This window comes from Gilvimarinus xylanilyticus, from assembly GCF_024195295.1.
In the GTDB taxonomy this organism is placed as follows: Bacteria; Pseudomonadota; Gammaproteobacteria; order Pseudomonadales; family Cellvibrionaceae; genus Gilvimarinus; species Gilvimarinus xylanilyticus.
In genome coordinates, this window is the sequence record NZ_JAMFTH010000001.1 from 1,153,431 (window position 1) to 1,211,101 (window position 57,671).

Here is a 57,671-nt window from a genome sequence, read left to right on the forward strand (position 1 = left end):
TAAAGCTTGCACCTTCAACCTCGATGGGCTGACCACTGACAAACTCACGCTCATTTAGACCGTTGGCACCTGGTAGAATTTGACCCGTGGTGCTATTGGTTACTGTGAAAACGGTGTCTCCAGCACCGTTTTCGCTAAATTGAATAACTAAGTCATCGGGATAAAAAGCGTCAAACTCGTCCTGGTCGGTCACTTGCCCGACACTGATACGGGCCGGAGGATTGGCGCGGTTGCTGGGGTTTGCTTCGGTGTAAAAGGTGTTGTTGTCGCTGGCGATATCCATAAACACCCGTTTACCCGAGTCGCTGACATTGACCGCCACGCTGCCCGAGGCTTTAATTTGTCGCTGCCCCTCGTCGCCATGATAACTAAAGGTGCCGTCACTATTGCGGCTAAAGGGCTGGGTCGCCCCTTGATAACCGGAAAATATATACTGCCCGGCGGCATCACGGGTGTTTTGCAGGTTGAGCAGCTCGTCAATGCGGCTGTTGGCCTCGGCCACCAGAGCCTTATAGTCGTTGGGCGTTAAAACGGCGGTATTACCGGCGCTAACGGCCAGCTCTTGCATGCGCTGCACGAGCGTGAGCACGCTGTCCAAGGCGGTTTCTTCCAGGTTTAGGCTATTTTCGGCAACATCGATATTTTTAATATATTGCTCGGTGCGAGTGACCTCTTCATTAAGCTGCAGGATTTGCGTAGCCGCGACCGGATCATCGGCCGGGCTTAAAATACGCTTGCCCGAGGCCATTTGCTCTTGGGTTTTGGTAAGCGCCGTTTGGGCGTTATTCATACCAATATTAGCGATATTGTAAATTTGCGATGTTGCCACACGCATGGCTGTACCCTTTGTGAATTGCCGATTAAATGGCGTTGATCAGTGTGTCGAATAATTCCCGAGCCACCGAGATTACCCGAGCATTGGCACTGTAGGCCTGCTCAAACTTAATTAAATTGGCGGCTTCTTCATCCAGATTTACTCCAGAAATACTGTCGCGTAGCGATTGCGTTTGCTCAAGCAGGCTTTTACCCGCCTCGGTGTTGGCGCGGGATAAATTGCTTTTGGTGCCCACATCCTCTACCAAGCGCCCATAGGCCTGAGCAAAACTGAGCGAATCATCGCCAATCGTGCCCTGAGTATCCAATTCGGCAAATTTGAGACCGTTACGGTTATCGTTGCTGGCCTCGGTATTAAAGCCAATGGTAAATATATCGCCCGCTTGGGGCTGTCCTTTAATACTGACCTGAAACCCCATGTAATTAGACTGGGCAAAATCCGGGGCTTCGGTGTCGCCCAACAAGCGACTATTGCTCGGGGTTGAGTCCGAGAGAGTAACGCCGTCTGCCATGGTGATATCCATGCGGCCACCCACAGCGATTGCGTCGGTTGTTCCAGCAGTTAATGGTTGCCCAGTCGCCCCTATCTCATCGGCAACATTGATCTCATTAGCTGGGCCGCCTGTAATCTGAATATTGATATCGGCTCCACTGGCATCACTTAACAACAACTGTGGATCCGTTCCATTGGCCATTCGTATGCTAGCGTGAATACCCTTTGCGGTAAATTCAGAATTAGCATTGATTTGCTCTGCCATGTATTCGAAAAAGCCCACTGGGTCGGCGCTCGGGTCCGGCACGCCTGACGCCAAGACAGCACCGTCTTGCTCAAGTATAGGAGTATCGTTAATGCTGATTTGCACCGAATTATTTAAAGTATTTCCGCTAATTAGCGCGGTTGTATGAGCATTTACCTCCACACCGGCAATCGCGCTCATTCTGGCGGCGGTTTGCTGCGCCGAGGCACCTACATCCGTTGTAACCTGTTGGGTATTGGTGGTTCCAGTCACAGGATCTTGCCAGCTGAATGTATATCTTTCAGCAGGATAGCCATTATCCATCGAGGCCGAATATACCTCGGCTGTCCGCCCCCCCAGGCCTGTGGCTGCGCCATCGCCAACCACAAGGGTCTGTCCCGGATCAGTGCCAAAAACCTGGTTCGTTAAGTTGGGGGTAAACTCTAAGTTGCTCATGGGTGGATCGAGCGGCACTGGATTATTCGGGTCCGTGTTATCCAGCACATCATAGGTGGTTGGCGAGGTAAACTTGATCACCAGCGGGGGATTTAACTCGCCCTGGTTAGCGAACATAGGCAGGGGATTACCGCTGCTATCGCTTACCTGCAGGATATTCCCAGCGCTTATCTGTCCACTACCCGTATTCCCCAGCGAGCTTCCGGTTCGGATGGGCGACGCCAGGGCCAGATCTTCAGGGCGGGACAAGAGCGTGTGTATATCACGTGCACCGTTTTTGGTGGGCTGCAACGTAAACGTATCGCCCCCTTGAAAACTGCCCGCCTCCAAATGAAAAGTGGCGCCGTCAAAACTGATCTCCGCGGGAAAACTTCCAGGCAGCAAACCCTGTGAAACTATTTCATTATCGCTTTTGCGGGTAATAGAATAATTGCCGCCCGTATCGCCAATTTTAAAGGTGTAATCACTTGTCGTTAATTGACTAACATCGTCAATAGTCATTGAGACAACGCGGTCCTGTGGCGGTGCATTGTCACCGTGAACGACACGGTTTAGCGAAATTTCCCGGCTGTTAATATCGGCGAATAAATTGGCGCCATACTCGCTGTCTAAATCCAGCCCCTGGCTTTGCAAACGGTTGAACTCGTCGGACAGCGCTATAGCAACCCGCCCCAAATCATTCATAGAGGGGTAAAGAACATCGTCGCGAAAGCTGATAATTCCGCCCAGCTTGCCACCGCTGATCTGACCCGTTATATCGGTGCTTTGCGCCCCGTTTTGCAGCTGAATGTTACCACTTCGATCCACCGCAAAACGGCCCACATTGGTACCCACAACCAGTGATTGTCCACTGCCAATATAGACGTTTACCTGGCCGCCTCCGGCTTCTACAGCCTGTACATTAACCAGCTCAGATAGCGAACGCAGCGCTTCATCGCGTTTATCCAATAAATCATTGGGCGGGTTGCTTGAGCCTCCCGTCTGACTAATCTGACGATTTAGATCGGCGATGGACTCAGCTAAAGTAGTAATTTGCTGAGTAACCGTTTGCAATTCACTGTTAACGTCTTTTTGCAAAGTTTCTAACCGACCGTACAGCTGATTAAATCGTTTTCCCAAGCTTTCTGCACGATCTAAAAATAATTGTCTCGCAGGAGTGGAAGACGGCTCATCCGCGGCGTTCTGCACCGCAGAAAAAAACTCTTGCAGGGAATTGGAAAGTCCAGTACTGCCGTCGGCAAACAAGCTGTCGACTTTACCGATATTTAAGTTGTAAGCCGCTAGCTGATTGTACGCTGATGTATCAAGTCGCAGCTGATTGTTCACAAATTGGTCCACTACCCGCTCAATCGACGTAGTGGTAACACCACTGCCAATATAGCCGGCATTGCCAATAGATTGCTCGGGCCGGGTGGCATTTTCTACCTGCTGGCGACTATAGCCAGCGGTATTGGCGTTGGAGATATTATGCCCCGCGGTGCGCAACGCATTCTGGCTTGCTTGTAAACCCGAAATCGCGTTGGAGAGTAACCCACCCATAGCTAACCCTCTGTCCGATGGTTTGAGGCAGCGGCCAAGCGCTGCATAATAGACTGAATTTTACGGGCGTAATCCGGATCGGTTGCATAGCCCGCGCTTTGCAATTGCGCTGCGAATTCGGCGCCGTTACTACCAGCGTTTAGCGCCTTTTGGTAGCGGGGCTTGCGCAGCAAGTCCACATAATCGGAAAAGCTTTCAAACAGCGAGTTATAACGACGAAAATCGGCTTGAGTTGTGTACTTTTCGCCCTGCTGATATTCATCGGTCACAGCGGATACGGTATCGCCTTGCCAACGGCTTCCCGCTTTGATATTGAACAGATTATTACTACTTTGGCCGTTGCCATCGCGCAACACGTATTTCCCCCACCCCGTTTCCAAGGCCGCTTGCGCCATTAAGGCATCGGCATTGACGCCCAGGGTATTTGCCGCCCATTCGGCATAGGGTTTGATTGAATCAATAAACGCCTGGGTACTGTCTTGGTCTTGCGCTTTCACCACGGTAGGCGAACCGTTCACTTCGCTCGTGCGGCGAAGGTTGGCGGTTATGTCTTCAGCCGGGTTAGCCTCGGTTTGACCATAGTCGCGTTGCATTTGCCGGTAAAGCACATCGGCCAGGCCCATGCCCCGCCCTTTGGTTAATTCCAGTGACAGCTGCTGATCCATCATTTGCTGATAAAACTGACTTTCGGAAGAGTTTAGGAAACTGCCTTCAGAGAAAGTCTCGCTTGCTGCGCGCATACTTTTAAACATTTGTTGCACAAACATCGCTTCAAACTGTTGCGCCACCGCTTTTAGTGCTTGCGGATCATCATCGCGCCCCATTTTGCGCACGGCATTCAGCCCCGCGTTATCGAAAAAGGTATCCTGTGCGGTCTGATTGACCAATGCGCTGCTGATGGTTTTCATTAGATCACCATTAAATCCGCTTTAAGCGCGCCGGATTGTTTCAGGGCCTCGAGTATGGCCATTAAATCTGCCGGTGACGCGCCAACGTTGTTTACGCTTTTAACAATGTCCTCTAAGGTAGCGCCCGGCGCAAACTTAAACATCGGATTGGTTTCTTCTTCAATTTCTACTGATGAATTGGGTGTAACCACTGTATCTGCACCCCGGGTAAAGGGCCCCGGCTGGCTAACTTCGTAATCCTCGGACACCGAAACGGTAAGGCGACCGTGGGTGATGGCTACCGGGGATACACGAACGTGCTGCCCCACCACAATGGTGCCAGTGCGCGAATTAATCACGACTCGTGCGGCCTCCTCGCCCGGTGTTACTTCAATATTTTCCAGCAACGCCAAAAAATCCACCCGCTGTGCGGGATCAACCGGGGCGTTTACTCGCACCGATACGGCGTCCATGGGTTTGGCAACCTCTGGGCCCAGCATGTCATTCACAGCACGGGCCAAGCGATTGGCCGTGGTAAAGTCGGGCTGGTGTAAGTTAAAAACTATGGGCTGGCCGGCCGCGAAATTGTTGGGCACAACTCGCTCGACCAAAGCACCACCGGGAATCCGACCTACACTGGGTACATTCACCGTAATGCTGGAACCGTCGGCACCCTGAGCACCAAAACCACCCACCACCAAGCTCCCCTGTGCCACAGCGTAGGTGTTGCCGTCTACCCCTTTAAGCTCGGACATTAACAAACTACCGCCGCGCAAACTGGTGGCGTTACTAATCGACGACACCGTGATATCCAGTTTTTGTCCCGGTTTAGAAAAAGGTGGCAGTTCGGCCTGAATCATCACAGCTGCGACGTTTTTCATTTGCATGCGTGTACCTTCGGGTATGGTAATACCGAATTGCTTGAGCATGTTGTTGAACGACTGCGTGGTAAATGGGCTTTGGGTGGTTTGGTCCCCGGTTCCGTCCAGCCCGACCACCAGGCCGTAGCCGATAAGCTGGTTACTGCGGACCCCAGCGACCGAAGCAATGTCTTTAATTCGCTCAGCCGTTGCACTAACCGACAAAAGAAATAGACAAAATATGGCAATTAACGTTTTCATGCTGAATCCTTAAAAAGGCCAGTAACCACTGTTAAAGAATTTTGACATCCACCCCATATTCTGGGAGTTGGCCAGTTCTCCAGTGCCGCTATACGAAATTTGCGCATTGGCCAAACGAGTAGAGGCAACGGTGTTTTGTGGTGAGATATCTTCCGGACGCAAAATACCGCTAATGCGGATAAACTCGTCACCTCGATTTAAGGTCATCCACTTTTCGCCCCGTACGATCAGATTTCCATTGGGTAAAACATCCGCAACGGTTACCGCGATACTGCCCGATAAGCTATTGCTTTGATCGGCGCCGGCATCACCGTTGAAGTCACGATCCTGGTTAATATTGGTGTCAAACGGCATGCCGTTTAAGGTGGGCGTGGTACCGAAAATAGTTCCGGCTGGCAAGCTTGTAGAGCTTTCTTTGGTGACATTAACGCCCGAACTTTTACTGGAGGCGGTACGCTCATTCAAGACGATGGTAATAATGTCGCCAATATTTCGGGCCTTAGTATCGGTGAAAAGCGTCATGCTCTGACTGGCCTGATACAGCGAACCATTGGTTTGCGTAGGCTGCTGTACCCGGGTCGATACCGTGGGCGCATAATAGGGGTCGCCCGGCTGCGGTTTGGGCCCGGTGGCACAGCCGCTTAAAACCAGCAATGCGAACACAAAAACGACAAAGCATTTCATGACATTCATCCTAGATTAAAGCGTTTGGGTGATGTACTGCAGCATCTGGTCGGCGGTGGATACGACTTTAGAGTTCAACTCGTAGGCACGCTGGGTGCTGATCATATCCACCATTTCCTGCACGATTTCCACGTTAGAGCTTTCTAACATGCCCTGCTGAATACTACCCATGCCGTTCTCGGCTGGTGCACCAACCAAGGGGTTACCACTGGCGACACTCTCGACAAATAAATTACCGCCTACCGCCTGCAGGCCCGCGGGATTCACAAAGTCAGCCAGTAGGATGTCACCCAGCTGCTGAGGCTCAACTTCACCTTCAACAAATGCGTTAACCACCCCATCTACACTGATGGTGATTTTGCTGGCGTTTTCGGGTACGTTAATAGGTGGATCTAAGAGTAAGCCATCGGCGTTAACCAACTGCCCTTCCCCATTAATTTGCAACTGGCCATTGCGGGTATAAGCCTGGGTACCGTCTGGGCGCAGCACCTGCAAAAAACCGCGACCGTTAATGGCGATATCAAGTGCCTGATCCGTTACTTCCAGGTTACCCTCGGTAAATTGTTTTTGCGTTCCCACAACCCGAACCCCGGTTCCCAGCTGCAAGCCTGAGGGCAGCTCGTTATCCTGATTGGCTTGCGCACCCGGCTGACGCTGGGTTTGATAGAGCAAATCCTCAAAGGTAACGCGATCGCGTTTAAAGCCCACGGTGCCCACATTGGCCAAGTTGTTGGAAATGGTGGTCAGCTGTTTGTCTTGTGCCGTTAAGCCGGTTTTACTAACGTATAGTGCTGCGTGCATGGTATTAACCTCGTTTTAACTTAACGCCTAAGACATCTGCAGCAGGCGTGCTGAGCTTTCAGAATGTTCTTTAACTGTCTGCATTAATTTGACTTGCAATTCATACTGACGGGATAGACTAAGGATTTCAGTGAATGCCTCAACCGTGTTTACGTTGCTGCCCTCAAGTGCACCACTGGTCACTTGTACATTGGCGTCAGCCTCTAAAACCGGAATTTCCGCATGGCGAAATAAACCGTCAGGGGATTTTTCCATCTGCGCAATATTGGGGTTCACCAACTTGATACGATCAATCTCAACCAAATTCTCCGGGCCTTCGCCCTGGGCGACGATAGAGATGGTGCCATCCTTGCCAATAGCGATTTTGCTGCTAGGCGGTACAGCGATAGGGCCATTGTTGCCATACACCAGTAGACCATTGCCGGTGCGCATCAGACCATTGGCATCCAGTTGCAAATCCCCTGCACGGGTATAGGCTTCGCCCCCTTCGGGACTTTGCACGGCAATAAAGCCGTCACCGTTTATGGCAACATCCAGATCACGCCCTGTCTGCTGGACTCGTCCCGGGGCAAAATCAGTAGCGGGCGATTCGGTTAGCGCATAGGCGCGTGTGGGTTGACCGTCGCCGTAATAAACCCCCATAGATCGAGCCTGAGCAAAATCGGCGCGAAACCCCGTGGTGTTTACATTGGCCATGTTGTTGGCGTGATTCGCCTGAGCCTTCATATTGTGCTTGGCTCCGGTCATCGCGATGTAGAGGGCTTTGTCCATTTCCGACTCCGCTGGTTTTTTGTCACTTTCGCCTTGTAGGGCGGTTATTGACTGTTATAGCAATCGCTATGCCAAACAACAAAAAACTCAAAAAGTCGTAATTTTTCTATATATTTCAAGCAAATAGAAAAAAGAAAGGGAGTAGATAAGAAGCTTAGGGGGAATAAGATTAAGAAAGCGGCAAAGAGCTTCCGCCCTTTGCCGCCACCATAATTAACGCAAATTGATAATGGTTTGTGTGGTCTGGTTGGCCGTTTCTATCGTTTTAGCGCTGGCCTGGAAATTTCGCTGAGCGATAATCAGGTTAACCAGCTGCGATGACAAATCCACATTTGATTCTTCTAGTGCACCTGAGTTGATACTGCCTAAAGAAGCAGATCCCGGAGCACCAATTACCGCTTCACCTGTATCGGCGCTCTGTGCCCACATCGTGTCACCCACTGGTTTGAGGGCCTCGACATTAGCAAAGTTCGCCAGCGCCACCTGCCCTAGCACCTGCGCCTCTCCATTGGTAAAGCGGGCGAAGATTATACCTGAATCATTAACATCTAACCCTGACAAGCGACCGGTGGTATAGCCATCTTGATCTAACTGTTCTACCGCAAATTCGGCGCCAAACTGGGTGGAACCCGCTAAATCGATTAAAAAGTTCGAGCTGGAAGGCGGCTCAGCTACCGGGGTGCTACCACCCTGCAAAACCGGCAAAGGCCCCAAAGCGCCGATCTCATTACCCTGTTCATCGCGTGGCGTCCAGTTAGAGATCAACATAGTATCAGTCAGCGACTCGTTTAATGTTCCATCTTGATTAAAATGAACATTGAACGCCGCCTGTGTCGGCAAGGTGTTCTCCGGCGGCGGCAGGGTCGGATCCGGGTCGCCCACCTCCTGTCCATCCACCTGAACGTACATCACCCAATGGTTTGGCGAAGTCGATGGGTTATTAGGATCATAGGGTTGCTTTACAAAATATTGGGTCATCACATGAGGATTACCCATACTGTCAAAAATAGTGTTGGATGTAGCGTGGTTATAAGTCGCTTGGTCCTCGGGATCAAATTGATTGACCGGGACTTCGGTAAAAGAGGCGGGCCCTAGCGGTGCGAACAAGTTGCCCACAGCGGGAGTGGCGCTGGCAACTTCATAGCCTTCGTCCATTAAAATAGATATTTGGCCACCCACTACTATAGATTGAGACGCATCGCCCATTGCGGGATCAGTGTTCAAATCTAATGTTTGATTTGAACCGGCAGTATTACTGCCTAACACTGTAATAAAACCACTCGAACCGCCATCGGCAAAGCTAAAATTTAAGTCTGTACCAACCGACGAGGTTAGCACTAGATTATCCTGGTTGGTTCCAGGATCCGTTACGACTTCGGCTGATATTCCAGGCAAGGTCGACGTGGTTAGGTTATTAATTTCATCAGCCAAAGCGTTAATATCACTGGAGGTTAAAACAACTCCATTAAGCTGAAGAGTCTGACTTGAATTGTCTAACGTTAAACCGTCAATTGTTGCAGTCGTTGTAGCGGTCGCAGACACCCCTGGCAATGCATTTAGCTCTGAAGCCGTTTGCGCTGCCGATGCGCCTTGCTCTGAGTTATAGGTTACTTCTGTACCTTCAGGGTTACTAATAACGAGCTGCTGAGGAGCGTAACCGTTGTCTTGCGCAGGCTCGCCCTGCTCTTCCACAGTAAACTGCGACGGATCAAAATTAGTTCCGTCAATATCCACCGAGGGCCCTGCGGGAGGAGTTGTTGAAGTCTCAGCGATATCAAAGTTACTATCAACCCCCTCAGTCCCATCTTGTATTTTTATCACACCGCCATCCAGAGTGGCTACAGCATTAATATTTCCCGCGAGAATTTGATTATTGATTTCTTGAACCAACTCATCTGGTGATGAGAAGTCATCATCGATGTCAATGTCTACGCTCCGCTCATCATCCTCTCCCGGATTTCGAGTTAGAGAAAATTGCGCTGTGACTGACCGAGTCTCCCCCACAGCAAGTCCTGCTAATGCACCAGTATTAACGCCAGTATCTATAATAGTAGTAGTTGGCTCTCTCAAGCCTTTCAGCGACTCTCCAACCGCCAAACCGTCAGTAGAGAAAGACTGCCCCACCGTTTCCAGCACCTGCTGGTTAGCATTCACATTAATCGACGCCGATACATCGGTGGTTTGACGAGGCGCTTGGGTACTAACATCTACCTGTAAATCTGACAGTATACCACTGACATTACCATCTTCGTCGGCGGTATAACCTTGCAGGTTATAGCCAGTATTGGTCACAACATAGCCATCCTGATCTAACCCAAAGGCTCCAGCGCGAGTAAAAAGTTGATCGCCTCCGTCATCCACCACAAAAAAGCCGCCACCATTAACTGCCAAGTCAAGCTGGTTATCGGTAAAGTTTAAATTGCCCTGGCCAAACTGCTGCCGGATATTTTGCACGCCGACCCCCGAACCAGGCGTATTAGAGCCGCTACCGAGCAACGAGCTTGCATACACATCGCCAAATTCAACTCGCGAGGTTTTAAAACCTGTGGTGCTGGCGTTAGCGATGTTATTACCGGTAACTTCTAAGTCAGTGTTGGCGGCCCGAATGCCGCTTAGCGCTGTATTGAATGACATGGTTTTTGTTCTCCTATACTAGGAACACCACAGGTTTAGTTAAATTGCGTTACCTTGCCGATATCGACCGCGCCGACACCCGCCAGATTAAGAATAATTTCGCCATTCGTGCCCAAAGTTACGCTGTTCACATTGGCGCTTAACGATGTTTCAAGCTGCTCGGTTTTACCGTCAACATTAGCATTGACCTCAAAACGGTAATCACCCGGGCCAGCGGGCTCCTCCCCCATAGTCCAGTCCAGCAGCTCGCCATTCACTTCCATATATTGGCCATCCCAGCGGAATACCAGCTCACCGGCTGGCTGCGATCCTAAAGGCACCTGACCGACTAAAGAACCACCTTCGTTGTAAATACTGATACGCATATCCGAGGTGGACTGCTCAAGATCCACTGAGCCCGCGACGATTCCCTCAGGCATTAACATGGTGGAATCAGTGGGAACGGATACAGAAGTCCCCACCAAACTTGAGGCCTGTAACGCCTGATTGGACATAAAGCTACCGCTAAACGTCTCAAACTGAGTATTCAGTTTTTCCAGTCCCTCAACCGAACTAAATTGCGCCAGCTGGGCAATAAACTCAGTGTTATCTTGCGGGCTTAACGGATCCTGGTTATTCATCTGTGTAATCATTAATTCCAGGAAGGCGGACTGGCCCAACTCGTTGCTTTTGGTTTCGGGCTCTTTCTCGCGAATACTTAAATTACTGAGAATATTGGCGGCAGCGCTGCCTTCGTTATTTACCTGGGTGGTCATGGCTCGCTCCTTACTGGCCCATGGTCAGCACGCGCTGGGCCATTTGTCGGGCGGCGTTCATCACTTCAACATTCACCTGAAACGAGCGCGATGCCGACATCATGTTGGTCATTTCTTCCACTACGTTGACATTGGGGTAGAACACATAGCCCTCTTCATCGGCCAGCGGGTGATTGGGCTCGTAACGCTGCTCGTAAGGAGCGTCGCTTTCAACTACCCCCATTACTTGTACCCCGGCACTGGCGCGCTGATCGGCGCCATCAATCGCCAGGCCCTCACCCATTGCATCGCGGGCCATGGCCGCAAACACCGGCTGGCGCGAACGATACACCTCTCCGGCATTGGTGGCGGCAGACTGGGCATTGGCCATGTTGCTTGCGGTAGTGTTTAAGCGCAGGGTCTGAGCGTTCATCCCCGAGCCGGCAACATCAAATATATTGGCGAGTGACATTAGCGTTCCCCTTGTTACTGACCGGTCAGAGCTTTGCTCAGACCTTTAAACTTTTTGTTTAACATGGTGAAGCTGGCCTGAAAGTCCAGCGCATTTTTCATAAATTCGGCGTGCTCTACCTGATCCTCGACGGTGTTGCCGTCAATGGATGGCTGGTGAGGCGTGCGGTACAGAAGTCCGTCGCCCAGCGAGGAATCCCCTTGGCCCTGAATATGGCGGCTGGAGGTCTTTGCCATGGCGAAGCCACTGTTACCGCTTTGAGCCTGAAGGGCGGCGTTAAAATCAAAATCGCGCGCTTTAAATCCCGGGGTGTCGCTGTTGGCGAGGTTATTGGCTAAAACCTCGGCGCGGCGCGCCCGCAATGCCAAAGCGGGTTCGTGTATTCCCAGTGCGTCGTTAAATGAAATTGCCATTGTCTAACCCGGTTGCCGTTTTAACTCTTGGGTTAGACAAAGCACAAGCCGTGCCAGAGAACCAAAAACCCTATAAACCATTGTTTTTAATAGCATTAAAAAAGGAAAGAAAAGTTGGCGCAAGCCGTACAGAGAGGCAAAAACAAAAAAGCGGCAAAGCATTTCCGCTTTGCCGCTGCGCTTTCAAGGGGATTGATTAGATAGCGCGGTAGTAGATGCCGGGTTCGCAGCGGACCATTTCAAATAAATTAGCCGCCGGCCCCAGGCCTTCGGACGACCCCAGAAACAAAGCCCCGCCGGGCTTGAGGGTGCCGTGGATCTTTTGCAGAATTTTAAGCTTTAGCTCGGCATTAAAATAAATCAGCACATTGCGACAAAACACCACATCAAACCGCCCCAGTGATGCGTAGGAATCCAACAGGTTTAACGCGCGAAATTCAATACGCTCGCGCAGGTTGGGCTTAACCCGCCAACGCTCTTGACTTAGAGACTCGAAAAATTGGTCGCGCCGCTCGGGGGATAAGCCGCGTACCACCGACAACCGATCGTATTCGCCCCGCCGGGCTTGTTCGAGCACAATGGAGGAAAGGTCGGTGGCGATAATATTCACCGGGCGGCTCAACGCTCCCATCGCTCTGCGCTTATACTCCTCAACGGCCATACTCAATGAGTATGGCTCCTGGCCCGAGGAACAGGCCGCCGACCACACCCGGACGGGACCGTACATGCGGTTTTCCGATGCCATTAGCTCGGGTAACAACCTGTTTTTCAGGTGCTCAAAGGGATAGGTATCGCGAAACCAGAAGGTTTCATTGGTGGTCATCACGTCTATCACCTGATCGCGCAAACGGCGATTGGTGTTGCGCTTTAAAGCTGTGATCAACTCACCGAAACTGCTCAAATTATACTCGTCAAGCAAGCGGCGCACCCGATTGGTGACCAAATACTGCTTATTTTCCCCCAGAGCAATACCACAGGCATCGCGCAAAAACTCGCGAAAATGATCGAACTCGGCCTGCTCTAGCTGCTGGTCGCGCCCTGTAGAGTGACTACTCATAGATTTCCTCAGCCGGTTGGTCGTCCGGCGCTTAATACGAGCCCTAACGTCTGCTAATCAACGCTATGTTATTCACTTTCGGACAATAAGTCTTCGCCCGTGATAGCCAATACGCGATCGTTAACCCGCGAAGCCAGTTCGTCAGGGTGGAACTTGGCGAGAAAATCATCGGCGCCGACTTTCTTTACCATGGCCGCATTAAACACGCCACTGAGAGAGGTGTGAAGGACAACATACATATCTTTTAACTTGGGATTGGCCCGCACCTCGGCGGTAAAGGTGTAGCCGTCCATTTCGGGCATTTCGATGTCCGAGATAATCATAATCAGCTCATTAAGTGGATCTTTGCCATCCTCTAACAGCCCTGCCAAATACCCTATCGCCTCGCGGCCATCTTTTTTGATGACGGTGGCGATCCCCATGGACTCGACGACCCTTTGAATTTGCTTGCGGGCTATGGTTGAGTCATCGACAATCAGAACGCGCTTTTTAACCACTCGCTCGCTCAAACCATCTTCGACCACCCCTTCGCTGATAACTTCATTTATCGGTGACACCTCCGCAAGGATTTTTTCCACATCAACGATCTCGACCAACTTGCCGTCAACTTCAGTGACCGCCGTCAGGTAATGCTCTTTGCCGGCGCCCTGCGGCGGCGGATGGATATCGCCCCAGTTCATATTGACGATACGATCGACCCCTTTGACCAAAAAACCCTGCGAGGTGCGGTTGTATTCGGTAATAATCACAAAGCACTCTTCTAGCCCTTCTAAGGGCTTGCGACCAATGGCCTGGTTCATATCCAAAATAGGGATCGTACCGCCGCGAATATGTGCGACGCCGCGCACCACACCGCTGCGACCGGGTATTTCGTTAAGCTTGGGGCATTGCAGGACTTCTTTCACTTTAAAAACGTTAATGCCGTACATCTGCTGCCCTGACAGTCGGAACAGCAGCAACTCTAAACGGTTTTGCCCCACCAGCTGGGTTCTCTGATTCACACTGTCTAAAACACCGGCCATAAAACGCCCCTTATTGAATGCTGATTGAGCAGTGCTGCTCTGTCATTATTTTATTGGCGATGGTTCTACCAAGGCACAATCTTTGCTAAACACAAACTATTAGCGTGTTAACGGCTGAAATTTGACGAAGTTTAGCCCAACACACAATTTATCTATCTGCCCTCTTAGGATAGGACACTATGCCGCAAGTTCGTAATTTTTGCGCCGTTTTATTGTTAAGCGCCGCACTGTGCTGGCCCGCCGCCAACGCGGCTCGGTCAAGCCACGACTTGGGCGAACTAAAGATAAGGGCCGAAGCTTTTTTAAAAGAGCACTATCAACATCACTCCGAGCGGGTCGAAGTGAAGGTGGGAGCACTCGATCGACGCCTTAAGCTGGCCAGCTGCGAACACCCCGTCAGCTTTACTCCGCGCGATACCGGTGATCACGGCGGATCAATCAGTCTGGAAGCGAGATGTAAAGGCACATCCCCCTGGAAAATTTATTTGAGCGGTCAGGTGGACATATATCGTCAAATTATTGTCGCGCGCAACAGCCTACAGAGAGACACCCGTATCACCCAGGCCGACCTTAAGAGTGAATTGATGTCCAGCTCGGGCCTTCGCGCGGGCTACTATACCGATGCCCAACGATTGCTGGGCAAGCAGATCAAACGCCCTGTCGAGGCAGGCGAGCCGCTGCGTCCGGGCTTAGTGGAAGAACCGCTGGCCATCAACCGCGGAGACGTGGTGGTACTGCGCTCGGGCAATGGTGCGATTAGCGTAGCCACCCAGGCCGAAGCCCTGTCCAGCGGCCACGTAGGAGAGCAGATTCGAGTACGAAATTTAGCCTCTGAACGAGTCATTCGGGCCGAAATTGTCGCCGAAGGCCAGGTAGCGGCTAATTTTTGACGCTCAAATGCGAAACAGCGCACAAAAAATTGATCAACAGCCCTAAAGTTATAATGACGACCGCCGATAGCGGATAAGCGAGAGTTGTATTCGCGCTGAAATTTGACATAGGTTCAGGTCGTTATGACCAAGGCAAGTTGGGAAAGATTATGGCTATAGACACCAGTAACACCGTTAAACCGGGCAATCCATTAACCTCGCGCAGCAATGGTAGCGCGGCCGCCTCCGGGCGTTCGGATACCACCGCTCGCGGCAAAGAAAGCGCCACTGGCGCAAGCCCCGACAGCGTCGTTTTAAGCGCCGAGGCACAGACAATGCACAAGCTTGAAAACGCCATCCAGAGTGCCTCGGATATCGACAGCGAAAAAGTAGATGCCATTAAGCAAGCCATTGCCGAAGGCCGCTTTGAAATTAACGCCGAGCGATTGGCCGAGGCCATGCTCGCCCAAGACGAGCTGCTCAATTAATCCGAATCCAGGGGTGCGGCTCCCAACCTGCGCCCTTAGATTCACCACATAACGAGGGAGACCTATGTCCGTCAATCCCACTCTTGTCCAGCAAATGTTGGAGCAGGACACCCATGCCGCTACCGAGCTGCTAAAACTGCTTAACCAGGAATCTGAGATATTAAAACAACGCGATCACGAGGCGTTGCAAACTCTGGTAACCCAGAAATCAGAACATATATCGCTGCTGGAGGCGCACGCCGCCGAACGCAATGCTCTGTTAAAAAGTCTGGACCTCCCGGCCAACAACAACGGTTGGCTGGCTTTTCTGCAAAGTGATCCCCAGCTGGCTTCACTTAAACCCGGGTATGACAGCCTCAACGATACCCTTAGCCAGTGTCGCGAACGCAATGAGATAAACGGCAAATTAATCGGCCGCTCGCAACAAACCCTGCGCAAACTGCTGGACCTGGTCAAAGGTCAATCTCCCAACGCCGACCTGTACACCGCAACGGGCACCACCAGTAAAAGCGGTTTATCTAATACCGTCACCAAAGCCTAGTGTCCTGTACGAGAAGTTCGCGTAATTTCAGAGCGCCGTTGTGGTGCTAGGACAAGGCGCGTGCCGCCGCCAATAGTGGCTCTATTGGCAAGGTGCGCAACACGGTACTAGCGCCACAACGGCGCTCCCGCAGGGCGCGCCCTACAAGGGCTCTGACTGTGTTGCCTACACGGATGTAGGTAAGGCGCGAGAGCAGGATGCGGTAAGCTTTGCGCTTCTTGCAAAGGGCTACGGCCATTCGCTGCGAACCGCGCCTTGCCAGAGCCCTTGTAGGGCACGCTGATAATATGCGAACTTCTCGGACAGGACACTAAACCGTTGTTAGCGAATTGCGGCCCAATCGGCGCTTGGCTTTAAGGGGCAAAATTTTTACAATAGCCGCGCCACTAATCTGTGGCATTGCCCCGGTAGCTCAGCTGGATAGAGCAGCCGCCTCCTAAGCGGCAGGTCGGACGTTCAAATCGTCTCCGGGGCGCCATTTCTATAAGGCGCCTATGAATCTAATACTGCTGTTCCCGCAAGATTTCTCCAATTCCTCTCAGGTTCTCCTGGCCGACCCGCGACGTGTGGAGCATATCACCCGCATTCACAAAGCCGTGGCGGGTGACAGCCTCAAGGTGGGGCTGGCTAACGGCGACGTGGGGCGAGGCGTTATCACTCAGATTTCCGCTGGCCAGGTGTCCATGCGCGTAGAGCTGGACACTCCTCCGCCCGAGGCCAGCAACATTCGCGTTATTCTGGGTCTTCCTCGCCCCCCCATGCTAAAGCGTAGCTTGCAGAATCTCGCCGCTTTGGGAGTTAAAGATATTGTTTTACTGCAAAGCGCGCGGGTGGAAAAAAGTTACTGGCAATCACCGCAGCTCACGGCCGCCAAAATTCAACATGAGCTGGTACTGGGGCTGGAGCAAAGCTGCGACACCCAGCTACCCCAGGTGCGTTTCGCCAAACGTTTTCGCCCGTTTATGGAGGATGAGCTAAACACCTACGCGGGCACGGATGATAAATTGATCGCCCACCCCTACAGCCAAACTTCCTGCCCCTATAACCAAAAGGATCCACTGGTGCTGGCCATAGGCCCCGAAGGAGGTTTTTTAGACAAAGAATTGGACAGTTTCTGCGATCGTGGCTTTGTAGGCGTCACTCTGGGATCTAGAATACTGCGGGTGGAAACGGCGCTCCCCTACTTACTGGGCAGACTGGGGGCTACCTGATAGCCGTTACCCACGTATTTTAACGGGTGGCACTCACTGAGCGCCCCTATCCAGAAAAAACCGAAAAGCATCGGCATTGACCGCTGGGCTGCAGTAATACCCCTGATAGAACTGACAGCCATACTCTTTAAGAATATCCAGCTGTTCTTCGTGCTCTACCCCTTCTGCCACCAACTCCAGATCCAGTAAACGTCCCATGGTAATGATGGTCTCGACCAATACCCGATCACTGCGATCGACCGTAATGTCACCCACAAAGCTTTTGTCAATTTTTAAACTACTCACCGGTAGGCGCTTTAAATAGCTGATCGAAGAGTAGCCGGTGCCGAAATCGTCCAGTGAAAAACTGACCCCATGATTTTGCAGCGCTGTCATTGTTTCAATGGTTTCATCGACGTGTTGAATCACAATACCCTCGGTTACTTCCATATCCAAAGAGTCCGGTGGAAGCTCAAAGCGCGCGAGAGTCGCGACCACATCGTCGGCAAAGCGCTGACGGCGAAATTGCCGCGGACTGATATTAACGCTCAAACGCATGCCAGGGCGCCAAAGGCCCAATTTTCCCCAGCACTCCAATTGCAGGCACGCCTGCTCAATCACCCACTGTCCCACCTGCAGAATTAACCCCGAAGCCTCAAGTACGGGAATAAATTCCATTGGCGATATCGCGCCCTTGTCCGGGTGATGCCATCGCAACAGAGCCTCCGCCCCCACCAGCTCGCCGGTTTGTACGTTCAACTTGGGCTGGTAGTAGAGTTCAAACTGCTCCAACTCAATAGCGTGGTGCAGGTCTCCCTCCATCACCAATTGGCGGCTTACCTTGTTTGCCATTTCCTGGTTGAAGAACTCAATCGCATCGCGACCTTTCTCTTTCACCTGATACATCGCGGTATCGGCATAGCGAAGCAACTCGTGCACACCGTTATCTTTATCGGGATAGATTGCGATTCCCACGCTGCAAGATACCCGCAACTCCATTTCCTGGCAGTGAACCGGGGCGCTGACAAGCTTGCGTATTTTCTCGCTGATCTCTCCCGCGCGAAGGCCCGCCAGCTCGATATCGCGATCAAGCACGGTCAACACCACCACAAACTCATCGCCGCTAAGTCTGGCCACCAGGTCTTCGCGCCTGACCGCACTCTGCAAACGCGCGGCAACTTGCTGTAATACCCGATCGCCCACCGGGTGCCCCAGCGAATCGTTAATATTTTTAAATTTATCCAAATCGATAAATAAAACCGCGCCGTAATAGCCGTGCCGCCGCGCCCGGGTCGCCTCGTGCTCTAGCCGCTCCACTAACTGTAAACGATTGGCAAGCCCCGTTAAGGCGTCGTGATGCGCCATGTGCTCCATCTTGGCCTGGGCTTTTTTACGTTCGGTCACATCCACCGATACTATCAAGCACACCTTTTCGTCGTAGTAATCCAGCGGCATCATGTGTGTTTGCAGAAAACGCTGAGAGCCATCGGCGGCAATAAAGCCCTCTTCTTCAAGGTCTATTTCTTCACCATCACATATCACTCTACGGTCATTGTGTAGCAGCGCATCGACGTCTTGCGTGGAACGGCTTAACAGTTGCTTTACCGGCATTTGATGCATTTGCTCGGCCGAATAGCCCAGGGTATTGGCGAGCATACGGTTGGCAAACAGGTAATATCCATCCAGGTTGCGTGCACCGATCAGTACCGGAAGGCTATCGACGATTTGGCGCAAGTGCTCCTCGCTTTTACGCAGCGCCAATTCAATCGCCCGGCGCTTAGCGAGGGACAGCTCCACCACATCCAGCAACTGATTGACACTACTGATTACGGTGCCCAACTCATCGCCTCGGTGCGATTCCAATGGAGTCAGACGATTCACCCCAGGACGGTCCGGGTCAATGGCGTTGATTTCTTGTGACAGACGCACCAGAGGCTTGGTGAGAATAAAATAAAAGGCTATAAATAAGAAAAGCACCAAAATGAGATTGCGCACGGCACCCACGAGCAAACTGACCTCAGAGCGCTCGTAAAAACTGGCCAGCGCCTGGCCTTTATCCACCGAGAAAACCAGCGAGCCGCTTTGCTCAAACTCTTCAACGCGCAGCGGCGACGTATGAACAAAGCTCTCGCCAGCGATAACGCGGCTAAGCCAGTTATTAGTGTGGGCGATAGGGGTTTGACGTTTGACCTGGGCCAGGGTATCGCCGCGCTCATCTCGAATGGCGACATTGTCGATAGAATCATAAGAGAGCAGACCGCTGGCTACCTCTAGCGCCAACTCTTCGTCAAGGGTGTGTACAGCCCTGGCTGCGGGCGGTGTGGCAACTTCGACCACCTGGTCGATAAGAATATCGAGCTGGCGCGATTGCGCTTTATAATCAATATAGACCTGAAATGAGCTCATGACGAAGCTCACCACAAAGGCTAGCACAATACCGATAACGGCCAACCGAAAAGATATGCCCCCGTAGAATGAAGGCGATTTGTTTCTCATGTGCTGCGCTCTACCGACGTATACTTATATTTGAACCGCCAGGCCGCTCACGACGTCTGATACCGGGCTAAAACGACTTCCGGAACAGTACCTGCATGAGGCGAGCACCCTGCAGCTTATCAATGAGTAGGCACTCATTCCCGAAGTGACAGCGGGAGTATAAACCGACGCGAAAGCCTGAGCTCACCGTTTTTTAGCAACCCGATAAGTGTCGCATACCTCTGCTCGTTCGTCGACTTTTATGCCAACTTAGGCCCGCTGATTGATGTACGCAGCGTATCGACTAAACCTCAACCGCATTAATAAACTGAACGTCTGAGGGTTCCGGGGCAGAATTTATCTGCAATCCGGCAAAATCAAACAACTCGCGATCGGCCAGCTGCGAGGGAGCCACATTGCCAATCGCGGTAAAAATGGTCTCCATGCGTCCCGGATGAGATTTCTCCCAGTCCGCCAGCATTTGCTTGATAACCTGGCGCTGGAGGTTTTCCTGAGAACCGCACAAATTGCAGGGAATGATAGGAAAATCGCGCGCCTGAGCGAAATCAGCCAAGTCTTGTTCTTTGCAGTACGCCAAAGGGCGTATCACCATATTGCGACCATTATCGGCCAAGAGCTTGGGGGGCATAGCCTTAAGTTTGCCGCCATAAAACATGTTTAAAAACAAGGTCTCAATAATATCGTCGCGGTGATGGCCCAGAGCAATTTTGGTTGCACCTATTTCATCGGCAAAACTGTAAAGGGTGCCACGGCGCAAGCGCGAGCAAAGGCCGCAGGTGGTTTTGCCTTCGGGAATCACCTCTTTGACAATACTGTAGGTGTCTTTTTCCACGATATGGTAAGGCACACCCACGGACTCGAGATACTGAGGCAGCACATGTTCGGGAAATCCCGGCTGCTTTTGATCCATATTGACCGCAACCAGCTCAAAGTTAACCGGCGCAGTCTTCTGCAACCCCAGCAAAATATCCAGCATCCCATAAGAGTCTTTGCCGCCTGACAGACACACCATGACCCGATCGCCCTCTTCGATCATCTGGTAATCGGCTATCGCCGAACCAACCTGGCGACGCAAGCGCTTTTGCAGCTTGTTAAACTCCAGACGCTGTTTACGGCTCGCGGCATCGGCATTTTGTGCGGTCATGAATCAACCCTGTGGTAATTTGTGGGGGCGCCATTGTACGGATTTTGCCCAGAAGATGGAATTACTCTTGCCGCCCAGCGGAAAGGCATTGCCGCCCTCGTGAAATGCAGGGCAAGATAAAACTCCCGCAGCCCTCATTACGTCACCAAGTTATGCTCTGGCATAGGGATTGCTCTGGCAGTAACAACGCTACCCTTACCAACGACCGGAGCCGAAGTTATGTCGCTGCTGAGCCGCCTGTTCAACAAACCCAAGAACACTGTTGCCCCCCCGGCTTCTGCCACCTTTTACACCGCGCCAAGCCCGGCCCCCGAAGTCATCGCCCTGCTGTCTCATTGGGCTGTTAAGCGCCAACTGCTGAGTGCACGCATCGCGGGAGGTACCGAGGACTTTATGACCATGGTACTGGCCGTCGATCCGGCCCGGGGATTAGTCTGGCTGGACGAGCTCAACCCTGCAACGGCGCTTCTTGGCGAGTCAGACACCCTGATACTGAGCGATCAGGTCCACGGTGAGATCCTGAGCCTGGAGCTGCCCTTTGTCGCAAGCAAAAGCTTTCAGCGAGAAGCGCTGGCCTGCCTCTTACCCAGCCAAATACAGTCCCGTCCCCGCCGTCAATGGATGCGCTTCGGCGCACCGGTAACCCCCGAACACATGATTGTGAGAGCGCTTGGAGAAGCCGCGCAAACCGCCCAGTTAATCAACCTGTCCGCCGGTGGCGCACGTCTCGCGCTGCGCGGAAACTTTCTATCGCAACTGCAAGTGGACAGTTTCTTGCCCGTTTGCGAGTTTCGTCTGGGGGAAAAACTCTGGCGGATGTCTGCTACAGTAAAATCAGCGCGTTTGGCACGCGCGAGCTATCGACAGACTCAAGTAAGTGTTGAATTTGCCGATATCAGCCAAACCGACAAGCGGGCGATAGATCAACATCTGCAACGTTTACACCGGCTACAGCGATTAAGCGCGCAGCCCCAAGCTGCCTGATTTAAGTTTAAGGAATAAAAGAGCATGCGCAATAATGGCCCCGTGACGCAAAAAGAAGTACCGGTAAAACCGGGGGAAGAAATTGTCTCGGCAACCGATTTAAACAGTAAGATCACCTTTTGCAACCCGACTTTTGTCGCCATCAGCGGCTTTGAAGAAAAAGAACTGATCGGACAGCCCCATAACATTCTGCGCCACCCGGATATGCCTAGCGAGACCTTTGGCATGCTCTGGGGGGCCATAAAACAGGGTAAGCCCTGGATGGGTGTGGTTAAAAACCGCTGTAAAAATGGCGACCATTACTGGGTCGACGCCTACGTGACTCCGGTAGGCGAAAACGGCCGTACAACCGGGTACGAATCGGTACGGGTACAAGCCGAACGAGCCCTGGTGCAACGCGCAGAGCAAGCCTACGCACGCCTGCTCAAGGGCCAATCTTATTGCCCCCCGCTGAAAAAGCTTTGGCAGACTGTTCAAGTGGGAGCCTGCAGTGCAGTGGTTGCCATGCTTGTACTTGTTCTGGTGTCTTTGGCCACTCAACAAATTCACGGGTGGAGTATCGGCATTATTGCAGCGCTGCTGGGTATTGGCGCTCATGTGGGCGTCCAGTTACTGTTAAAAGCTCCCTTACAACGCGCCCGCGAAACCCATCACGATCCCGCCGCCGCCTATATTTACACCGGCCGCAGCGACATTATTGGTGAAATCCTATTGGCGAATCTAGCCCAAAAAGCGCGCTTGCGAACCGCCCTGGGACGCTTTGAGGCTTCCGCCTCGGATCTCGCGCAGCACGCCCAAACAGCCCAGCTGCAAGCACAGAACAGCTTTGAGCGCATCAACGAGCAGCATCAGCAAACCACCAGTGTCGCGCACTCCATGGCGCAAATGAGCATTGCGGTTCAAGAGGTCGCGGCGGGCGCAACCAAAACCTCATCGGCTACCCGCGATGCGCTCAGTCAAGTCGAAGAAGGTCAAAAGGTCATCGGCGATGCCGGTACCGCCGTTTCCGACTTATCGGTTACGGTGCAGGGCTTAAGTGAGGTGTTAAACCGCCTAATCGAGCGCAGCGCCAATATCAGCTCGGTGGTCGATGTCATTAAAGGGATCGCCGAGCAAACCAACCTACTTGCCCTTAACGCCGCCATTGAGGCCGCGCGCGCCGGTGAACAAGGTCGCGGTTTTGCCGTAGTGGCCGATGAGGTACGAACCCTGGCGCAGCGTACCCAACAATCGACCGAAGACATTCACAACATGATTGCCGAGCTGACCCAAACCACCAGCCTCGCCGATGAGAAGATGCAAATCTGTCAGACCCATGTAAGCCGCAGCGACAGCGAAATGGAAAAAGTGATCAGCGCCTTGGCGGGTATCACCTCTGCGGTAGAGGTCATTGATCAAATGTCTCATCAGATTGCCGCCGCAGCCGAAGAACAATCGGCCACGGCCAATGATATTGATCAAAATACTCAGGCAATCACCAGCAGTGCCGATGCGGCGCAGCGGGAAATCAGTGAAGCCAACCGGCTTAATAAAGAAATGTCAACGCTGTCAGACAACCAGTTTGAACTGGTGAAGCGTTTTCAATAGCAACTGTTGTGCGTTAATTTGGGCACACACCAATACGCTGGTGCCCCTCCAAGGGCGCCCGGGTTGCGACTGGACAAATCACCTCAAACCCCTTAGCGTTGCGCTTTTTAACCGGCCCTCGCTATGTCTATGTCCACCGAACAACTGCTGCAACAAGATCGCACTCACGTCTGGCACCCCTACTCGTCTTTACTATCGCCCACACCCACCTACCCGGTTTCACGTGCCGAAGGGGTCAGGTTATATCTGCACGACGGACGTACCTTAATCGACGGCATGTCATCCTGGTGGAGCGTCTTACACGGTTACAACCACCCGCGTTTAAACGCGGCGCTGGCCAGGCAAAGCCAGGCCATGAGCCATGTCATGTTTGGCGGCCTGACCCACGAACCGGCCATTGAGCTGTGCACAACCCTGGCCCGACTGTCGCCACCTGGGCTGGATAAAGTGTTTTTATCGGATTCCGGATCGGTGAGTGTCGAGGTGGCCATGAAAATGGCGCTGCAGTACTGGCACTCGCAAGGCAAGCCACAAAAGCACCGCTTTATCGCCTTAAAAAATGGCTACCACGGCGACACCTTCGGGGCGATGAGCGTCTGCGATCCGGTCACCGGTATGCATCATTTATTCGCCGACAACCTGATGCAGCAGTACTTTGCCGAGCGCCCCACCAGCCGCTTTGGCGAGCCTCTCGCGGCGCAGGACCTGAACAGCATCGAGCAACTGATCAGCCAAAACAGCGATGTCGCCGCCGTGATTCTAGAACCCATCGTGCAGGGCGCAGGTGGTATGTGGATGTACAGCGCCGAGTATCTGAAAGCCGTGCGCGAGCTGTGCGACCGGCACGATGTGTTACTGATTGCCGATGAAATTGCCACAGGGTTTGGTCGCACCGGCAAGCTGTTCGCCTGCGAGCACGCCGACATTAGCCCGGACATTCTGTGTCTGGGCAAAACCCTGACCGGCGGCTATATGACCCTCGCCGCCACCTTGTGCAACGCCAAAGTCAGCGACGGCATTTGCCGGGGCGAGGCGGGTGTATTTATGCACGGGCCCACCTTTATGGGCAACCCGCTGGCCTGCGCAGTCGCCAACGAAAGCATTGCTTTGCTGCAAGAAAACGACTGGCAGGGCCAAATTAAGGCCATTGAGGCTCAGTTAACCCACGAACTGGCCCCCTGCCGGGATTTACCACAGGTAGAGGATGTGCGGGTACTGGGGGGAATTGGTGTCGTGCAACTGCGCCAAGCGCCGCCTATGGAGGTCATTCAGCCGGCGCTAGTGGATCAGGGAATTTGGGTGCGCCCCTTCGGCAAGCTGGTGTATATCATGCCGCCCTATTGCATTAACAAGGCGGACTTACGCTCACTGACCCAGGGGATTTACAAGGTGGTCAGCCACCTCAGCTCATAGGTTTTAAACCCACTGCACGGCGCACTTTTTCCAGCAAAGGTGCGCTGTGTTCACGCGCTTTTACGGCACCGGCTTGCAGGATCTCTTCGATGTCGGCCGGACGTTCCATCAGCTCAAAGTACTTCTCGCGGGACTCGCCAATTTGGCCGTTAATAAGCTCAAACAATTCGCGCTTGGCTTCGCCCCAGGCAATACCGTCGGCAAACTTTTGGCGCATCTCGCTCACTTGCTCATCACTGGCGAAGGCTTCCCAAATCTGAAACACCGTCGAGGTATCCGGGTCTTTCGCCTCGCCCGGCTCGAGCAAATTGGTTTTAATTTTGTTGATGTGCTTTTTCAGCTTTTTCTCGGGCAAAAACAAGGGAATGGTGTTGTTATAACTTTTGCTCATCTTGCGGCCATCCAGGCCGTTTAAGGTGGCCACCTTGTCGTCCACCACCGCCTCGGGCAACACAAAATGGTCGCCATAGTGGTGGTTAAAACGCGCGGCAATATCCCGAGCCATTTCAATATGCTGGATTTGGTCGCGCCCTACCGGAACTTTATTGGCGTTAAACATGAGTATATCCGCCGCCATTAGCACTGGGTAATTATAAAGTCCCATGGTAATGCCGTAGTCTGGGTCTTCACCGGCCTCTTCGTTGGCCGCCACCGCCGCTTTGTAGGCGTGAGCGCGGTTCATCAAACCCTTGGCGGCCATACAGGTTAAAAACCAGCACAGCTCGGGAATTTCGGGCACATCGGACTGACGATAGAAAACGGCCTTTTCGGTGTTTAACCCCAAAGCGAGCCAAGTGGCAGCTATTTCACGGCGCGACTGTTCTACCCGCTCGGCGTCGTGGCATTTAATCAGTGCGTGGTAATCGGCCAAAAAGTAAAAGGATTCAAAGGCGGGATCTTCACTGGCGGCAATGGCCGGACGGATAGCGCCCACGTAATTGCCCAAATGCGGGGTACCCGTGGTGGTGATACCGGTCAGTACGCGTTGCTTACTCATGCTGCTCTCTATTTGATTGGTAAAAACGGCGCCTATAATACAGCCCCAAACGGCGGTTGTGTAGCAAGCTGCTTTATAACTCGGCCATAGTCGGGGCCCAGGCGATTCCAGGAAAAGCAGGAGACATCCGGGGGCGCGGGCCAGCGCCCCTCGTTAAAGCGCGTTAAATGCTGCGCCAGGGCCACAGCCAAGTTCCTGGCGTCAGCCTCGCAATCGCCACTCACTGGATAGCACCCATCGCCAAAGTACTCGGGATAAACTTGACGCTCGGGCAGCACCGGGATACAACCCGAGGCTACCGCCTCGAGCACGGCAAGACCCTGAAAATCGTGATCGGCGGTGGATACCACCAGATCGCAACGACGCAACAGCTGGCGATACTGCTCGGCCGATTCCACATACCCCCACTGGCCCAGGCCATCTGCAGCGGTTAACAAATCGCGTATCTGGGTAAAAACCGGGGGAACTTGGCGAAAGCGCTGCCCCACCAGGTGCAATACAAAAGGTAGCTTGCCATTATGTTCGCGGCATATGATCTGCAGGGCGCGGTAAAGCAACTCGGGGTTTTTATCGTACTCCCAGCGATGGTTCCAAACCAACTGGAGTTTAGCCTGCCTGGCCTTTTCCGGCCTGCGAAACCACTCGCTCTCTATGGGCACAGGCAAAACCACCGATTTTTGCTGCAACTTTTCAACAATACCGGGCGGAACCAGATCGGGCAGTTTTTTAAGCAAAGCTTCCGCACCCGCCATAAAACTGCAGCGATTGTAGTCTGAGTTAAACGCTAAGGTATCGGCGCACAGCGCGCTGTAAAGGCTGACGATTTGCGGTTCGACGGAGTGAGATTGGTGCTTACTTTGAGGGTAAGCGAACTGGTTTTCGTGAAAGTACAACAGCGTTGGCAACTGACTGAGCGCCGGCACCATACCCCGCAGGCTGGACAAATCCACCATTGAGGTGGCAACCAGACAGTCGTAACCATCGGCCAGTGCCTGGGCGTGAAGACCGGCAAAGCTCAGGCTGTTGCCGCGTATGCGCCAACTAAAATAGCGCGGCGGCAAGGCAATGTGGGTAAAGTCGATGGCAGGCAAGTGTCGGCTTAAACCCTGCCGCCAACGTTTATGGCTGTCGGCGTCATAGCCCGACAGCAACAGCACTTTCACTATTGCGTCTCAAACCGTCCCGGCGCCTGGGGGCGGGCAAAATAAGCCTGAATGACACGGGCCAAGGCAAAAGCGTCATCGCTGCCGGCCAGCTCGCGAGTTGAATGCATGGCAAATGTGGGGACACCCACATCGATGGTTTTAACCCCCACCTCGGCCGAGGTGATGGGACCGATGGTACTGCCACACTCCATATCGGTGCGCGAGACAAAACTTTGCACCGACACACCGACTTGCGCACACAGCATTTTAAACAACCCACTGGTTTCGCTGGTGGTGGCGTAGCGCTGATTGGCGTTAATTTTAATCACCGGCCCAGCGTTCAGCACGGGGCCGTGTTCGGCGTCGTGCTTTTGCACAAAGTTAGGGTGCACCGCGTGTGCATTGTCCGCCGAAATCATCATAGAGGCGTCGAGCGTGCGCAATCGCGCGCTGACATCGGGCTGCAAGCGCTGTAGAAATTGCTCCAGCATGGGCCCTTTGGCTCCACAAGCCGAAGCACTGCCAATCTCTTCGTGATCCGTACACACCAATAGACAGCTCTGAGCGTCATCGGCGCGTTTGATCGCATCCAACCCCACATAACAGCTGAGTAGGTTATCCAAGCGCGCACTGGCGACAAACTCGCCTTTCAGCCCCATTTGCGCCGGTTTTTGGGTGTCGTACAAAGACAGCTCAAAATCGAGAATTTCCCGCACCTCAAGCCCCGGATGCTCCGCCTGCAGCTGCGCCATTAACAGGGCCGAAAAGGTAAACTCGTCGGGGTTTTCATCGGCCAGCATCAAAATAGGCCGGATGTCCGTTTGCGGATTAATACTGCGATTGCGGTTGGCTTCTCGGTCTAAGTGAATGGCCAAGCTGGGCACTACAGCAATAGGTGCGCGAAAGTCGATTAAGCGACTTGCGGGCGAGCCCGAGGCCGACCGAAAAGTCACCCTTCCGGCCAGCGAAAGGTCGCGATCGAACCAAGTTGATAGCAATACGCCGCCATAGGTTTCAACCCCCAGTTGGTAGTAGCCCGCACTGGTGACCTTGGCATTGGGTTTCACTTTAAGACAGGGGCTGTCTGTGTGCGCGCCCAACATCCGAATGCCGCTTTCGGCCAAAGGGGCTCGGCCGTGTATAAATGCAATCAGCGAAGAGCCATTGCGAATAACGAAGTAGCGCCCGCCCGGCTCAAGCTGCCAGTGATCCGCCTCGTCGATTTCGCGAAATCCCGCGTCGCTTAACTGCCGGGCCATTTCCCGAGTGGCATGAAACGGGGTGGGCGATGTGGCGATAAAATCAATCAACCCGCTATTAAAGGTTGCGTTGCTGGGCTCTGTCATAATGTATCTCAGTGGGTATTTATTCGGCCATGAAAGTTGTCGGGTCGGTGCGCTCCGTAAAAACCGGGGTTCTCACGCCGCTCCGACCGTTTTCGAGACTAAGAGGAGCGAATACGTTCGCGCTTTTTCCAGGAAACCTTATCGCGAATATACATTGGCTGGACCTCGAGCACGTCAATAGCGTCACCGGTCAGCCACTGCTGCTCGGCCAACGCCAGTACCGATGTTGCCCGGAGGTTCGCATCGGGCTGCGCCTCGTGTCCGGAGTTCGCCAAGGGCGCTAGCGACCACCCTGCCCCAACACCAACCACCGTAATTTGCTGCTCATCCAGCCAGCGCACAACATCCTCGGGCGACGAGGCCGCAGGCGCTTTATATTCGCTGATCTCACCTTGAACAACGCGGTATACCGCCCAATAAGTCTCTCCCATCCGGGCATCCAGCGCCGGCAGCAGCCATTCGACTTCGGGGGTTTGATTCAGTTGCTGCCAGGCCAGCGCTTCGAGAGTTGAGACCGCAATTACGGGTAAATCCGCCGCAAACGCCAGCCCCTGAATAACGCCCATACCAATTCGCAAGCCGGTAAAAGAACCGGGACCCGCGGCAATGGCCAGGGCATCCAAATCTTTGAGGCTTATCTGCGCCTGTTCCAGCACTTCATCAATCATGGGCAAAGCGCGCTGGGTGTGGCTTTGCGCCGCAAGTTCGTAACTCTGCCATTGCTGATCCCCGACAGATAACGCTACCGAACAGGCCTCTCCTGAGGTATCCAAGGCAAGAATAGCGGTCATGGGTTCTCTCCACGGCAAAAGCTCTATTTTGACAGATCGTGCAGCAACCACCAAGCCAGAAACAAAAAACCCCCGCCGAGGCAGGGGTTGAGTGGGTCAAACCTTTGGGTTTACGCCTTTTTTGCGGGGCGACCGCGTTTGGCGGCGGTTTTACGTTTTGCCGGCGCCTTACGGGTTTTGGCCTTCGCCTTAGCGGCCTCTTTGCGCTCAATTTCACGCAACTTGGCTTTCGCCTTTTTCTCGGCGGCCTTAGCCTTAGCTGACAACTTGCGCGAAGCCGCTTTGACTTTTTGCGCATCGGCTTTCGCACGGGCCTTTAACCACTTAACCTCAAATGCCGCCTTGGCTTTTTCCAGATCGGATTGCGCGCGCGCAGACAAACGCTCCTCCATCTCCTGAACCTTGGCTTTGCTGGCCGCTTCAGTCGCACGCGCCGCCGCTAAGGTTTTTTCTTTTGCCAGGTTCGATTTTTGTTGCGCCAATTTTGCGCGTAGATCACGCGCTTTTTCATTGGCGCGGGCGACGCCATTAGCGGCGGTTTTTGCAGCGCGCTTATCAACCGCTTTCGCGCTTTTGGCTGCTTTAGCTTTTGCGGCCTTGGCTTTCGCGCGGGCTGCATCAAGCTTTTTGCTGTGCGCATCCAACTGAGCCTGTGCTTTATCGACCGCGGTTTGCGCTTTTGCGACTGCTGGATCAACACTTGCCGTCGCCGCTTGAGCGCGCGTAGGGGATTTACGGGTTACGGACTTACGTTTAGCTGGCGTCTTGCGCGCTGTTTTTTTCGCAACTCTGGCCATAAAATATCTCCTAAAAATATCGTTAAATTATCGACTCGTTTTGTGCACAGCACCTTAAAACTGCAACAACATTGTAAATATATTTAAAAAATATACAAATTGCACGTTTATACAGCAAAAACTGAAAAAATGTCGTCTGCAGCAGAAGGATATACATGTTTTTATTCGTAGGTGTTTTTGCATTTATTCCGTGACAACCCAAATCAATTGCGCGTAACACTTACACGACGTTTTAAGCGAATTATTACGATGAGAAACACCTTTTATACTACACGCACGCGCCATCTTATTTTTAGTGTTTATTATCTATAGACACAAATAACCCGCGATCTAGCACTACACGCCAAGCAAAGACTATGTCTTTCCCACTTAAAATACAGGTACAAAAAAGCCCGATGTCGGATCACGCCTCGACAAGAGGACGTTGAACATCGGGCCTTTGTTGAGTTTTGGCGCGGGAAATTAGTCGGCCAATACCTCAAATAGCTGGGTGCGAATCGAATCTACGCTTCCCACTCCGGCAACACGGGTAAATTTGGGCGCTTCGCCAGGTTTTTGCGCTTCGAGTTGCTGATAAAAATCCACTAACGGCTTAGTCTGCTCGTGGTAAACCGACAAACGCTTACGCACCGTCTCTTCTTTATCGTCTTCGCGCTGTACCAGCTCTTCACCGGTTTCGTCATCCAGGCCGGGGGTTTGCGGCGGATTGTGCTCAATGTGATAGACGCGGCCCGAGGCTTCATGAACCCGGCGACCACTCAGACGACTGACAATTTCTTCGTCCGCCACGTCAATTTCAATCACGTGATCGATATCGATGCCGGCATCCAACAGCGCCTGAGCTTGAGGAATGGTGCGCGGAAACCCGTCAAACAAGAACCCTTTGACACAATCGTCAGCGGAAATACGCTCTTTAACCAGGGCGATAATCAGATCGTCGGGCACCAGCCCGCCGGCCGCCATAATATCTTTTGCCTGCACTCCCAAGGGTGTACCGGCTTTTACCGCCGCCCGCAACATATCGCCTGTCGAGATTTGCGGAATGCCAAACTTATCCATGATCATTTTTGCCTGGGTACCCTTACCGGCACCTGGCGCCCCCAATAAGATGACTTTCATTTGCCTGCCACTCCTCAATATAATGACGGTCAACCCCTTTTATTGTGTAAAAAGGCCAACCAGCGCCCATTTTGCGCTGTACAGAAAAAAGGCGATACGATACACGGCTGTTGGCTGAATCACAAGATCGTGCCGCGCTGCATAGCTAAACCTTTGTTTTAGCTAAGCTTTCCTCTATAGTTAAATGACACACTAAAGGAGCCTCTGATTAAGTCCCCAGTGGCCTCTGGCTTACAGAGCTTTTCGAGATCAAGGCGGGGAACTGAAAGCGGGCTGACGGCCCGGTGAGGTGAGCCAACACAGAGATCGGAAAGCTCTGTAAGCCCCGAAGGGCGCGGCCAAAACGTCCATCCGCTGTGTTGCCTACACGGATGTAGGTAAGGGCCGTGAGCAGGACGCGGAAGGCTTGCACTTCTTGCCAAGGACTATGGCCATTGCCTGCGAAGCGCGCCAAGGGCAATGGATTGCCCGAATGCCGGAAAGGCAGGAGCATTTTCCGGCGAGGGAGTGAACGTTTTGACTCGCGCAGAGACCACTGGGAACTTGATCAGAGGCTCCTAAGACCTATCCAAGCAATCCGACGAGGTAACCACCATGGACACAAAACCGGGCGAATTATTGCAACACTGGAATGATACGGTGGGCGGTCAGCTCACCTCCGATAGCTACCAGGTTCGACTTCCCATCGAAGCGGCGGCGAAAGTAGAGGCTCTGGCGGAGATGTTCCCTAAAACCACCACTGAGCATCTGCTGGGGGATTTGATTGCATCAGCGCTCTACGAGCTGGAAGAATCTATGCCTTATGTGAAGGGAGACAAGGTAATAGCCCACGACGAGATGGGCGACGAAATCTACGAGGACAAGGGCCCCACCCGCGAGTTTCTGGCATTGAGCGCGCAAAAGCTTAAGGAGTTGAAAGCCCGCTAGAGCGACTGCGCCCGAAAGCTTCGGGCGCCCTCAGCTGCGGCCCGATTAGTAGGCTAGGCATCCACCTCGGCGTATTTGCCTCCTTCGCGGTAGATAACCTCTGCCACAATTTCTGCGGGGGTTTTAGCGTAACAGTTAATGGTAATATCGGCGTACTTTTCATACAAAGGCACCCGCTCGGCGTAAAGCTCGGAAAAACTCTGCTCCTCGGGCTTGGCAATTCCCCGGCGGGTCATGTTATCGATACGCTCCACCAGATCATCTTCGGGCAGAGCCAAATAGACCACTTGCCCCAGGCTGCGCAAAAACTGCATCGCCGCATCGCTGTACACCGCACTTCCGCCGGTGGCGACCACATGGTAGTCACCCTGTAGCTGCAGCAAGGTGGCCTCTTCAAGTTCGCGCAGGTGCATATGCCCCGCTTCGTTAATAATATCTTGCAGGGTTTTACCCACATGGGTTTGGATCAGCAGATCCGTGTCGACAAAATCACGCGCTATCTCTTTGGCCAGTAGCACACCGATGGTGCTTTTACCCGCACCGGGCATACCGATAAGAATAATACTGTTGCTGCGAGTCACGAAAAAGCTCCTCTAGGACGAAAGCTATACTTTAAAGCTCGCCACCAGATCGCGCAAATTCTCTGACAACCCGCTTAGCTCGCGGCTGGCGCTGGCGGTCTTGGCCGCCCCGTCGGAGGTGCCCGTAGCCAGCTGATTAATTTCCACCAAATTCTTATCGATTTCAGCGGTGACCGAGCTTTGCTCCTCGGCAGCCGAGGCGATCTGAATCGCCATATTGGTAATCGAACCCACCGCATCGCGGATACTCACCAGTGATTCGCCGCCATCATTGGCTGCGCGCACCGCATCGCCGGTCATTTCATTGGATTCATTCATAGAGGTTACAGCGGTTTGTACTCCGGTCTGCAATTGAGCCAGCATTTTTTGAATATCTTCGGTGGATTCCTGTGTACGGCTGGCCAGGGTTCGCACCTCGTCAGCGACTACCGCAAAACCACGTCCCTGCTCGCCGGCGCGCGCGGCCTCGATGGCGGCGTTAAGAGCCAGCAGATTGGTTTGCTCTGCCACCCCGCGAATAACATCAATAACCGAGGTAACATTTTTGGCCTCTTCTTCCAGCTGCGCCATTACCTGAGCGGTTTCACCTATTCGCGCGGAAAGGGTTTCAACCCGACGCACCGCGGCTTGAATTCGGTCTTTACCAGCCTCGGTAATGTCGGTGGCCTGTTTGGCGCTGTCGGCGGTTTCATTGGTGTTTTGCGCCACTTCGTGAATCGCGACGGTCAACTCATTGACCGCTGAAACCACCATGTTTATCTGCTGACATTGTTCGTCGGCCGCTTTTTGACTGCCCGCCGACACTTCGAGCATGGTTGCCGAGGCCTGTGCGACCTCTTCGGTGTTGTGACGAATCTGGCCGATAATCTGCTGTAGCCGGGCCATGAAATGATTGACATGTCCCGACAGCTCACCCAGCTCATCCTCTGAGTTTACCTCGAGCCGGATGGTCAGGTCGCCATCGCCCTCAGCGATATTTTGGATTCGATTGCTAATGGATTTAAGCGGCTTAATCACCAGCATGGGCAGTATGATCGCCGCGGCAATGGCGACCAATGTACACAGCACCGCAATCGCTATCAGCTGAGTCGTGGTTGCCTGCTCCTCGGCTTTAATTTCTTGAGTAAACTGCTCCACATGGTTCAGGCGCCGTTCTCCGACAACGTCCATATGGGTGCGCACGGCGTCAAAAAGGACGTAGCTTTGTTCAAAGCCCTCGCGCTCAAAATCGTCAATGGCATTGGGGTCGCCGCTGGCTGCCCGCGCGGCAAGCGCACTACTGTAGTCATACCAGCGCTCAAACAGGGTGATAAATTCGGCTTTCTCGGCCGCCGTGCTGGTATTGGACAACGCCAGGGACTGCAGGAAGCGATCCCGCGCCTGATTGGCATTTTCTTTATGCTCGGCGATCAAAGCCGCGGGAGTCGCTCCGCTAACCGCACTGACATAAACGGTTCTCTCGGCGGTTAAGGCCTGATACAAATCGCGGTCCGCCTGCAAAATCAACTGTAATTCCTGCAGATTAACCTCGGCAATCGTGTCGGCGTTTTTGGCCAACTGTTTGGCGGTCAAAATCGAATAAATACTGGAGTACAAAAACAACCCCACCAGCACGACCAAAGGTATGGTCAGTTTCCAGCGAAATCCCATATTGTTATACCAACGCAGCATTCCAGCGCCCTCAATATTAATTGTTATCATTTATGGCTCCCCGACCAAGCACGGGGCAGAGCCTGATAACTCCAGTGTAGTACACCGCGTGCTATGACGACGGTCTAATGATATCGGCGAAAAACGTTATTGCTGAAGGGGCTATCGGTGGTGTCACGGTTTATTGCTCTCGGGGGTTTACAAACTAGCAGGCTTGTTAGTGAACAACCCTTGCTGAGTTGATATTCAACCGTGGTCTGCAGCCCCTGCAACAGGATCAGGGACTTTTGAGTTTTAGACTCACCTTGGTGACCCTGGAATTGGACATATCCAGGACAATAAATTCGACTTTACCCAGGCTGACCCGGTCGCCCACAACGGGCTGTTTATAGCGACGGTAAATATAGCGGCCAATACTCCAGTTGGCTTTTTCTGCGGGCACCTCAAAACCATATAACATACCCAAATCGGCGAGCTTGGCCCGTGGTGATACCACAAACTCCCCAAAGAAAGCTTGGGCCGAAAGGCGATCGGGCTCTTTCTCCCCTACCAGCCATTTATCCATCGCGCCTAGGGAATCTGGCTTGGCGAGCAAATAGACATGGTCGCGCTCCTGCAAGCTTTGCTCGAGCGGATTGTCGATCGGCTCACCCTCGCGAATCACACAAAGCAAACGGGCGCCAGTGCTGTCATGCAGCCCTGCCAACCCCATGTTGAGCGCCGGAGAATCAGACAATAGCTTATAACCCACGAACTCGTAGCCCGCCTCGCCCGGCACACCCAGTTCGACGCGCTGAACCCGCGCAGTAGACGTGGGAACATCCACCTTCAGCCAGCGAGCCACCGGGCCCACGGTCCACCCCTGCAGCACCAACGAGATAATCACTACGAAGAAGGCAATGTTAAAAAAGAATGGCCAGTGCTCGAGCCCCGCCAACCAGGGAAACATGGCCAACACAATAGGTACAGCACCGCGCAAACCGACCCAAGAAATAAACAAGCGCTCGCGCCAGGAAAACTGAAACGGCAACAGAGAAATCCCTACAGCCACAGGGCGCGCGACAAATATCAAAAACAAACCGATCAGTAAGGCGCTGGAAGCATAGGTCATCAATTCTGAGGGCGTAACCAGCAGCCCCAGCATTAAAAAGAGGCTAATTTGCGCCAGCCATGCAATTCCATCGTGAAATCGCTGAATATTATAAAGCCCGCGCGAGACCCGGTTACCTACCATCAACCCCGCGAGATAAACCGCCAAAAACCCGCTCGAATGCAGCACTGCGGCAAGGCCAAAAATCGATACCCCACCGAACAGCGCCAGCAACGGGTAAAGCCCCGGGCTGAGAGCCAGACGCGCCACGCCCCAAGCGAGAACGCGACCGCCTGCCACACCGATTAGGGCACCTACCCCCATTTGCCAGGCAAACCCCAGCAACATGGATGGGTTAAAGCCGGTCTCTCCCATGCGTAAGAATTCCACCACCGTAATGGTCAGAAAAATCGCCATAGGGTCGTTCAGACCGGACTCTATCTCTAGGGTGGCGCCCACCCGCGCCTTGAGCGCGAGCCCCTGCATATTCAGCACCGAAAATACTGCAGCGGCGTCGGTAGAACCCACAATAGCCCCCACCAACATCCCCTCCACCCAGGGCAAGCCCAAGACCCAGGCGGCAAAGGCACCGCAGGCCCCGGCGGTAATCACAACACCCACCGAGGCCAAAACCAGCGCGGGCTTTAAGCCCACCCGAAAATTGTTAATATCAGTGCGCAGCCCACCGTCAAACAAAATAACCGCCAGGGCCAAGGTGCCTAAAAAGAGCGCCGACTGGACATCGTTATAGGCAATTCCGCCAATGCCCTCTTCGCCACCGAGCATACCCACCAGCAAAAACACCAGAAGTAAAGGCATACCCACGCGCGGCGAAAGCGCACTGGCCAATATGCTGATCAAAAACAGTACAGCGCCCAATAAAATGAGCTGATTTAGTAATTCCATAGAGACATAATACTACACAAGCGAGCTATCACAGCGAGAAACCCCAATAGGTGTTATTATTCCCTTTTTAACGCCGCCAGAAACAAGTTGTTTATTCATGCTCAGTAAAGACGCGCTGTCGCAGCTATCACAATTAAAATCCAACATTGAAGCCCACAAAGAATACGCCGAGGGAATCATCCGGCCCACGGCCAAACGATTTGGCTTTGTTCGCCTTGACGATGGCCGTGACGCCTTCCTCGACCCAGAACAGATGCAAAGAGTGCTGCCCGGCGACCGAGTAAAAGTCAGCTTGGGTGAGAACGACAAAAAGCAGCTAGAGGCCCAGCTGGAGTCTCTGTTGGACAGCGAGCTAAAAACCTTTGTGGGACGCTATGTCCGCAAAGGTCCGGCGCATTTTGTCGAACCCGACCTTCCCCCCTTCTCCCGCTGGCTGTTTATCCCTCCACAGGAGCGTACCAATTGCGGCGAGGGTGATTTAGTCCAATGTGAGCTGATTCGCCACCCCTTCAAACACCAGGGAAAAGCCCAAATTCGCGTGATTAACCGCATTGGCAAGCCTGAGGAACCCGGCATTGAGGGGCGCTACATCAGCGCCAAATTCGACCTGCCGTCCGAGTGGTCAGACGCCGCGAGCGCCCAGGCCCAGCAAATCACCCCCGACGCACTGAACCAGCTAGAGCGGGAGGATTTGACCGCCCTACCTCTGGTCACCATAGACTCGGAATTCACCCGGGATATGGATGACGCCATTCACGCGGAGCAAACCGAAACTGGCTGGACGTTAACCACCGCTATCGCCGACCCCGGCAGCTTGATTGAGCCAGATAGCCCGCTGGAGCAGACCGCGCGCGAGCGGGTTAGCACCCTGTATCTGCTGGGGCACCCGGTGACCATGCTGCCCACCGAGCTCTCTCACGAGACGTTTTCTTTGATACCCGATGCGATAAAGCCGGCACTGGTATGCCGCATGGAAATATCGCGCAGCGGGGAAATTACCGATTACCGATTCTCGACGGCCAATATTCGCTCTCATCACAAACTCAGTTACCAAGGGGTAAGCGAGTTACTGGATAACAGCGGTGACACGCTGCAAAAAGAGTTGCCCGCAGCGATTACGACCAGTTTACAAGCGCTTAACGAGTGCGCAAAAGCGCGCCTGAGCCATCGCCAGGAACACGCCCTGGTTATGGAAGACCGCGCCGACTACCAATACTGGCTTAACGATTTAAAGAAAATTGAGCGGATTGAAAAACGCTCCCGTAACACGGCGCAAAAGGTCGTCGAGGAAGCCATGCTGGCCACCAATATCTGTGCGGGCGAGCTGTTCCTTAAATACCCCGACACCGCCATATTCTCAAGCCATATAGGCTTTCGGCCCGAACGCCTGGAGGATGTAAAAAGCCTGATTCAGGAAGTCATCCCCGAACTTGCCGAGCTGGATTTTACCCGGTTGGATAATTTCCAAAAACTGTTCAAAACCTTAAGGCAGAACGCTCCCTCAGATCCCCAGCAGGGGCAGTTATTATCATTGTTGCAACGCATGCAACAAGCGGGCAGCCTGACTCAACATAGCCTGGGTCATTTTGGTCTGGGGTTTAACGCTTACGCGACCGTCACTTCGCCCATTCGGCGCTATCAAGACCTTTATAACCACCGGATACTGAAAGCAATCCTCGCAGGCGAGACCTTACCCACCCTAACCGACTCTGAGGTTACCCAACTGCAGGCGACCCTCAGTAATGGCAGACAAGCCAGCCGCACTCTGGAACAGTGGCTGCTGTGTCAGTACATGGCCGATAAAGAAGGCACTGTGCATCACGGCACCATTGTCGGAGTAACCGCCCGGGGCATTAACGTAAGACTGGATGATGTGGGTACCGACGGCTTTGTCCAACTCGCGGAAAAAGGCCAACCCAAACCTAAGTTTGACAGTCGAAAATTAGTACTGAGAACGGATTCCGATGAGTTCTTTTTGGATCAGCCGGTAACCGTAAAAGTGAAAAGTGTCGATACAAATAGCCGACGCATTAACCTAGAGCTAGTGGATAAGGCGATCGCCGAGCGCTTAAAGGCTTTTGATCAAGCCGACACCTAGCAGGCGTTATTCACCAGTGTTTAATAGAAAATACGCCGGCGACTGCCGGCGTATTTTTTTGCAAACAATTAACCCCACATTTTGATTGCGGGATTAATCGACGAATGGGCTTTATGGTTCAGGAACCCAACCCTCACCGCCATTAAAGCTGGCAAAAACCGACGCCCGATCCATAAAACCGCTCGCCTCGCCAGCCGACAAGACATAACCGGACTCGCGCGCGGTTAAATCGAGCGGCGCACCGTTCAGATCGGTACTGCCATACTCGCGCCAGCCAGAGGTTGCGCTGGCAACCGATGGGTTAGGCGCGGGTTGACTGTTGACACCCTCTCCGGCCCAACCAATGGGATTGATATGACTATCCATGGCACAATTGATAAAAGTCACATTATCAAAATAATCGCCACTGCCCCCACTGCGGGCCAAATAAGAGGCCCCCGTTGGAATCATATTACCGGTTGGACCCGCACCTTGAGTCAGGCGGGAGTTTAAAAACACAAAACCCGGGTCTGATTCATTCTGGGTGCGAGCCTGCAAAATATAACCGCCATTCGACGCGCTGCGCGAATCACCCAAGGATCGAATTTCGCTGTTTTCAAACAAAGATGCGACACTGTAACCCCAAATGAAGTCCACGTTACCCGCTACCAAGGTGTTATAAAACCAGGTATAGCCTTTTAACAACAAGGTATCTTGCTCGCTGATAAAGTTGGCATTTTTCGCAATCAGACGATGGCTACTATTAAAATAAATAGTCTCCGCCTGATTGGAGGCATCATTGCGACGAATATGATCATTCTGTAGCGTCAGCGACTCCAGCACTAACCTATCCGCCCCTTCCACTAAAAATACACTGCGACCACCACCGGGGGTGCCGGAACTAGGCGCGGCACTGCCGCCCGAACCGCCGTTCAGTGATTCGTAGTTATCATAGTGAATCACTACCCCATCGCGACTTTCACCGCGAATGGTTAAGTTATTCTTGTTGCGCAAAAATAACATTTCACGATAGGCCCCATCGCGCACGTTGATCACGGCAGGGTCGTCTTTCGCCACCTCGGACATGACATAATTCAATGCGCCCTGCACAGTGCGAAAATCTGCTGCACCATCGTCGTCAACACTCACCTCTGTGCCACCAGGTTTTTCCGCGCGGGTGCTAAACTGCCAACCGCTGGTATCCCCCAGACCGACAAACTCACTGCCATTAAGGGTGGCGCTCACCACACCATCACCAATCGCCACATAATATTGCGAGCCATAATCCAGCACTCCGGTGTGGGGCTGTATATGCAGGGTATTCCCGTCTATGGTAAAGGGCTGGTAGTACACGCTACGCACCCGATCCTGGTCACGATAGCCGATGTGATCTATCTCTGCGCCTAAGTTAATCACATCCACCAAGGTGTTATCACTGGCACGGAAGATTCGCACGGAACCTATGTCTCCCAATTCGGGGACATCGTCAAAGGTGATAGCAAAAGATTGATCAATATGCACATCAGTGGCGGCCGGAGCGGGGATTACCTTGCCATTCAGGTCTCCGTACTGGGCCGACGGCATGGTAAAACCCTCGGCGACCATGACATCAATGGTGCGAACAATACTGGGATCGGAACCACTGGTAAAACTGACTTCGGCCTCACCCTTCGTCAGCGGAGTGAGACTGACACGATCACCCTCTACGGCAACGGCGACGACAGCCGGGTCGGATGATTCAACACTAAACGTATCCGCAGTGACGCCGTCATCCTGCATCGCCGACACTGTGACCTGCAATGGTTCATTACCGGCCTCTACTTCCCAGCTGGGTTCAGCGTAGTCGAGTGTTAACTGCACAGGCTTTACCGCCGGGTCACCCACTTTGATATCGTCAATTTCAAACGAGCGGTTGTAGGTATAAAGCCCAATCAATCCTTTTTCGCTGTAGAGGTTTTCTTCGCTGGTGCCTAGCTTTTCACCGTTTAGGTAAACACTTAATGCATCGCCAATCAATTCAAAACGCACGGTGTACCAAACCCCATCGGTGTCGCCCGCTTCGCCCAGTAAAATCGGCTTGCCCGCCTGCACCGGACGAGAGATAGAACCGTCTTCACTTTTGGCCACCTCAACTTTGGTACTGCTGGAGGAGTTTTGCACGTTTAAACCACCGGCATACCAGTTTCCGGGGCTGTCATAGCGCGCCATCATGTATAAAAATTTACTGGCCGTATTACTGTTTTGGCGCGGCCGGATTCTCGCTTCGACAAAATAATCCGCCGCAGGCACATCGGCAAAGGCTTCTGGGGTGACCAGTAACAGCTCGCCGTCTACTTTGTTGGGACCTGCGGTAGCGGCGGTATAGCGCAGAACATTGTTGCCATTATCGTCCAGAATATCGAATTGACCGGTCGCACCTTTCGTATTATCGGGAGCGGCCAGAATATTCCAGCGCGATAAATCACCCGAGGCGAAATCTTCACAGAAATACAGGCCGGTTTCCGGGCACACATAGGGCCCACTTGGGACTTCTGGTTCGGGTTCGGGTTCGGGTTCGGGTTCGGGTTCGGGTAGCGAGTCTTGCTCGGAAGGCACTTTAATGACAATCGCTTCATCGTCATCACTGTCGCTGCCACAACCGGCCAAGGTGCCCATTAACACCGCCGCTGACAACAATAGCATTCTATTCATACGCTGTTCCTTATTATTTTTGAGTAAAAACTTTGCGGATAAGATGGCTCCACAAAAAGTCGTCCTGACCACACCAAACAATATGGCCTTACCAACAATACAACATTAGTCAGGCCAAAACAATCGTATGATAAATTTTATGAGACGGCCTTATTAAGGGTTTTGTAGAAACGTCTCGCACGAGCGGTAAAAGCTACAATATCAATCACTTAGGGCTGATCAGATAACCACCAACTGAGGCTTCAAGCGGCTCGAAACGAGACCGAAACCACAAAATATTAGCTATTCATGGGCAATGGCTTAGCATTTGCAATATAGTTCGACACCAGATTTAACTCGACTTGAGGAGTCACATTATGGTCAAACCACTTAACCCTCTTACCCTGTCTATCGGCCTTGTCGCGGCACTATCCACAGCCCCTAGCCTAGCTCAGTCAAACAGTGCAACCGCGGTCAACTATACCTATGGGGGCCTACAATATACCGAACAGAATTTGGACGATTACGACTGCAACCAGGATGGTTTAAGTGCATATGGTAGCTACGCGATCGACAATAACTGGTTCGCCCTGGGCAACCTTACGGATGTGAGTGGGGACAAAGGCTGCGGGTCGACCACCTTGCGCGCCGGCGGTGGCTACCACACCCTGTTGACCCGGGGCTGGGATCTATACGGCACCTTGAGCGTAGAGCGCACTGACCCGGACCATGGCGATAGCGACACCGGCCTAGTCGCGGCTGCGGGGGTACGCGGTTGGATGTTTCAACAGCTGGAAGGTAAAGCAGAAGTGGCGCATCACACCGTCTTTGATGACACCACCGAGCTCAACCTGGGGGCCAATTACTGGTTTACAAACGCGCTGGCCGCCACCCTGGACACCAGCTTTTCAGACGAAGGTGAATCCATTTCGCTAGGCGCAAGAATGAACTTTTAGTCTTTCTCCGGCAAGGCTACAATAGTGGTTTTGCCGGATTCCCTCCCATGGCCCAAATAGGACAACACGCTCGTCTACCCATTGTTAAACTCGTCGATTTTGGCGCCTACCTGGATGCCCAAGAGCTTGGCAATGTACTACTCCCCAAACGTTACCTCGACGACAGTATGAGCTTGGGCGATGAGATTGATGTCTTTATCCACTTAGACAGCAACGATATCCCTGTGGCGACCACCCTGAAACCGCGCGCTTGTGTGGGTGAAAGTGCCTACCTACCCGTGGCGGATATAAACGATGCCGGCGCTTTTCTGGATTGGGGGCTTCCCAAACATCTACTGGTTCCTTTTAACGAACAACACAAGCGCTTTGAGATGGGCCGGTCGTACGTAGTCACTTTGTTTCTCGATCCCTACAGTCAGCGGATAGCCGCGTCTTCAAAACTCAACCGCCACCTTGAGGAAAACGGCAAAGCCCTAAAAATCAATCAAGCCGTTGAATTGCTTATCTGCGGTAAAAGCGATATGGGTTATAAAGCGGTGATTGATCACCACTATCTGGGGCTGATTTTCCGCGACGATGCGTTTCGCCAGCTTAGCTACGGCGAACGTATCCAAGGTTACATTAAGAACATCCGTCGCGACGGTAAGATCGACCTCAGCCTCCAACCATCCGGTGACAAAGGGCGTGATCGCCTACAACAAAAGATTCTCGATCACCTGAAAGCCAATGGCGGCCGCAGCGATCTGAATGATCGCGCCCAGCCGGATGATATCTATCGCGAATTTAACGTCAGCAAAGGCGCCTATAAAAAAGCCTTGGGCGCACTTTATAAACAGCGTCTGATCGTTATTGATCACCAGGAGATTCGCTTAATCTAAAGCTTCCCGCCTTAAAGTAAAAATTAGTTCTAAAAAATGTGTTGCGTAATCGTTTTAACTGCTTAGAATTTTCTTTTGCATAAAAACACCATTACAAAAGTCGAAAACGATCTAACTTACTCCTAAGAGCTGTAAATACCTCAGCGCAGTGCAACACCTCTGACATCTGGTGACAGTACCATTTCCCGGCTTAATGCTACCCTCGCGAGCAAAAAAACATTGCGTAACGGTGATATGTGTGGCCTCTTAGGTTTCTCGGTTCAGGTGTAATTAGCTGTAATCGTAGAAACCCTGTAAATCTGCTTTGCTATAGCGCTTAGTCATCGCCCATTGCCGACGACTGATCTTCACGGGGGGAACTATGTCAACCATACAACAAAATCCACATGCGCTTGCGGTGGATTTCAAGCTCCTTTTTAGCGAAATTTTGGAAGAGGTCGCCTTAAGCCGCTTGATTAACACAGTGCAAAACAGTACCGAACATCGAATAGGCGCTGCAACCTACGATAACGCTCAGTGTTCTAGCACCCGCTCTGGCGAGAACTGCAAAGTGACCTGCACTCTGGGGCGCGATCAGGTGTTTACCGGAGACACGAATCAGGCCCCTTTCGTTAAGCCACTCAAGGGGCATCTGGTGATCGCCGACGGCTGCAGTATCGATGACCTGTACTGCAGAACGTTTAAGTTTGGTTACGCGGCGGCTGAAACCCTTTTGTATATATGCTTTTTTGATTTTAATACGATGTTACTCGGCTACTTTTACGCCCGAACACCCTCAAGCGTCAGTGCCGTGGGAATGGGTGAAGGAGAATGGCACCCCTGCCACAAACGCTATCGCAGTGCCTCTTGAGGGCTGGATAAAACTCACCTTAAGAACACTCGCGAACAACGGACTCGCATTATGGAACCGAGCGATCTACAGCTGATTGATCAAGTTTACGCCGTGACGACCCGCGAGGGCTCATTAAAGGATGCCGCGCACACATTTTTGGTTCAACAAAATGAATTGGCTGGCGCTATTGTTCACTATGATCCCCACAAGCATATTGTGAAAAAAATTGAACCCGTTGCCCGCAACCCTGATCACGAGCCTTTGATTCAAGGACTGCTTGAACTGTACATGACAGAGGCGGGCCCGCTCCAACACCCGTTAATAGAGGCGGGCTACGACAACATAGGGAAAGGCGAGCTAGTCATTTCAGACGATACTCTACCCTACCCGAGCTTTAAACAAACCGCCTATTTTCAAGCGGTACTCGCCCCCTTGGGAGTTCGCCGCACGATGGCCTGGGTAGCCTGGGGCAGTGAACAGTCTTGGCAGGTTTTTATCAGTTCGAGAGATTCTCTCGCCGGTGAATACGGCGAGAGCGAACTGGCCCGCGTAAAATTGTTTAAACGTCACTTTGCTCGAGCCATTTACACACTGGAATTACTGGGAAACGCCCATTGCAGTAAAAGGTTCTTTGAACAGGCGATTAACCAAGTCCCCCAAGCCATGGTGGCTGTCGATGAACAATTGAATGTTTTGTTCTGCAATCCGACCGCAGAAAATTTGCTGCGAAACTATTCAACGGTAAGCATCAAAAGCAACAAACTGAATTTCGGCTCGGACTCTAACGAAAAAGCAAAATTCAACCATTGGTGGAAACTACTGACTCAGACGGGGCTAACCGATAGCGCAAAGTTCAACCCCATTGATGGTAAAAAACTCTGGGAGATAGAGGCCAGCCGAATATCCACCACACCAAGGGCGGGAATTCCGCGCAGACACTGGCTGCTTACGTTAAAGCCTAATCCTTCCCGCGGAGAAAAGCCCATTTCTTATCTAATTAACCGCTACGGGCTGAGCGAGTCCGAGGCCAAAGTCTGCTTTGCGCTGTGCGATACTGGTGACGCCGTATCCATCGCCCAAAGTCTTGGCATAACACCCAATACCGCCAGAACCCACCTTAAACATATATTCAAGAAAACCGGTTATAAAAATCAGGTTCAGTTAGCGGTAAATATTACTGCAGAAACCTCCTAGTCTACTTTTTCTTAACATTAAGATAAAAATAATCCCACCTCTAACCCATTTGGGTAATGCCTAAAAGCGATAGATACCGAATACTAACACCAAATTCGTATTTCCGCTTTTGGGGACACATAGATCGGACGATCGGTTATTCAGATTTAGGCCCGAGTTCAGGCCCATCTTCCCCATCAGCCAGCACCAGCCGGTAATCTGCTCAAGGCTCAACCACGCAGATAGAGGACTGTTGCACCTCGAACGCAGGCGCTTGGGGGGAGCGCCGCGGCCTGAATAAAACTTTCGGGCATTTATCTCCCAAACCAGGTTCTCTGAACCATTAACTATTCATGTCTAACGTAAAAGGATCTACCCATGAAAAAGCTACTTATGACTGCTGTACTTCCTCTGGCTGCCGTAATCACCACTAACGCTTCAGCCGAAACCGACAAGTTAATGCTGTCTGGCAGCATTGATTATCAGTGCACACTGAACCTCGACAGCCAAGGCGCTGGCACCGTTAACCTGGTTACCGGCATCCAGAATCTCGGCACTTTTACTATTGCCTGTAACGATCCGGATGGTTTCGAGGTAGAAGTAGACTCGCTGAACGACGGCGAAATGAAAGATGGCGGCGGCCAGTACGCAGCCCCCTACAAAATGGAATTCTCACCCAACGGCACCGCGCCTACCACAGTACTGTTCAGTGGCGGTTACCTGTCACTTGATGCTTCTGACAGCGTGGTGGGTTTCGATGCTGATTATGCAGCATCGGGCGGCTCCACTTACAATATTGCATTTAAAATCGACCCCAACTTTAACAACGCTTTACCTGGTGGTGTAGCGATGTCTGACGAAATCGTATTTTCGATTGAGGGTTTGTAAGATCACTATCCCTAAACGCCTAACTTAAGGCGTTTAGGGGTTGCCTTGCACACAAGCCATTTGATAAAACTTTGAACGCGAGCTTACCTATGATTCAGCGACTTGGAAGTGTACATCTTTTTATCTGTTTACTTTTCGCTTTTGCCGCAAGCGAGAGCGAAAGCTACAGCGTTTCTCCACTGCGCACCGAGCTTCAACCTTTAGGAAGTGGCGCAGTTCAAAGGCTTACGATTACTAACACCGAAACGAAACCCATTACCTTATCTCTGAACCCAGAAAAAATAACCATTGATAGCGATGGTCGCGTGATTAAAACCCCCGCAAACAACGATATTCAAGTATTTCCGCCGCAGGTCATTCTTGAGGCGGGACAAAAACAAAGCATTCAAATACGATACACCGGCGACACCGACATTATCTCTTCACTCTATACTGTACACGTTAATCAAGTTCCGGTATTAGCGGCCAAAGGCAAAGCACAAATAAAAGTAGCGCTGGATTTTCATGTTGCCGTACTGGTTCAGCCCCACGGCGGAACGCCCAAATTTTCCGTAGAAGAAATCACTCAGGACACCAGCACCGGTCTATGGCGAATTAACATAGCCAACCGTGGCGATGCAGCGGGACGCTTTAACTGGGGCGAATGGATCGCACAAACAGATAAAGGGGAGTTGATTATCCCTGTGAATAATTTAGAAACCGGGGACAGCGGGTACTTATTGCCGGGTTCAAACCGGTGGGTGAGTGTCACCGAAAACACTCCCTCTCAATTCTCTGAACTCTACTCTCTTAGCTTCAACCCTACAAAATTTTTAGAAAATCGGTGATATGTTTTGCACAGTCGATACGGAAATCACTACCCGGTCTGTCTGTGCATGCTTTTGTTAACCTTGTTTAGCCTTAAAACACAAGCCGATCCTCAGACAAGTGCTGGCACGTCTGAGCCAGTATTCCTATTGACCGGCCCTCTTAGCCTTGATGAACGATATTTGGGGGACATTGATCTAAAAGTGACCGCATCCGGCCGTGGTCAGTTGGATTCACACCGTTTGCTACAACTTTTAGAACCGCTGATATCGTCTAAGCTTTACAACGCCTACTCTGCTTTAGCCGAAAAGGAGAAATTCAGGTCGTTTAGCGAGCTTTCCATCAACGGCGTACACGTTGCGTATGACCCCGCAAGCCTCGGTGCCCAAGTCACTTTACCGGTCACCTTACGGGGCAGCAATACACTTAGGTTGTCGGGTTTGAAAACGCCAAACCCGTGGTCTGCGAATCAACCTGCCAAGCTTGTCGGGGGGGTTAGGCTTTCCGGGCAAAGCACATGGCTGTACGGCAACCAGAGAACTCATCAAGTCGATACCGCCCGCGCCGACGCCTTCGTCACCCTCGGCGGCTTCAGCGGCGTAACCTTCGACGGCAGCGTAAACTACAACTCCAGCGCCCCCGAAAGCACGGAATTTGAAGGCTGGAAACTCACCAAAGACTTTTTCATTACAGCGCTGAGATTGCAGGCGGGCGAAATCCCAACCCTAGGAAGTGGTCTACAAGGCTCTACCGAAATAAAAGGCGTCGGTATTTTCAGGCAGTATCAGGCGATCCGGCCTTTTCAGAATGTACGCCCTACAGGTCGCCAAAGCCTTTTGCTCGAACAACCTTCCACCGTAGAAATTTATGTTAATGGCGATCTAATACAAACTCTTAATCTTCCTCCAGGCCCATACAACCTCGACGAATTTCCACTGGTAGATGGATTCAACAATGTTCAGTTCCGTGTGCTAGATCCCGCGGGCAATGAAGAAATTATCGACAAATCTGTGCTCTACTCACCGGCTATTTTGGGCAGTGGCATAACGGACTTTGGCGTGTGGATTGGAGAACCGATGCTCTCCAACGGCCTTGAAAATGATCTCGCCAGCACCGCGTACTGGCTGCGTGGTATTGGAGCCGCCACAGTGGGTGTCAATATGCAGGCAAGCAATACCGGGCATCAATTAGGGGGAACGACTGTCTTAGCCAATGAGAATGGGTTTATTTCGATAGATCTGGCCTGGGGGCAACACCGAGAAACGAGACGGAATGGGCTTTCAGCCGCCGTCAACGGCCATTTGATCCTATCGCTTCGCCAGCCCGATGATCTGCGTCTGAATCTGCGCGCCGAGCACTTTGACCGTTATACCTTCGACCCACTCAGAAGCTCTCCCCTATCCAGGCGCCGCTGGGAAAGTGCATTTAATGGTAGCTGGAAACTGGGCGAAACCACCTCCTTGTCATTCGGTGCTGCGGCTCAGCAAAGATACAACCAGGAATCCACCCAGTGGAGCGCCAATATTGGTATTACCCGACGAATCGGTGAGCTCAGCTTTAATATTTATACCAACCATGTTAAGCGTGCTGATGGAAGTGGCGAGACCTCGTTTCGCCTAAGTCTCACCATGCCCTTAGGCTACAACGCTCGCACCGCAAGTCGATACGACTCACGTAACGATCGCACAGAGCTTGAATTGAGCCGCTACCGACGCCAACAAATATCGGACTGGTCAGCGCGAGCCCGAGTGGGGTCCGAAACCCTGCAAAGCGATACCGACTTGGAAGCTGCATGGTACGGACAAAGGCTCTATACGCGAGCCAATCACTCCTCTGTGAATCCCTCTGGGTCCACCGATCATTCTGTCAACCGTACCTCACTGCAGGCCTCCACTACCGTGGGTTTTGCCGGTGATCAGTTTGGCTGGGGACAATCCAGCCCTTCGGGCTTCACCGTAGTGAATGTTCACCGCTCACTTAAGAACAGTGATTCCCAATTTGTACAAGCGGGAGAAATTATGTTCCGTGAAGACGGCTTGGGCCCCGCGTTGGTTCCCGCCCCCATTGGCTATACGCCATCAGATCAAGAAGTGGTGATTGAAGATCTTCCGGTAGGCTATGCGTTAACCGACACCTTACGCACCATCATGCCCGGCTATTTCAGCGGGTATCAATTTAGCATAGGCTCCGCCGCCCATAGATCCGTCATCGGCATTCTACTCACCCCAGATAAGGAACCCGCAGCTTTGCTACTGGGATACCTCATACCGCAAGAATTTGAGTCACCCAAAGTAGAGTTTTTCAGCTCCGTCAATGGCCAGTTTTTTGCTCAGGGCTTAGGTTCAGGCCGTTACGCTATAGAAATTGATGGCAAAGTTCGCGGCACAATAAACGTGCCCGATGATGAAGACATTTTGACAGATTTCGGAGAGGTGTTACTGAATGAATAAATCAAAGAGCATCACAATGGCAATATTTTGGCTTCCCTGGGCGGTCCAGGCCTGCGATTTGGACTTTAACCTTGAGCCCTCGCCGATCAATGTAAGCTATGAACCATTCTCGGCCGTGGGCGCGCTAGGAAAAACCACCTTCGAGCTGCGCAATACAGCTCAGGAAGACAAATTTATTCTGGATTTAAGAGCCATCGAAGCCCCCACCTTAGATGAGTACCAAATCCTCTTTGAAGCAAACACAAGCGACGCGCAACTGCGGCCAATCGATGACCAACGTTTTGAACTCCAGCTAGCGCCGGGCGAGAGCAAGAAAATTGACCTGAACGCTTTAGTATCTCACGCGAGCGTTCCGCCCGCCGGGGTTACCGAAATCACCTTTGAGCTTAGCGCCACCAGCGCAAATACCGGTATCGACTGTTGGGAACAACTCTATTTGCCGGTACACATTAACGCCCCTTCCCGTGCACAATTTAATATCGCCGGTGCAGACACCGCCTACTTTGACGGGCCCAACCTCTATCATCTGGACTTCGGCAAGTTAGTATCGGGTATGAATCGACGCGTATTTTTTCAGCTGCGGGCAAACGATAAAGTCACCATGACGTTAGAATCTGAAAACAACGGACGCATGGTACACCAGACCCAATCAAAATATGGCGTTGCCTACACGTTCAGCTTAGAAGGCCAAGAACTGGATTTAAGTTCGAAAACAACCATCCACTTAGAGACCGCGCCAACATTTAGAGGGATTTCTATGCCCGTGGATATTACAATTGGCTCCACCAACGGGATACCCAGCGGTGATTATGCGGATACTATCACCATTGACGTATCTGCGCTGTAATCCATGAAAACACAAAGAGAAGCCCCTCAAGAACTTAATTATAATCTTCAACATTTACCGATGATAAAGACTTTCTTTCAATCGAAGAGCGGTGGAGACGCCATTTCCGCATTCGCCCCTTAAGCCGGTCGCCAGCAAAATAGGCACAGGGCACCAAGAACAGGGTTACTACCGACGAAAACAATACACCGAATGACAGAGAAATAACCATAGGCTGAAGAAATTGGGCCTGCAAGCTGCGCTCGAACAGGATGGGCAACAAACCGATAAAGGTGGTTATTGAAGTGAGCACGATGGGGCGGAACCGGTCCACCCCGGCCTGCATAACCGCGTTAAAACAGGTTTCGCCACGCTGGCGCAAGGTGTTGATACGCTCTAACAACACCAGGTTGTCGTTGACCACCACGCCGGAGCAAGCCAGAAAGCCAAATCCAGAGAACAGACTAAAGTCGACGCCCATGATTAAATGTCCGATAACGGCGCCTACAAAACCAAAGGGTACGGCGAGCATTACAAGCAAGGGCTGAAACAGCGAGCGGAAGGCGATAGCAAACAGTGCCATGACTACCACAAATATTTTGAGAAAGTTCATCCCAAAATTATCGCCAAATTGCGCTTGCGAGCGCAGTGCTCCATCCAAAGACAAATCAAAGCCCAAGTAGGTTTTCTGCCACTTGGGCAGGTTGGCAGCCAACAGTTCTGAGGTGATGCGCCCCGCATCTACCCCCTCCTCCACTTCAGCGGTCAACGTGATATTGCGTTTTCGATCAACCCGGCGAATGGTACTGGTACCCGGCACTAACTGGATATCCGCGACCGCCGCAATGGGTAGTTCGCGCCCGTCGGGGGTTCGAATACGAATATGATCCAAAGTATCCAGCGTGCGCCGCTCGTCCGCTTCGTAACGCAGCATCACCCGCACGTCTTCTTTGGCGCGTGGAATACGCTGAATTTCGACACCGTAAAACCCCTGACGCACCTGGGAGGCCACATCGCTTAAGGTAATTCCCAGCGCCTCGGCATAGGGCTTTAGCTCAACCTCGACTTCGGTGCGTTCGGTGTCCAAGTTATTGCGCACATTAAAAACACCGGGATAGGCCGCTAGCGCCTCACTGACCTCCGCAATCGCCTGCTGCTGTTTATCGCGCCTGTTCTCCAGCATGCTCATATTGAGGGTGATATCCGGCCCGCCACCGGCCATGGTGGCGCTCAGGGAGTAATCCTTGGCTTCGGGCAATGGGCCGATAAGTTCGCGCAAGGTATCGGCGACATCCTGGGCGCCAATGGCTCGCTCCTCCTCCGGGGTCAGGCCAATAAATACGGTTGCCTGGGTGCCATTCAGGGTGCGGTTTACCTCGCGAATAAAGGGCTGGCCATTATTGCGCTCCAACAGCTGTTCGTCGGCGGCGGCTTTATCCACTTGCTCACGCACGTAATCGGCGACCTTTTGGGTCTGAGAAAAAGGCGCGCCTTCAGAAAAGCTGATGCGTATCTGCACCATCGGGTTGGGCACCTGAGGGAAAAAGCTCACGCTGACCCAGCCGGATATTACCACCGCTAAGGTAATGGCAAACGCAAAGAAAAACCCCAAAAAAGTACTGCCGCGACGCTCGAGCATAGCACCCAAAGTGGGCTGATAACGCGATTGCGCAAAACGCTCCATACCGTCGGAAAATTTATGTCGAACCCGACTCAGTAACTGAAACGCTTTAACTCGGCTGGGCTTTTCCGGGTGCATATGCGAAAGGTGTGAAGGCAATACCAGTAGTGATTCCAACAGCGAAAAGCTCAGGCATAAAAACACCACCCAAAAGATCGAGCGAGTAAACACCACAATGTCCGAGGGCACATCGATCATGGGCATAAAGAAAATAATGGTACTCAACACGGCCAAAAACACAGGCACCATAACCGTTCGGGTTCCGCCAAGAGCAGCGATTTTGCCACGCTCACCGCGTTGCTGATGCCGGTAAACACTTTCGCCTACAATAATCGCGTCGTCCACCACAATCCCCAGCACCATCAAAAAGGCGAACATGGAAAGCATGTTAATGGACACACCCAAATAGGGCAGCAGCCAAATAGACCCCGCAAAGGTGGTGGCAATACCCACAACTACCCAAAGGGCCAACAAAGGCCGCAGGAAGAGCATTAAAATCATAAACACCAACAGCAATCCGCTAATGGCGTTGTCGGTTAAAAGGTTAAAGCGGCTGTCGAATAAGTCCTTGGCTTCAAAATTAATTTTAAGCTCAACACCCGGTGGCAGCAGTTGATTAAACTCCTCAACATAAGCGCGGGCGTTCTCGGTACCTTCAAAAAGCAAGGGGTCGTCACTCATTTTAACTTCGAGATTAACGCCCGGCTTACCGTTCATAAAGAACTCAATGTTTTCCTCGCTAAAGCCATCGTTGATTTCGGCGATATCACCCAGTAACAACTGCCCGCCATCGCGCCCACTGCGCACTACTATATTGGCAAAATCCTGGTAGTCGTATGCCTGGGCGCGAGTTTGAATTTGCAGGTCACCGTCTTTGGTGCGAATGACCCCGGCGGGCACATTCACCGAACGCCCGCGAACCGCTTCGGCAAGCTCGTTAAAACTCAGGTTATAGCGACGCAGAGTCTGCTCGGAGACACCAATACTCACCTCATCGCTTTTCACGCCGTTAATTTGAACCTCAGACACCCCTTCAAGCAGCGACATTTCATCGCGAATTTGGTAAGCCCAATCTTTTAACTGACGTCTGTCGACATCCCCATACAAGGCGACCCACATTAAAGTTTCGCGGAAAATTAACTGGCTTACCACCGGCCTTTCGGCCGAGGGCGGAAAAGTATTAATGGCGTCGATTCGGCCTTTAATATCGTTGAGCAGTTCGCGCAGGTCGTGGCCTTCAATAACCTGCACATTCACTTGGCCCACACCCTCGCGCGATTGCGAGGTAATTTGGTAAATGCCCGGAAGATCGGCGATAGCCTCTTCAATGCGAACCACTATTTGCTGCTCTACTTCGGCAGGAGCCGCGCCGGGGTAAGGCATGCTGATGTTAATCATGTTCCCCTCGTAACGGGGAAAGGCTTCTTTTTCAACCGATGAATAGCTAAAAAAACCGCCCAGCAACATGGCCAGCATCAACAAATTGGCGGCGATGGGATTGTCCACGAACCATTTGATTAAACCATGCATGATTTATTCTCCCACCGAGTTCGCGGCCACATCCACCTTGACATCGCTGTCTGTAACAGGTGGTGGCTGGACCGCGTTAACGGGATGGGGGTCAACCGCCACACCTATCGGGGTCAAACTCTGCTTTTCCAGGCTGACTAAAGTATCGGCTGCCAGGTCGCTGCGCACCCAAATCTGTTCGGCGTTTTTATGCAATACAGAAACAGAAGATTCGACAATGGCATTGTCGTCATCAAGGGTGAGCAACTTATCGCGCTTATACAAAGCCCGGCGCGGTAGCACACTAACGCCCTCTAGCGAGCGCCCATCGATGCGCGCTTCAACGAAAAGACCCGGCAGCAGCGGAACGGGTTGCGCGAAAGGTTCAGCCACCTCGACTACCGCGTTATACATACGGGTATCGGCATCGACAAACGCCTGGGTGCGCACTAGATGACCGGCCCACTGATGGGTCTGTCCGGCCACGGTACCGGTGATGGTTACCGCAGGTTTACTCGCTTCGGTGTGGGGCGTAGCAAAGGGTAAATCAATCAGCGCCGCTTGCTGTTCGGTAAGCGGCAAACGTACCTCGACGATGGCGGAATCGTACACGCTCGCAAGCGCAGTACCGGCGCTCACATATTGCCCCACATCAACCAAAGTCTCTTTGACCCTGCCGGCATAGGGCACCTGAATGTGAGTGCGCTCAAGGTTCAGCTGGGCGACTTTTAGGTCTGCTTGAGCCGATGCGAGACGGGCTTTGGCTGCCGCCAGCTGGGGTTTGCGCATAAACAAATCATTGGCGCTTTTATCACCTAAGTCGCGCCACTCGCGCTGGGCCTGCCGTCCTAAACCCTGTTCTTCGGCCACCGCCTGCTGAGCTTCGGCCACCCGGGCCTGAGCCTGTAACAGAGCCGCCTGATAATCCGCATCGTCAATGCGCATTAGCTCTTCACCGGAGGCAAAAAAGCCCCCATCTACAAACCCCGAGCCCACTGCGGTTACCTCACCCGAGACCTGCGCAATTACGGTGATTTCGCGTTTGGGTGTCACCGTCCCCGACACGGTCACCGCCAAGGCTGTGGGCTGGGGTTGCAAAGGCGCCACGTCAACTTGCACCAATGCCGGATCGCCTGGCGGGGGTTGAGGCACGGGCTTGGGTTTTGCGACGACCAACACGGCAACAGTGATAATACCCACCAGGCATATTCCCAGCGGTAGAATAAACTTCTTCATTGTGCGCTCCTGCAAAGCGAATCTACGGTTGTTATTGTGACGCCATACTACCGAATTCAGATGCACAACGCTCAAACAAACAATGCTGAGAGATCAGCAATTATAGAAACTTGCCCTAAAGATCAGATATATACGATGTTTAACGACTCTAATCCACGGGGCGGCCCAAGTGTTTGAGGGCCACCAACCGCAAGATATACCCCAGCTTGAAAATGGCGGGAAAAATAATCAGCGCAATATGCGATATTAATACACCGCCTAAAGAGAGAGACTCGGCGATAACATACGCCGAGTAAAGTGCCGCAGTGCTTAACAGTGCGCATACCGCCATGATGATGTGCGCTGCATTTAAAAGCGTTTGCCCATTCATTGACTCCACCTCGGTGCCGACTTGCCCATCAAACTAAGATGCATTAATCATGCATCTTTTATATAATGTATAATAGATACATCTTTTGGGAAAATCAAAATGAAAATTCTACTGGCCGCGCCGTTTCGACTATTTTTTACCGCATGCTCCGCCTATGCGGTGATAATGCTGATTGGCTGGACTGGTTTTTTATTTACCGGCTGGCCTCTGGCAGATGGCATGGATCCATTTAAATGGCACAGCCACGAAATGCTGTTCGGCTTTGGCGGTGCCGCGATTGCGGGCTTTTTGCTCACCGCCGTTGCCAATTGGACCCAGACCAAAGCTCTGTCAGGCGCGCCATTGCTCGCTCTGTTCACTTTATGGGTGCTGGGCCGGGTGGGGTTTTGGGGATCGGCCTATATTCCTGCGCCCGGGCGGGCACTATTGGATCTTGGGTTTTGGTTGGCGCTTTTAAGCTACGTCACTTACTTACTCTTCGTGCAGAGAAGCACTCGCAACCTTCCCGTTGCCGGCATCATTGCACTACTGACTTTAGCCAACACGTTTATGCACTGGGGGTTTATTAGTGGACAAATCCGTGTATTAACTGCGGGGCAACAATGGGGATTGGGGCTCCTTGCGTTATTAATCGCTATGATTGGTGGCCGCATTATCCCCCTGTTTAGTCGCAACTGGCTGCAACAACGCGGTGCCAACCCCAATCTGGTCACCCAATACGCGCTACTGGATAAAACAGCGCTGATCACCCTGTTAATTTGGGCAGTGTCCCTACCTCTGGCATCCGGGCCGCTTTCCGGCCTGCTCGCTCTCATCGCCGCATTGCTACACAGCGCGCGCTTGCTTTTTTGGCGTGGCTGGCGAATGCGCGCCCAACCCTTGCTATGGATTTTGCATTTAGGTTACGGATGGCTAGTCGTCAGTTTATGGTTACAGGCTTTGTCTCGCTGGTTTTTGCTGCCCCCTACTGTGTGGCAGCACACCCTAGCGGTGGGCGGGCTGGGCACGATGATTCTCGCGGTGATGACACGAGTAGCCATGGGCCACACCGGGCGTCCGCTAGCGCTGGTTAAAGGCGGCTTGTTCATTTATGGGTTTATCACGCTCGCGGCCTTTACTCGGCTACTAACCGCTGTCGGAGTTCTGGCTTTTACGCCGGGGATTATGTCATCCGCAGTCTTTTGGATACTGGCTTATGGTTTGTTCGTGATACTCTACGTGCCCGTGCTTTGCGCGCCGCGCGCCGATGGCCGCGCCGGTTAATTTGAGGACTAACGTGAGACTGACCCGCTACACCGATTACGCCTTACGCGTCTTAATGTACTTGGCGGTAACAGACGAGCGCTGCACCATTGCCGACATTGCCGATCGATACCAGATTTCTAAAAATCACTTAATGAAGGTAGTGCAACAGCTTAATCAGCAAGGCTATGTCAGTGCCACCCGGGGCAAAAGCGGCGGCTTAAAACTGGGGCGAGACAGCGCGCAGATTAACTTGGGCGAGTTAATACGCCATACCGAAGCCGATTTTTCCATGGTAGAGTGCTTCGACCCGGCCAGTGACCACTGTCGTTTAACCCAGGCGTGCCGTTTGAAAGGTATTATTGACGAAGCCCTTCAGGCGTTTTTATCCGTTTTTGACCAATACACGCTGGCCGATTTAATCGGCAATAATAAACAACACACCCAACTTGTGAGACTGCTGAACCTATGAGCTATATGGCCCTAAAACACTCCCACCTGTTATTCGTCGCCTTATCGGTAGGCTTTTTTCTTATTCGCTTTATAGGCCGCGAAGCCGGCGCAAATTTCGTGAGAGGCAAGTTTTGCAAAATCGCCCCTCATGTTATTGATACCTTGTTGCTGGCTACCGGGGTCGGCTTGGTTGTGGTAGTGGGCTATCCCTTGTGGCCCGTCAATTGGTTAACGGTCAAACTGGCACTGGTGGTTAGTTATATTCTGCTCGGTGTTATCGCCCTTAAATCGACCCGGAAAACCCCAAGCCGTGTGGCCGCCGCCCTGGCCATTGCCTGCATATTGGCCATTGGCCATTTGGCAGTCAGTAAAGCGTTTTAAGGTCTGTCGCCACTGTCAATGCAGCTCTAAATAGCTTTTCAACATTCCGGGAAGCTGGCACTTTAGGCGAAATACTGCTTAAAGGCGGCGCCCAGAGCGCGGGTCGCGGGGCCCGCCAAATCGGGTTCGGCGTAAACCAAATACACCGCCACCTTGCGCTCGACTCCCTGGACCATAGGCAGGCGCTTGAGCGCGCCGCTTTGCAAATGCTCGTCAATGTAGCCCGAGGGCAGCCAGGCATAACCCAACCCGCGCCGCACGGCCGTTAGCGAGGTGGTAATGTGGGCCAGCGTCCAGCGTTGATCCGCCTCTTGCCAGCCTGCGGTATAGCGGCGGTGAATACCCGAATCGCGCACCACCAATTGGCGGTGATGGCGCAAATCCTCTTGAGTAATCGACCGCCCCAAGTGGTGCAGAGGGTGTTCGGGCGCGGCTACGCCAATCAGCGAAATATCCGTTAAGTGATCGCCCATAAACCCGGCGGGCATACGCCCGGTAATCGCCAAGTCCACCTGTTTCTGCACCAGTGCATCTTCAGTGCCGCTTAACACCGACTCCAGCACATCCACACGGGTAGCGGGAAACCCTTCGGCAAACTCCGCCAGACAATCGAGTACCTGGGTGCCGGGAATCAATAAATCCGCCGCCAAGCTGACCACCGGCTCTATTTTTTGGCTCATTCGGGCGGCGGCACTTTCCAAGGCCTCGGCCTCATCCAGTAGATGCTTGGCGCGGCGGTACAAGCTCTCACCGGCAGCGGTGGGGTTGGCGCGACGCCCCTCGATTTTAAAGACCGCCACATTCAGGGCCTGCTCAAGCTGACTAATAGCGTAAGAGACGGTCGATTGGCTCTTACACAGAGTTTCCGCCGCCCGGGCGTAGCCCCCCTGCTCTATAACCGCAATCAAAGCTCGCCACTGATCCAATGTGACTTTGACGTCTTTGCTCATTGTTGTCCACCCAGAGTTCGAAATATTCGATCAATCTACCGTAAAAACTTGTATTTATCATCTATTTCT

At 52.5% G+C, this 57,671-nt stretch carries 50 protein-coding genes and 1 tRNA gene (1 of these 51 only partly in view); 22 read left to right on the forward strand and 29 right to left on the reverse strand.

Annotated features, from left to right (window positions below):
- The 11 genes from flgL to flgB all read right to left on the reverse strand — a co-directional run.
- Nucleotides 1-835, reverse strand: the 5' portion of a protein-coding gene (flgL, locus tag M6D89_RS04875) for a flagellar hook-associated protein FlgL (protein WP_253966900.1). 437 nt of this gene lie to the left of the window's left edge; only the first 835 of its 1,272 coding nucleotides appear in the window; its start codon is at nucleotides 833-835; the stop codon falls past the left edge of the window.
- Nucleotides 836-860: 25 nt separating this feature from the next.
- On the reverse strand, nucleotides 861-3,566 hold the full coding sequence (gene flgK, locus M6D89_RS04880) for a flagellar hook-associated protein FlgK (RefSeq protein ID WP_253966901.1): 2,706 nt from the start codon (nucleotides 3,564-3,566) through the stop codon (nucleotides 861-863).
- Between the two features lie 2 nt (nucleotides 3,567-3,568).
- Nucleotides 3,569-4,474: a flagellar assembly peptidoglycan hydrolase FlgJ gene (flgJ, locus tag M6D89_RS04885; RefSeq protein WP_253966902.1), complete on the reverse strand. Its 906-nt coding sequence runs from the start codon at nucleotides 4,472-4,474 to the stop codon at nucleotides 3,569-3,571.
- Nucleotides 4,474-5,574 (reverse strand): flagellar basal body P-ring protein FlgI, encoded by a 1,101-nt coding sequence (locus M6D89_RS04890; RefSeq protein WP_253966903.1) that lies wholly within the window; start codon nucleotides 5,572-5,574, stop codon nucleotides 4,474-4,476. The genes flgJ and M6D89_RS04890 overlap by 1 nt, the downstream gene beginning before the upstream one ends.
- 9 nt (nucleotides 5,575-5,583) lie before the next feature.
- Nucleotides 5,584-6,267, reverse strand: coding sequence for a flagellar basal body L-ring protein FlgH (gene flgH / locus M6D89_RS04895; RefSeq protein ID WP_253966904.1), 684 nt, complete (start codon nucleotides 6,265-6,267; stop codon nucleotides 5,584-5,586).
- 6 nt (nucleotides 6,268-6,273) lie between these two features.
- Complete coding sequence (gene flgG / locus M6D89_RS04900; RefSeq protein ID WP_253966905.1) at nucleotides 6,274-7,059, reverse strand: flagellar basal-body rod protein FlgG; 786 nt, start codon at nucleotides 7,057-7,059, stop codon at nucleotides 6,274-6,276.
- Nucleotides 7,060-7,086: 27 nt separating this feature from the next.
- Nucleotides 7,087-7,830 carry a flagellar basal-body rod protein FlgF gene (flgF, locus tag M6D89_RS04905; RefSeq protein WP_253966906.1) on the reverse strand — a complete coding sequence of 248 codons (744 nt, stop codon included), beginning with the start codon at nucleotides 7,828-7,830 and terminating at the stop codon, nucleotides 7,087-7,089.
- A gap of 213 nt (nucleotides 7,831-8,043) precedes the next feature.
- Nucleotides 8,044-10,464 (reverse strand): flagellar hook-basal body complex protein, encoded by a 2,421-nt coding sequence (locus tag M6D89_RS04910; protein WP_253966907.1) that lies wholly within the window; start codon nucleotides 10,462-10,464, stop codon nucleotides 8,044-8,046.
- A 35-nt stretch (nucleotides 10,465-10,499) separates the two neighbouring features.
- Complete coding sequence (locus M6D89_RS04915) at nucleotides 10,500-11,219, reverse strand: flagellar hook assembly protein FlgD (RefSeq protein ID WP_253966908.1); 720 nt, start codon at nucleotides 11,217-11,219, stop codon at nucleotides 10,500-10,502.
- Between the two features lie 10 nt (nucleotides 11,220-11,229).
- A complete protein-coding gene (gene flgC / locus M6D89_RS04920) occupies nucleotides 11,230-11,670 on the reverse strand; it encodes a flagellar basal body rod protein FlgC (protein WP_253966909.1) in 441 nt (146 codons plus the stop codon).
- Nucleotides 11,671-11,684: 14 nt separating this feature from the next.
- On the reverse strand, nucleotides 11,685-12,083 hold the full coding sequence (flgB, locus tag M6D89_RS04925) for a flagellar basal body rod protein FlgB (RefSeq protein ID WP_253966910.1): 399 nt from the start codon (nucleotides 12,081-12,083) through the stop codon (nucleotides 11,685-11,687).
- Between flgB and M6D89_RS04930 the strand changes: the two genes are divergently transcribed.
- Nucleotides 12,071-12,283, forward strand: coding sequence for a hypothetical protein (locus M6D89_RS04930; RefSeq protein WP_253966911.1), 213 nt, complete (start codon nucleotides 12,071-12,073; stop codon nucleotides 12,281-12,283). The two genes, flgB and M6D89_RS04930, sit on opposite strands and share 13 nt — an antisense overlap.
- On the opposite strand, the gene M6D89_RS04935 is transcribed toward M6D89_RS04930, so the two are convergent.
- Entirely contained in the window at nucleotides 12,280-13,140 is an 861-nt protein-coding gene (locus M6D89_RS04935; RefSeq protein WP_253966912.1) for a CheR family methyltransferase, read from the reverse strand. The two genes, M6D89_RS04930 and M6D89_RS04935, sit on opposite strands and share 4 nt — an antisense overlap.
- Before the next feature lie 68 nt (nucleotides 13,141-13,208).
- On the reverse strand, nucleotides 13,209-14,162 hold the full coding sequence (locus M6D89_RS04940; protein ID WP_253966913.1) for a chemotaxis protein CheV: 954 nt from the start codon (nucleotides 14,160-14,162) through the stop codon (nucleotides 13,209-13,211).
- A 179-nt stretch (nucleotides 14,163-14,341) separates the two neighbouring features.
- Between M6D89_RS04940 and flgA the strand changes: the two genes are divergently transcribed.
- From flgA to M6D89_RS04965, 5 genes are all read left to right on the forward strand, one after another.
- Complete coding sequence (gene flgA / locus M6D89_RS04945) at nucleotides 14,342-15,052, forward strand: flagellar basal body P-ring formation chaperone FlgA (RefSeq protein WP_253966914.1); 711 nt, start codon at nucleotides 14,342-14,344, stop codon at nucleotides 15,050-15,052.
- A gap of 149 nt (nucleotides 15,053-15,201) precedes the next feature.
- The gene (gene flgM / locus M6D89_RS04950) at nucleotides 15,202-15,519 is read left to right on the forward strand and encodes a flagellar biosynthesis anti-sigma factor FlgM (protein WP_253966915.1); all 318 of its coding nucleotides are present in this window, start codon (nucleotides 15,202-15,204) and stop codon (nucleotides 15,517-15,519) included.
- Nucleotides 15,520-15,583: 64 nt separating this feature from the next.
- Entirely contained in the window at nucleotides 15,584-16,060 is a 477-nt protein-coding gene (locus tag M6D89_RS04955) for a flagella synthesis protein FlgN (protein WP_253966916.1), read from the forward strand.
- A 401-nt stretch (nucleotides 16,061-16,461) separates the two neighbouring features.
- Nucleotides 16,462-16,538: transfer RNA gene (locus M6D89_RS04960), tRNA-Arg, on the forward strand.
- Nucleotides 16,539-16,554: 16 nt separating this feature from the next.
- Nucleotides 16,555-17,271, forward strand: coding sequence for a 16S rRNA (uracil(1498)-N(3))-methyltransferase (locus tag M6D89_RS04965; protein ID WP_253966917.1), 717 nt, complete (start codon nucleotides 16,555-16,557; stop codon nucleotides 17,269-17,271).
- Nucleotides 17,272-17,304: 33 nt separating this feature from the next.
- On the opposite strand, the gene M6D89_RS04970 is transcribed toward M6D89_RS04965, so the two are convergent.
- The gene (locus M6D89_RS04970; protein ID WP_253966918.1) at nucleotides 17,305-19,746 is read right to left on the reverse strand and encodes a putative bifunctional diguanylate cyclase/phosphodiesterase; all 2,442 of its coding nucleotides are present in this window, start codon (nucleotides 19,744-19,746) and stop codon (nucleotides 17,305-17,307) included.
- 283 nt (nucleotides 19,747-20,029) lie between these two features.
- Complete coding sequence (ttcA, locus tag M6D89_RS04975) at nucleotides 20,030-20,890, reverse strand: tRNA 2-thiocytidine(32) synthetase TtcA (protein WP_253966919.1); 861 nt, start codon at nucleotides 20,888-20,890, stop codon at nucleotides 20,030-20,032.
- 219 nt (nucleotides 20,891-21,109) lie between these two features.
- On the opposite strand from ttcA, the gene M6D89_RS04980 reads away from it, so the two are divergent.
- The 3 genes from M6D89_RS04980 (at nucleotide 21,110) to bioA (ending at nucleotide 24,874) form a co-directional block, all read left to right on the forward strand.
- Nucleotides 21,110-21,874 (forward strand): flagellar brake protein, encoded by a 765-nt coding sequence (locus tag M6D89_RS04980; protein ID WP_253966920.1) that lies wholly within the window; start codon nucleotides 21,110-21,112, stop codon nucleotides 21,872-21,874.
- A gap of 24 nt (nucleotides 21,875-21,898) precedes the next feature.
- A complete protein-coding gene (locus tag M6D89_RS04985) occupies nucleotides 21,899-23,461 on the forward strand; it encodes a methyl-accepting chemotaxis protein (protein ID WP_253966921.1) in 1,563 nt (520 codons plus the stop codon).
- Nucleotides 23,462-23,590: 129 nt separating this feature from the next.
- Nucleotides 23,591-24,874 (forward strand): adenosylmethionine--8-amino-7-oxononanoate transaminase, encoded by a 1,284-nt coding sequence (gene bioA, locus M6D89_RS04990; protein ID WP_253967702.1) that lies wholly within the window; start codon nucleotides 23,591-23,593, stop codon nucleotides 24,872-24,874.
- Here bioA and M6D89_RS04995 read toward each other — a convergent pair.
- The 6 genes from M6D89_RS04995 to adk form a co-directional block, all read right to left on the reverse strand.
- Complete coding sequence (locus M6D89_RS04995) at nucleotides 24,864-25,871, reverse strand: tryptophan--tRNA ligase (RefSeq protein WP_253966922.1); 1,008 nt, start codon at nucleotides 25,869-25,871, stop codon at nucleotides 24,864-24,866. The genes bioA and M6D89_RS04995 overlap by 11 nt on opposite strands.
- Nucleotides 25,872-25,903: 32 nt before the next feature.
- On the reverse strand, nucleotides 25,904-27,034 hold the full coding sequence (locus M6D89_RS05000) for a tRNA-queuosine alpha-mannosyltransferase domain-containing protein (RefSeq protein WP_253966923.1): 1,131 nt from the start codon (nucleotides 27,032-27,034) through the stop codon (nucleotides 25,904-25,906).
- Nucleotides 27,034-28,362, reverse strand: coding sequence for a M18 family aminopeptidase (locus M6D89_RS05005; RefSeq protein ID WP_253966924.1), 1,329 nt, complete (start codon nucleotides 28,360-28,362; stop codon nucleotides 27,034-27,036). Before M6D89_RS05005 ends, M6D89_RS05000 begins: the two co-directional genes overlap by 1 nt.
- Before the next feature lie 98 nt (nucleotides 28,363-28,460).
- Nucleotides 28,461-29,153 (reverse strand): tRNA (adenosine(37)-N6)-threonylcarbamoyltransferase complex dimerization subunit type 1 TsaB, encoded by a 693-nt coding sequence (tsaB, locus tag M6D89_RS05010; protein ID WP_253966925.1) that lies wholly within the window; start codon nucleotides 29,151-29,153, stop codon nucleotides 28,461-28,463.
- A 110-nt stretch (nucleotides 29,154-29,263) separates the two neighbouring features.
- Nucleotides 29,264-29,950: a hypothetical protein gene (locus M6D89_RS05015; protein WP_253966926.1), complete on the reverse strand. Its 687-nt coding sequence runs from the start codon at nucleotides 29,948-29,950 to the stop codon at nucleotides 29,264-29,266.
- A 462-nt stretch (nucleotides 29,951-30,412) separates the two neighbouring features.
- Complete coding sequence (gene adk, locus M6D89_RS05020) at nucleotides 30,413-31,069, reverse strand: adenylate kinase (RefSeq protein ID WP_253966927.1); 657 nt, start codon at nucleotides 31,067-31,069, stop codon at nucleotides 30,413-30,415.
- 594 nt (nucleotides 31,070-31,663) lie between these two features.
- Between adk and M6D89_RS05025 the strand changes: the two genes are divergently transcribed.
- Nucleotides 31,664-31,996: a type 1 pili tip component gene (locus M6D89_RS05025; RefSeq protein WP_253966928.1), complete on the forward strand. Its 333-nt coding sequence runs from the start codon at nucleotides 31,664-31,666 to the stop codon at nucleotides 31,994-31,996.
- Between the two features lie 53 nt (nucleotides 31,997-32,049).
- Here M6D89_RS05025 and M6D89_RS05030 read toward each other — a convergent pair whose 3' ends face one another.
- The 3 genes from M6D89_RS05030 to M6D89_RS05040 form a co-directional block, all read right to left on the reverse strand.
- Nucleotides 32,050-32,577 carry a shikimate kinase gene (locus M6D89_RS05030; protein ID WP_253966929.1) on the reverse strand — a complete coding sequence of 176 codons (528 nt, stop codon included), beginning with the start codon at nucleotides 32,575-32,577 and terminating at the stop codon, nucleotides 32,050-32,052.
- A gap of 24 nt (nucleotides 32,578-32,601) precedes the next feature.
- Nucleotides 32,602-34,278: a methyl-accepting chemotaxis protein gene (locus M6D89_RS05035; protein ID WP_253966930.1), complete on the reverse strand. Its 1,677-nt coding sequence runs from the start codon at nucleotides 34,276-34,278 to the stop codon at nucleotides 32,602-32,604.
- 226 nt (nucleotides 34,279-34,504) lie between these two features.
- Entirely contained in the window at nucleotides 34,505-36,223 is a 1,719-nt protein-coding gene (locus tag M6D89_RS05040) for a potassium/proton antiporter (RefSeq protein ID WP_253966931.1), read from the reverse strand.
- A gap of 97 nt (nucleotides 36,224-36,320) precedes the next feature.
- Here M6D89_RS05040 and M6D89_RS05045 point away from each other — a divergent pair, with 97 nt between their 5' ends.
- Nucleotides 36,321-38,321: a VacB/RNase II family 3'-5' exoribonuclease gene (locus M6D89_RS05045; protein WP_253966932.1), complete on the forward strand. Its 2,001-nt coding sequence runs from the start codon at nucleotides 36,321-36,323 to the stop codon at nucleotides 38,319-38,321.
- A gap of 111 nt (nucleotides 38,322-38,432) precedes the next feature.
- Here M6D89_RS05045 and M6D89_RS05050 read toward each other — a convergent pair whose 3' ends face one another.
- Nucleotides 38,433-40,991: a pectinesterase family protein gene (locus M6D89_RS05050; RefSeq protein ID WP_253966933.1), complete on the reverse strand. Its 2,559-nt coding sequence runs from the start codon at nucleotides 40,989-40,991 to the stop codon at nucleotides 38,433-38,435.
- 356 nt (nucleotides 40,992-41,347) lie between these two features.
- Between M6D89_RS05050 and M6D89_RS05055 the strand changes: the two genes are divergently transcribed.
- The 8 genes from M6D89_RS05055 to M6D89_RS05090 all read left to right on the forward strand — a co-directional run bounded on the left by M6D89_RS05055 (nucleotide 41,348) and on the right by M6D89_RS05090 (nucleotide 49,801).
- A complete protein-coding gene (locus M6D89_RS05055) occupies nucleotides 41,348-41,926 on the forward strand; it encodes a porin family protein (RefSeq protein ID WP_253966934.1) in 579 nt (192 codons plus the stop codon).
- 47 nt (nucleotides 41,927-41,973) lie between these two features.
- Nucleotides 41,974-42,804 carry a CvfB family protein gene (locus M6D89_RS05060; RefSeq protein ID WP_253966935.1) on the forward strand — a complete coding sequence of 277 codons (831 nt, stop codon included), beginning with the start codon at nucleotides 41,974-41,976 and terminating at the stop codon, nucleotides 42,802-42,804.
- A 361-nt stretch (nucleotides 42,805-43,165) separates the two neighbouring features.
- The gene (locus M6D89_RS05065) at nucleotides 43,166-43,654 is read left to right on the forward strand and encodes a VapA/VapB family virulence-associated protein (protein WP_253966936.1); all 489 of its coding nucleotides are present in this window, start codon (nucleotides 43,166-43,168) and stop codon (nucleotides 43,652-43,654) included.
- A 51-nt stretch (nucleotides 43,655-43,705) separates the two neighbouring features.
- Nucleotides 43,706-44,830, forward strand: a complete 1,125-nt coding sequence (locus M6D89_RS05070; RefSeq protein ID WP_253966937.1) for a helix-turn-helix transcriptional regulator — start codon at nucleotides 43,706-43,708, stop codon at nucleotides 44,828-44,830.
- 357 nt (nucleotides 44,831-45,187) lie between these two features.
- Nucleotides 45,188-45,697 carry a hypothetical protein gene (locus tag M6D89_RS05075; protein WP_253966938.1) on the forward strand — a complete coding sequence of 170 codons (510 nt, stop codon included), beginning with the start codon at nucleotides 45,188-45,190 and terminating at the stop codon, nucleotides 45,695-45,697.
- An 89-nt stretch (nucleotides 45,698-45,786) separates the two neighbouring features.
- Nucleotides 45,787-46,524 carry a fimbria/pilus periplasmic chaperone gene (locus M6D89_RS05080; RefSeq protein ID WP_253966939.1) on the forward strand — a complete coding sequence of 246 codons (738 nt, stop codon included), beginning with the start codon at nucleotides 45,787-45,789 and terminating at the stop codon, nucleotides 46,522-46,524.
- 48 nt (nucleotides 46,525-46,572) lie between these two features.
- Nucleotides 46,573-48,954: a fimbria/pilus outer membrane usher protein gene (locus tag M6D89_RS05085; RefSeq protein ID WP_253966940.1), complete on the forward strand. Its 2,382-nt coding sequence runs from the start codon at nucleotides 46,573-46,575 to the stop codon at nucleotides 48,952-48,954.
- Nucleotides 48,947-49,801 (forward strand): hypothetical protein, encoded by an 855-nt coding sequence (locus tag M6D89_RS05090; RefSeq protein ID WP_253966941.1) that lies wholly within the window; start codon nucleotides 48,947-48,949, stop codon nucleotides 49,799-49,801. Before M6D89_RS05085 ends, M6D89_RS05090 begins: the two co-directional genes overlap by 8 nt.
- Before the next feature lie 34 nt (nucleotides 49,802-49,835).
- Here M6D89_RS05090 and M6D89_RS05095 read toward each other — a convergent pair whose 3' ends face one another.
- The 3 genes from M6D89_RS05095 to M6D89_RS05105 form a co-directional block, all read right to left on the reverse strand.
- Nucleotides 49,836-52,991: an efflux RND transporter permease subunit gene (locus tag M6D89_RS05095; protein ID WP_253966942.1), complete on the reverse strand. Its 3,156-nt coding sequence runs from the start codon at nucleotides 52,989-52,991 to the stop codon at nucleotides 49,836-49,838.
- Between the two features lie 3 nt (nucleotides 52,992-52,994).
- Entirely contained in the window at nucleotides 52,995-54,206 is a 1,212-nt protein-coding gene (locus M6D89_RS05100) for an efflux RND transporter periplasmic adaptor subunit (protein WP_253966943.1), read from the reverse strand.
- Between the two features lie 148 nt (nucleotides 54,207-54,354).
- Nucleotides 54,355-54,576, reverse strand: a complete 222-nt coding sequence (locus tag M6D89_RS05105; protein WP_253966944.1) for a hypothetical protein — start codon at nucleotides 54,574-54,576, stop codon at nucleotides 54,355-54,357.
- 99 nt (nucleotides 54,577-54,675) lie between these two features.
- On the opposite strand from M6D89_RS05105, the gene M6D89_RS05110 reads away from it, so the two are divergent.
- The 3 genes from M6D89_RS05110 to M6D89_RS05120 are packed head-to-tail and all read left to right on the forward strand — an operon-like array spanning nucleotide 54,676 to nucleotide 56,652.
- Nucleotides 54,676-55,839 (forward strand): NnrS family protein, encoded by a 1,164-nt coding sequence (locus M6D89_RS05110; protein ID WP_253966945.1) that lies wholly within the window; start codon nucleotides 54,676-54,678, stop codon nucleotides 55,837-55,839.
- A 13-nt stretch (nucleotides 55,840-55,852) separates the two neighbouring features.
- Entirely contained in the window at nucleotides 55,853-56,290 is a 438-nt protein-coding gene (locus M6D89_RS05115; RefSeq protein WP_253966946.1) for an RrF2 family transcriptional regulator, read from the forward strand.
- A 5-nt stretch (nucleotides 56,291-56,295) separates the two neighbouring features.
- A complete protein-coding gene (locus tag M6D89_RS05120) occupies nucleotides 56,296-56,652 on the forward strand; it encodes a SirB2 family protein (protein ID WP_253967703.1) in 357 nt (118 codons plus the stop codon).
- A gap of 62 nt (nucleotides 56,653-56,714) precedes the next feature.
- Here M6D89_RS05120 and M6D89_RS05125 read toward each other — a convergent pair whose 3' ends face one another.
- A complete protein-coding gene (locus M6D89_RS05125) occupies nucleotides 56,715-57,602 on the reverse strand; it encodes a LysR family transcriptional regulator (RefSeq protein WP_253966947.1) in 888 nt (295 codons plus the stop codon).
- Nucleotides 57,603-57,671: the final 69 nt, after the last annotated feature.

Coding starts and splice junctions, on each gene's coding strand:
- flgK (WP_253966901.1), bottom strand. CDS start 3,566: ATGGGTGGGTTACTCTCCAACGCGATTTCGGGTTTACAAGCAAGCCAG.
- flgJ (WP_253966902.1), bottom strand. CDS start 4,474: ATGAAAACCATCAGCAGCGCATTGGTCAATCAGACCGCACAGGATACC.
- M6D89_RS04890 (WP_253966903.1), bottom strand. CDS start 5,574: ATGAAAACGTTAATTGCCATATTTTGTCTATTTCTTTTGTCGGTTAGT.
- flgH (WP_253966904.1), bottom strand. CDS start 6,267: ATGAATGTCATGAAATGCTTTGTCGTTTTTGTGTTCGCATTGCTGGTT.
- flgG (WP_253966905.1), bottom strand. CDS start 7,059: ATGCACGCAGCACTATACGTTAGTAAAACCGGCTTAACGGCACAAGAC.
- flgF (WP_253966906.1), bottom strand. CDS start 7,830: ATGGACAAAGCCCTCTACATCGCGATGACCGGAGCCAAGCACAATATG.
- M6D89_RS04910 (WP_253966907.1), bottom strand. CDS start 10,464: ATGTCATTCAATACAGCGCTAAGCGGCATTCGGGCCGCCAACACTGAC.
- M6D89_RS04915 (WP_253966908.1), bottom strand. CDS start 11,219: ATGACCACCCAGGTAAATAACGAAGGCAGCGCTGCCGCCAATATTCTC.
- flgC (WP_253966909.1), bottom strand. CDS start 11,670: ATGTCACTCGCCAATATATTTGATGTTGCCGGCTCGGGGATGAACGCT.
- M6D89_RS04930 (WP_253966911.1), top strand. CDS start 12,071: ATGAAATTGCCATTGTCTAACCCGGTTGCCGTTTTAACTCTTGGGTTA.
- flgB (WP_253966910.1), bottom strand. CDS start 12,083: ATGGCAATTTCATTTAACGACGCACTGGGAATACACGAACCCGCTTTG.
- M6D89_RS04935 (WP_253966912.1), bottom strand. CDS start 13,140: ATGAGTAGTCACTCTACAGGGCGCGACCAGCAGCTAGAGCAGGCCGAG.
- M6D89_RS04940 (WP_253966913.1), bottom strand. CDS start 14,162: ATGGCCGGTGTTTTAGACAGTGTGAATCAGAGAACCCAGCTGGTGGGG.
- flgA (WP_253966914.1), top strand. CDS start 14,342: ATGCCGCAAGTTCGTAATTTTTGCGCCGTTTTATTGTTAAGCGCCGCA.
- flgM (WP_253966915.1), top strand. CDS start 15,202: ATGGCTATAGACACCAGTAACACCGTTAAACCGGGCAATCCATTAACC.
- M6D89_RS04955 (WP_253966916.1), top strand. CDS start 15,584: ATGTCCGTCAATCCCACTCTTGTCCAGCAAATGTTGGAGCAGGACACC.
- M6D89_RS04965 (WP_253966917.1), top strand. CDS start 16,555: ATGAATCTAATACTGCTGTTCCCGCAAGATTTCTCCAATTCCTCTCAG.
- M6D89_RS04970 (WP_253966918.1), bottom strand. CDS start 19,746: ATGAGAAACAAATCGCCTTCATTCTACGGGGGCATATCTTTTCGGTTG.
- ttcA (WP_253966919.1), bottom strand. CDS start 20,890: ATGACCGCACAAAATGCCGATGCCGCGAGCCGTAAACAGCGTCTGGAG.
- M6D89_RS04980 (WP_253966920.1), top strand. CDS start 21,110: ATGTCGCTGCTGAGCCGCCTGTTCAACAAACCCAAGAACACTGTTGCC.
- M6D89_RS04985 (WP_253966921.1), top strand. CDS start 21,899: ATGCGCAATAATGGCCCCGTGACGCAAAAAGAAGTACCGGTAAAACCG.
- bioA (WP_253967702.1), top strand. CDS start 23,591: ATGTCCACCGAACAACTGCTGCAACAAGATCGCACTCACGTCTGGCAC.
- M6D89_RS04995 (WP_253966922.1), bottom strand. CDS start 25,871: ATGAGTAAGCAACGCGTACTGACCGGTATCACCACCACGGGTACCCCG.
- M6D89_RS05005 (WP_253966924.1), bottom strand. CDS start 28,362: ATGACAGAGCCCAGCAACGCAACCTTTAATAGCGGGTTGATTGATTTT.
- tsaB (WP_253966925.1), bottom strand. CDS start 29,153: ATGACCGCTATTCTTGCCTTGGATACCTCAGGAGAGGCCTGTTCGGTA.
- M6D89_RS05015 (WP_253966926.1), bottom strand. CDS start 29,950: ATGGCCAGAGTTGCGAAAAAAACAGCGCGCAAGACGCCAGCTAAACGT.
- adk (WP_253966927.1), bottom strand. CDS start 31,069: ATGAAAGTCATCTTATTGGGGGCGCCAGGTGCCGGTAAGGGTACCCAG.
- M6D89_RS05025 (WP_253966928.1), top strand. CDS start 31,664: ATGGACACAAAACCGGGCGAATTATTGCAACACTGGAATGATACGGTG.
- M6D89_RS05035 (WP_253966930.1), bottom strand. CDS start 34,278: ATGATAACAATTAATATTGAGGGCGCTGGAATGCTGCGTTGGTATAAC.
- M6D89_RS05040 (WP_253966931.1), bottom strand. CDS start 36,223: ATGGAATTACTAAATCAGCTCATTTTATTGGGCGCTGTACTGTTTTTG.
- M6D89_RS05045 (WP_253966932.1), top strand. CDS start 36,321: ATGCTCAGTAAAGACGCGCTGTCGCAGCTATCACAATTAAAATCCAAC.
- M6D89_RS05050 (WP_253966933.1), bottom strand. CDS start 40,991: ATGAATAGAATGCTATTGTTGTCAGCGGCGGTGTTAATGGGCACCTTG.
- M6D89_RS05055 (WP_253966934.1), top strand. CDS start 41,348: ATGGTCAAACCACTTAACCCTCTTACCCTGTCTATCGGCCTTGTCGCG.
- M6D89_RS05060 (WP_253966935.1), top strand. CDS start 41,974: ATGGCCCAAATAGGACAACACGCTCGTCTACCCATTGTTAAACTCGTC.
- M6D89_RS05065 (WP_253966936.1), top strand. CDS start 43,166: ATGTCAACCATACAACAAAATCCACATGCGCTTGCGGTGGATTTCAAG.
- M6D89_RS05070 (WP_253966937.1), top strand. CDS start 43,706: ATGGAACCGAGCGATCTACAGCTGATTGATCAAGTTTACGCCGTGACG.
- M6D89_RS05075 (WP_253966938.1), top strand. CDS start 45,188: ATGAAAAAGCTACTTATGACTGCTGTACTTCCTCTGGCTGCCGTAATC.
- M6D89_RS05080 (WP_253966939.1), top strand. CDS start 45,787: ATGATTCAGCGACTTGGAAGTGTACATCTTTTTATCTGTTTACTTTTC.
- M6D89_RS05085 (WP_253966940.1), top strand. CDS start 46,573: ATGCTTTTGTTAACCTTGTTTAGCCTTAAAACACAAGCCGATCCTCAG.
- M6D89_RS05090 (WP_253966941.1), top strand. CDS start 48,947: ATGAATAAATCAAAGAGCATCACAATGGCAATATTTTGGCTTCCCTGG.
- M6D89_RS05095 (WP_253966942.1), bottom strand. CDS start 52,991: ATGCATGGTTTAATCAAATGGTTCGTGGACAATCCCATCGCCGCCAAT.
- M6D89_RS05100 (WP_253966943.1), bottom strand. CDS start 54,206: ATGAAGAAGTTTATTCTACCGCTGGGAATATGCCTGGTGGGTATTATC.
- M6D89_RS05105 (WP_253966944.1), bottom strand. CDS start 54,576: ATGAATGGGCAAACGCTTTTAAATGCAGCGCACATCATCATGGCGGTA.
- M6D89_RS05110 (WP_253966945.1), top strand. CDS start 54,676: ATGAAAATTCTACTGGCCGCGCCGTTTCGACTATTTTTTACCGCATGC.
- M6D89_RS05120 (WP_253967703.1), top strand. CDS start 56,296: ATGGCCCTAAAACACTCCCACCTGTTATTCGTCGCCTTATCGGTAGGC.
- M6D89_RS05125 (WP_253966947.1), bottom strand. CDS start 57,602: ATGAGCAAAGACGTCAAAGTCACATTGGATCAGTGGCGAGCTTTGATT.